The 57,671-nt window shown below is 66.4% G+C and carries 48 protein-coding genes, 3 tRNA genes and 1 pseudogene (2 of these 52 only partly in view); 7 read left to right on the top strand and 45 right to left on the bottom strand.

What is annotated here, in order from left to right; all coding sequences use genetic code 11:
- The 4 genes from rplT to thrS all read right to left on the bottom strand — a co-directional run.
- Positions 1–299 carry the 5' portion of a 50S ribosomal protein L20 gene (gene rplT / locus AC5P6H_RS05635; protein WP_005410435.1) on the bottom strand. 61 nt of this gene lie to the left of the window's left edge, so the window shows 299 of its 360 coding nt (coding positions 1–299); it begins with the start codon at positions 297–299; its stop codon lies beyond the left edge, outside the window.
- Between the two features lie 11 nt (positions 300–310).
- Positions 311–508, bottom strand: coding sequence for a 50S ribosomal protein L35 (gene rpmI, locus AC5P6H_RS05630; RefSeq protein ID WP_005410436.1), 198 nt, complete (start codon positions 506–508; stop codon positions 311–313).
- Positions 509–774: 266 nt separating this feature from the next.
- On the bottom strand, positions 775–1,317 hold the full coding sequence (gene infC, locus AC5P6H_RS05625; protein WP_079222586.1) for a translation initiation factor IF-3: 543 nt from the start codon (positions 1,315–1,317) through the stop codon (positions 775–777).
- A 48-nt stretch (positions 1,318–1,365) separates the two neighbouring features.
- Positions 1,366–3,267: a threonine--tRNA ligase gene (thrS, locus tag AC5P6H_RS05620; RefSeq protein WP_032957627.1), complete on the bottom strand. Its 1,902-nt coding sequence runs from the start codon at positions 3,265–3,267 to the stop codon at positions 1,366–1,368.
- A gap of 429 nt (positions 3,268–3,696) precedes the next feature.
- Between thrS and AC5P6H_RS05615 the strand changes: the two genes are divergently transcribed.
- The 3 genes from AC5P6H_RS05615 to AC5P6H_RS05605 are packed head-to-tail and all read left to right on the top strand — an operon-like array spanning position 3,697 to position 5,826.
- Complete coding sequence (locus AC5P6H_RS05615) at positions 3,697–3,993, top strand: hypothetical protein (protein ID WP_005410439.1); 297 nt, start codon at positions 3,697–3,699, stop codon at positions 3,991–3,993.
- Positions 3,993–4,256, top strand: coding sequence for a hypothetical protein (locus AC5P6H_RS05610; RefSeq protein ID WP_032957460.1), 264 nt, complete (start codon positions 3,993–3,995; stop codon positions 4,254–4,256). The genes AC5P6H_RS05615 and AC5P6H_RS05610 overlap by 1 nt, the downstream gene beginning before the upstream one ends.
- Positions 4,257–4,266: 10 nt before the next feature.
- On the top strand, positions 4,267–5,826 hold the full coding sequence (locus AC5P6H_RS05605; RefSeq protein WP_495202376.1) for a PepSY-associated TM helix domain-containing protein: 1,560 nt from the start codon (positions 4,267–4,269) through the stop codon (positions 5,824–5,826).
- 24 nt (positions 5,827–5,850) lie between these two features.
- Here AC5P6H_RS05605 and AC5P6H_RS05600 read toward each other — a convergent pair whose 3' ends face one another.
- The 29 genes and pseudogenes from AC5P6H_RS05600 to AC5P6H_RS05460 form a co-directional block, all read right to left on the bottom strand.
- Positions 5,851–6,255 (bottom strand): VOC family protein, encoded by a 405-nt coding sequence (locus AC5P6H_RS05600; protein ID WP_241887692.1) that lies wholly within the window; start codon positions 6,253–6,255, stop codon positions 5,851–5,853.
- A 97-nt stretch (positions 6,256–6,352) separates the two neighbouring features.
- The gene (locus AC5P6H_RS05595) at positions 6,353–7,543 is read right to left on the bottom strand and encodes a glycoside hydrolase family 18 protein (protein WP_241887691.1); all 1,191 of its coding nucleotides are present in this window, start codon (positions 7,541–7,543) and stop codon (positions 6,353–6,355) included.
- Positions 7,544–7,823: 280 nt separating this feature from the next.
- A complete protein-coding gene (gene pnp / locus AC5P6H_RS05590; RefSeq protein WP_046431803.1) occupies positions 7,824–9,932 on the bottom strand; it encodes a polyribonucleotide nucleotidyltransferase in 2,109 nt (702 codons plus the stop codon).
- Between the two features lie 151 nt (positions 9,933–10,083).
- A complete protein-coding gene (gene rpsO / locus AC5P6H_RS05585) occupies positions 10,084–10,344 on the bottom strand; it encodes a 30S ribosomal protein S15 (protein WP_005417886.1) in 261 nt (86 codons plus the stop codon).
- A 173-nt stretch (positions 10,345–10,517) separates the two neighbouring features.
- The gene (gene truB / locus AC5P6H_RS05580) at positions 10,518–11,426 is read right to left on the bottom strand and encodes a tRNA pseudouridine(55) synthase TruB (protein ID WP_014647857.1); all 909 of its coding nucleotides are present in this window, start codon (positions 11,424–11,426) and stop codon (positions 10,518–10,520) included.
- A gap of 107 nt (positions 11,427–11,533) precedes the next feature.
- Positions 11,534–11,917, bottom strand: a complete 384-nt coding sequence (gene rbfA / locus AC5P6H_RS05575; RefSeq protein WP_005410447.1) for a 30S ribosome-binding factor RbfA — start codon at positions 11,915–11,917, stop codon at positions 11,534–11,536.
- 132 nt (positions 11,918–12,049) lie between these two features.
- The gene (gene infB, locus AC5P6H_RS05570; RefSeq protein ID WP_014647858.1) at positions 12,050–14,695 is read right to left on the bottom strand and encodes a translation initiation factor IF-2; all 2,646 of its coding nucleotides are present in this window, start codon (positions 14,693–14,695) and stop codon (positions 12,050–12,052) included.
- A gap of 92 nt (positions 14,696–14,787) precedes the next feature.
- Positions 14,788–16,299 carry a transcription termination factor NusA gene (gene nusA, locus AC5P6H_RS05565; RefSeq protein ID WP_014647859.1) on the bottom strand — a complete coding sequence of 504 codons (1,512 nt, stop codon included), beginning with the start codon at positions 16,297–16,299 and terminating at the stop codon, positions 14,788–14,790.
- 4 nt (positions 16,300–16,303) lie between these two features.
- Positions 16,304–16,894 carry a ribosome maturation factor RimP gene (gene rimP, locus AC5P6H_RS05560; RefSeq protein WP_014647860.1) on the bottom strand — a complete coding sequence of 197 codons (591 nt, stop codon included), beginning with the start codon at positions 16,892–16,894 and terminating at the stop codon, positions 16,304–16,306.
- A 366-nt stretch (positions 16,895–17,260) separates the two neighbouring features.
- A tRNA-Met gene (locus AC5P6H_RS05555) sits at positions 17,261–17,337 on the bottom strand.
- Between the two features lie 82 nt (positions 17,338–17,419).
- A tRNA-Met gene (locus tag AC5P6H_RS05550) sits at positions 17,420–17,496 on the bottom strand.
- A gap of 127 nt (positions 17,497–17,623) precedes the next feature.
- The gene (gene nuoN, locus AC5P6H_RS05545) at positions 17,624–19,084 is read right to left on the bottom strand and encodes an NADH-quinone oxidoreductase subunit NuoN (RefSeq protein WP_032957446.1); all 1,461 of its coding nucleotides are present in this window, start codon (positions 19,082–19,084) and stop codon (positions 17,624–17,626) included.
- A gap of 15 nt (positions 19,085–19,099) precedes the next feature.
- Positions 19,100–20,608, bottom strand: a complete 1,509-nt coding sequence (locus tag AC5P6H_RS05540) for an NADH-quinone oxidoreductase subunit M (RefSeq protein WP_019660580.1) — start codon at positions 20,606–20,608, stop codon at positions 19,100–19,102.
- A gap of 23 nt (positions 20,609–20,631) precedes the next feature.
- Positions 20,632–22,806 carry an NADH-quinone oxidoreductase subunit L gene (gene nuoL, locus AC5P6H_RS05535; RefSeq protein WP_495202375.1) on the bottom strand — a complete coding sequence of 725 codons (2,175 nt, stop codon included), beginning with the start codon at positions 22,804–22,806 and terminating at the stop codon, positions 20,632–20,634.
- Between the two features lie 7 nt (positions 22,807–22,813).
- Entirely contained in the window at positions 22,814–23,119 is a 306-nt protein-coding gene (gene nuoK / locus AC5P6H_RS05530) for an NADH-quinone oxidoreductase subunit NuoK (protein WP_005417921.1), read from the bottom strand.
- A complete protein-coding gene (locus AC5P6H_RS05525) occupies positions 23,116–23,772 on the bottom strand; it encodes an NADH-quinone oxidoreductase subunit J (protein WP_014647864.1) in 657 nt (218 codons plus the stop codon). Before AC5P6H_RS05525 ends, nuoK begins: the two co-directional genes overlap by 4 nt.
- Before the next feature lie 9 nt (positions 23,773–23,781).
- Positions 23,782–24,270 (bottom strand): NADH-quinone oxidoreductase subunit NuoI, encoded by a 489-nt coding sequence (nuoI, locus tag AC5P6H_RS05520; protein ID WP_005410456.1) that lies wholly within the window; start codon positions 24,268–24,270, stop codon positions 23,782–23,784.
- 4 nt (positions 24,271–24,274) lie between these two features.
- Positions 24,275–25,370, bottom strand: a pseudogene (gene nuoH, locus AC5P6H_RS05515) (NADH-quinone oxidoreductase subunit NuoH).
- A complete protein-coding gene (gene nuoG / locus AC5P6H_RS05510; protein WP_241887690.1) occupies positions 25,367–27,601 on the bottom strand; it encodes an NADH-quinone oxidoreductase subunit NuoG in 2,235 nt (744 codons plus the stop codon). The pseudogene nuoH and the gene nuoG overlap by 4 nt, the downstream one beginning before the upstream one ends.
- Positions 27,598–28,938, bottom strand: coding sequence for an NADH-quinone oxidoreductase subunit NuoF (nuoF, locus tag AC5P6H_RS05505; protein ID WP_014647866.1), 1,341 nt, complete (start codon positions 28,936–28,938; stop codon positions 27,598–27,600). Before nuoF ends, nuoG begins: the two co-directional genes overlap by 4 nt.
- Positions 28,939–28,942: 4 nt before the next feature.
- A complete protein-coding gene (gene nuoE, locus AC5P6H_RS05500) occupies positions 28,943–29,470 on the bottom strand; it encodes an NADH-quinone oxidoreductase subunit NuoE (protein WP_014647867.1) in 528 nt (175 codons plus the stop codon).
- A 97-nt stretch (positions 29,471–29,567) separates the two neighbouring features.
- Positions 29,568–30,875 (bottom strand): NADH-quinone oxidoreductase subunit D, encoded by a 1,308-nt coding sequence (locus AC5P6H_RS05495; RefSeq protein ID WP_014647868.1) that lies wholly within the window; start codon positions 30,873–30,875, stop codon positions 29,568–29,570.
- Positions 30,872–31,621, bottom strand: coding sequence for an NADH-quinone oxidoreductase subunit C (locus AC5P6H_RS05490; RefSeq protein ID WP_014647869.1), 750 nt, complete (start codon positions 31,619–31,621; stop codon positions 30,872–30,874). Before AC5P6H_RS05490 ends, AC5P6H_RS05495 begins: the two co-directional genes overlap by 4 nt.
- A gap of 33 nt (positions 31,622–31,654) precedes the next feature.
- On the bottom strand, positions 31,655–32,209 hold the full coding sequence (locus AC5P6H_RS05485; RefSeq protein WP_005417936.1) for a NuoB/complex I 20 kDa subunit family protein: 555 nt from the start codon (positions 32,207–32,209) through the stop codon (positions 31,655–31,657).
- A complete protein-coding gene (locus AC5P6H_RS05480; RefSeq protein ID WP_008265012.1) occupies positions 32,200–32,556 on the bottom strand; it encodes an NADH-quinone oxidoreductase subunit A in 357 nt (118 codons plus the stop codon). The genes AC5P6H_RS05485 and AC5P6H_RS05480 overlap by 10 nt, the downstream gene beginning before the upstream one ends.
- 111 nt (positions 32,557–32,667) lie before the next feature.
- Positions 32,668–32,752: transfer RNA gene (locus tag AC5P6H_RS05475), tRNA-Leu, on the bottom strand.
- A 51-nt stretch (positions 32,753–32,803) separates the two neighbouring features.
- On the bottom strand, positions 32,804–33,241 hold the full coding sequence (secG, locus tag AC5P6H_RS05470) for a preprotein translocase subunit SecG (protein WP_014647871.1): 438 nt from the start codon (positions 33,239–33,241) through the stop codon (positions 32,804–32,806).
- A gap of 31 nt (positions 33,242–33,272) precedes the next feature.
- Positions 33,273–34,028: a triose-phosphate isomerase gene (tpiA, locus tag AC5P6H_RS05465; RefSeq protein ID WP_495202374.1), complete on the bottom strand. Its 756-nt coding sequence runs from the start codon at positions 34,026–34,028 to the stop codon at positions 33,273–33,275.
- Between the two features lie 778 nt (positions 34,029–34,806).
- Positions 34,807–35,742: an isopenicillin N synthase family dioxygenase gene (locus AC5P6H_RS05460; RefSeq protein WP_032956201.1), complete on the bottom strand. Its 936-nt coding sequence runs from the start codon at positions 35,740–35,742 to the stop codon at positions 34,807–34,809.
- A gap of 194 nt (positions 35,743–35,936) precedes the next feature.
- Here AC5P6H_RS05460 and AC5P6H_RS05455 point away from each other — a divergent pair, with 194 nt between their 5' ends.
- From AC5P6H_RS05455 to AC5P6H_RS05445, 3 genes are read left to right on the top strand one after another with little or no spacing between them, the layout of a single operon-like run.
- Positions 35,937–37,814, top strand: coding sequence for a DUF3413 domain-containing protein (locus tag AC5P6H_RS05455; RefSeq protein ID WP_197575503.1), 1,878 nt, complete (start codon positions 35,937–35,939; stop codon positions 37,812–37,814).
- 20 nt (positions 37,815–37,834) lie between these two features.
- Positions 37,835–38,980 (top strand): glycosyltransferase family 4 protein, encoded by a 1,146-nt coding sequence (locus AC5P6H_RS05450; protein WP_014647875.1) that lies wholly within the window; start codon positions 37,835–37,837, stop codon positions 38,978–38,980.
- Positions 38,973–39,830: a polysaccharide deacetylase family protein gene (locus AC5P6H_RS05445; RefSeq protein ID WP_049407821.1), complete on the top strand. Its 858-nt coding sequence runs from the start codon at positions 38,973–38,975 to the stop codon at positions 39,828–39,830. The genes AC5P6H_RS05450 and AC5P6H_RS05445 overlap by 8 nt, the downstream gene beginning before the upstream one ends.
- A gap of 78 nt (positions 39,831–39,908) precedes the next feature.
- Here the strand turns inward: AC5P6H_RS05445 and glmM are convergent, their stop codons facing one another.
- From glmM to trpB, 5 genes are all read right to left on the bottom strand, one after another.
- Positions 39,909–41,270 (bottom strand): phosphoglucosamine mutase, encoded by a 1,362-nt coding sequence (gene glmM / locus AC5P6H_RS05440; RefSeq protein ID WP_014647877.1) that lies wholly within the window; start codon positions 41,268–41,270, stop codon positions 39,909–39,911.
- Positions 41,270–42,145, bottom strand: a complete 876-nt coding sequence (accD, locus tag AC5P6H_RS05435) for an acetyl-CoA carboxylase, carboxyltransferase subunit beta (RefSeq protein ID WP_005410473.1) — start codon at positions 42,143–42,145, stop codon at positions 41,270–41,272. The genes glmM and accD overlap by 1 nt, the downstream gene beginning before the upstream one ends.
- A 261-nt stretch (positions 42,146–42,406) precedes the next feature.
- The gene (gene trpA, locus AC5P6H_RS05430) at positions 42,407–43,216 is read right to left on the bottom strand and encodes a tryptophan synthase subunit alpha (protein ID WP_241887541.1); all 810 of its coding nucleotides are present in this window, start codon (positions 43,214–43,216) and stop codon (positions 42,407–42,409) included.
- Between the two features lies 1 nt (position 43,217).
- Entirely contained in the window at positions 43,218–43,898 is a 681-nt protein-coding gene (locus tag AC5P6H_RS05425; RefSeq protein ID WP_049407824.1) for a hypothetical protein, read from the bottom strand.
- Complete coding sequence (trpB, locus tag AC5P6H_RS05420) at positions 43,895–45,112, bottom strand: tryptophan synthase subunit beta (RefSeq protein ID WP_032957499.1); 1,218 nt, start codon at positions 45,110–45,112, stop codon at positions 43,895–43,897. The genes AC5P6H_RS05425 and trpB overlap by 4 nt, the downstream gene beginning before the upstream one ends.
- Before the next feature lie 97 nt (positions 45,113–45,209).
- Here trpB and AC5P6H_RS05415 point away from each other — a divergent pair, with 97 nt between their 5' ends.
- Positions 45,210–46,097 (top strand): LysR family transcriptional regulator, encoded by an 888-nt coding sequence (locus tag AC5P6H_RS05415; RefSeq protein ID WP_032957497.1) that lies wholly within the window; start codon positions 45,210–45,212, stop codon positions 46,095–46,097.
- A gap of 71 nt (positions 46,098–46,168) precedes the next feature.
- Here the strand turns inward: AC5P6H_RS05415 and AC5P6H_RS05410 are convergent, their stop codons facing one another.
- The 7 genes from AC5P6H_RS05410 to truA form a co-directional block, all read right to left on the bottom strand.
- On the bottom strand, positions 46,169–47,278 hold the full coding sequence (locus tag AC5P6H_RS05410) for a toxic anion resistance protein (protein WP_014647882.1): 1,110 nt from the start codon (positions 47,276–47,278) through the stop codon (positions 46,169–46,171).
- 44 nt (positions 47,279–47,322) lie between these two features.
- The gene (locus AC5P6H_RS05405; RefSeq protein WP_014647883.1) at positions 47,323–48,024 is read right to left on the bottom strand and encodes a hypothetical protein; all 702 of its coding nucleotides are present in this window, start codon (positions 48,022–48,024) and stop codon (positions 47,323–47,325) included.
- 2 nt (positions 48,025–48,026) lie between these two features.
- Positions 48,027–53,414: a DNA repair ATPase gene (locus tag AC5P6H_RS05400; RefSeq protein ID WP_495202373.1), complete on the bottom strand. Its 5,388-nt coding sequence runs from the start codon at positions 53,412–53,414 to the stop codon at positions 48,027–48,029.
- An 85-nt stretch (positions 53,415–53,499) separates the two neighbouring features.
- Positions 53,500–55,518 carry a hypothetical protein gene (locus AC5P6H_RS05395; RefSeq protein ID WP_014647885.1) on the bottom strand — a complete coding sequence of 673 codons (2,019 nt, stop codon included), beginning with the start codon at positions 55,516–55,518 and terminating at the stop codon, positions 53,500–53,502.
- Complete coding sequence (locus tag AC5P6H_RS05390; RefSeq protein ID WP_014647886.1) at positions 55,515–56,189, bottom strand: hypothetical protein; 675 nt, start codon at positions 56,187–56,189, stop codon at positions 55,515–55,517. Before AC5P6H_RS05390 ends, AC5P6H_RS05395 begins: the two co-directional genes overlap by 4 nt.
- A 168-nt stretch (positions 56,190–56,357) precedes the next feature.
- Positions 56,358–57,014 (bottom strand): phosphoribosylanthranilate isomerase, encoded by a 657-nt coding sequence (locus AC5P6H_RS05385; protein WP_014647887.1) that lies wholly within the window; start codon positions 57,012–57,014, stop codon positions 56,358–56,360.
- Positions 57,011–57,671, bottom strand: partial view of a tRNA pseudouridine(38-40) synthase TruA gene (gene truA, locus AC5P6H_RS05380; protein ID WP_014647888.1) — the 3' portion only. 110 nt of this gene lie beyond the right edge of the window; only the last 661 of its 771 coding nucleotides appear in the window; its start codon lies off the right edge, out of view — the gene reads right to left on this strand; its stop codon occupies positions 57,011–57,013. The genes AC5P6H_RS05385 and truA overlap by 4 nt, the downstream gene beginning before the upstream one ends.

Raw genomic sequence — 57,671 nt, 5'->3', positions numbered from 1 at the left:
ACGGCGATGTCAGCCAGGACCTTGCGGTCCAGGGTGATGCCGGCCTTCAGCAGACCGTTCATGAAGCGGCTGTAGCTCAGGCCGTTGATGCGGGCAGCCGCATTGATACGGGTGATCCACAGCGAACGGAAGTTGCGCTTCTTCTGCTTACGGCCGATGTAGGCGTACTGCTGTGCCTTGATGACCGCCTGCTTGGCGACGCGGAAGACCTTGCGGCGGGCGTTGTAATAGCCCTTGGCGAGATCCAGAATCTTCTTGTGGCGGCGACGCGCCTGTACGCCACGCTTAACTCGTGCCATTTTTCAGTTCCTCAGAGGTAAGGGAGCATGCGGTCCAGACGGCCTGCGTCTTCTGCACGGACATGGCCCGTCTGACGCAGATTACGCTTACGCTTGGTCGCTTTCTTCGTGAGGATGTGGCTACGGTTGGCGTGGCCGCACTTGTACTTGCCCGAGGCGGTCTTGCGGAAACGCTTGGCCGCTGCCCGGTTGGTCTTGATCTTGGGCATTGCAATGTCCTTGATGGGATTTGACCCTGGTTTCTGACTGATCTGGCGGCGGCCTGAGCCGCTCTTTCCGTCCTGCCATGATCGGCGTACGACCCGTCCTGGGTGGGTCGAGCCGGGCATGATACAGGCAAAACCGCCCTGCCACCAGCCCCAGCACCCCTTGCGCCGGCATTTCACCGGCATCCTGCAAAAGCAAAGGGACGCCAGTGGCGTCCCCTTACCCTGAACCATTCAGCCAGGCGCCCCGGAAGGCGGCCCGTCAGGCCTCAGGTCTTCTTCTTCGGCGCGATCATCATGACCATCTGACGCCCTTCCAGGCGCGGACGGGATTCAATGACGATGTCCTCGCCCAGATCGGTCTCGATCCGGTTGGCCATTTCGCGACCCAGTTCCTGGTGGCTCATTTCACGGCCACGGAAACGGATGTTGACCTTGATCTTGTCGCCTTCTTCAAGGAACCCGCGCATCTTGCGCAGCTTGATCTGGTAGTCGCCCTCGTCCGTGACCGGACGGAACTTCACTTCCTTGATCTCGACCTGCTTGGTCTTCTTCTTGGCCTCGCTGGCCTTCTTCTGCGCTTCGAACTTGAACTTGCCGAAGTCCATGATCTTGCAGACCGGCGGATCGGCCTGCGGCTGGATTTCGACCAGGTCCAGGCCTTCATCTTCGGCCATGGACAGCGCTTCGTCGCGCGACAACACGCCGATCATTTCTCCGTCACTGCCGATCACGCGGACGCGCGGCACACGGATTTCCTGATTCTTGCGGTTCTGTTTGTTGTCAGGGGTGCTGATATTACGTTCTCCCAAGGGTATCGAACCGGTCCGGGTGCCTGTGCCCCCGGACCGGACCTTTGCTTACGCGCCCTCGGCCTGGAGCCGCTCGATGAAGGCCTGCAGGCTCATGCTGCCCAGGTCTTCGCCAGAACGCGTACGCACCGCCACAGCCCCATTTTCCTTCTCGCGGTCACCAATGACCAGCAGGTAGGGCACGCGCTGCAACGTATGCTCGCGGATTTTATAGCCGATCTTCTCGTTACGCAAATCCGAGCTGACGCGGAAGCCTTGCTCCGCAAGGGTTTTGGTCACGCCCGAGACGTAGTCGGCCTGGGCGTCGGTGATGTTGGCCACCACCACCTGGGTCGGCGCCAGCCAGGCCGGGAACTGGCCGGCGTGGTGCTCGATCAGGATGCCCAGGAAGCGCTCCATCGAGCCGACGATGGCGCGGTGCAGCATGACCGGATGCTTCTTCTGGCTGTTCTCATCCACGTACTCGGCGCCCAGGCGGCCCGGCATCATGAAGTCGACCTGCATGGTGCCCAGCTGCCAGGTACGGCCGATGGCATCCTTCAGGTGGTACTCGATCTTCGGGCCGTAGAAGGCGCCCTCGCCCGGCAGCTCCTGCCATTCCACGCCACAGGCGGACAGCGCCGAACGCAGTGCGCCCTCGGCCTTGTCCCAGGTGGCGTCGTCGCCCAGGCGCGATTCCGGACGCAGCGCGATCTTGATCTGGATCTCGTCGAAGCCGAAGTGCTGGTAGACCGCCAGCGCCTGCTGGTGGAACGCGGTCACTTCCGATTCGATCTGGCTCTCGGTGCAGAACACATGGCCGTCGTCCTGGGTGAAACCACGCACGCGCAGGATGCCGTGCAGCGCGCCGGACGGCTCGTTGCGGTGGCAGGAACCGAACTCACCGTAGCGGATCGGCAGGTCGCGGTAGCTGTGCAGGCCCTGGTTGAACACCTGGATGTGGCCCGGGCAGTTCATCGGCTTGACCGCGTAGGTGCGCTTCTCCGACTCGGTGAAGAACATGTTGTCCTGGTAGTTGTCCCAGTGGCCGGACTTCTTCCACAGGCTCACGTCCAGGATCTGCGGGCAGCGCACTTCGCCGTAGCCGCTGCTGCGGTAGACCTTGCGCATGTACTGCTCGACCACCTGCCACAACGCCCAGCCCTTCGGGTGCCAGAACACCAGGCCCGGCGCCTCTTCCTGCAGGTGGAACAGGTCCTGCTGCTTGCCGATGCGGCGGTGGTCGCGCATCTCGGCTTCCTCGATGCGCTTGATGTACGCCTCGAGCTGCTTCTTGTCGGCCCAGGCGGTGCCGTAGATGCGCTGCAGCTGTTCGTTCTGCGCATCGCCGCGCCAGTAGGCGCCGGAGATGCGGGTCAGCTTGAAGGCCTTCAGGAAGCGCGTGTTCGGCACGTGCGGGCCGCGGCACATGTCCACGTATTCCTGGTGGTAGTACATGCCCATCGCCTGGATGTCGTCGGACATGTCCTCGATCAGGCGCAGCTTGTAGTCCTCGCCACGGGCCTTGAAGATCTCGATCACTTCGGCGCGCGGCGTCATCTTCTTGATGACGTCGTAATCCTGGGCGATCAACTCACCCATGCGCTTCTCGATCGCGGCCATGTCGTCCGGGGTGAACGGGCGCTCGGAATAGATGTCGTAGTAGAAGCCCTCGGCGATCACCGGGCCGATCACCATCTTCACGTCCGGGTACAGCTGCTTGACGGCGTGGCCGACCAGATGGGCGCAGGAGTGGCGGATGATCTCCACGCCCTCCTCGTCCTTGGCGGTGATGATGCGCAGGCTGGCATCGTGGTCGATGACGTCACTGGCATCGACCAGCACGCCATCGACCGAGCCGGCGATGGTGGCCTTGGCCAGGCCGGCACCGATCGACTGGGCGACGTCCATGACGCTGACGGGGTTTTCGAACTCGCGGCGGCTGCCGTCGGGAAGGGTAATGTTGATCATCGCATTGGCTTCGTGCGGGGCCCGCTGGGCGGGCTGGAAAGCGCTCCCGGGCCATTGCCCGGGCAATAAAAAAGCGCCGCGAGGGCGCCTGGAACACAGGGCCTTCGGGGGCAGGTCAACAGTGGGCGGTGGTAGTGCTCATGTCGCACGCTCGGCCGGCGCTGGGCGCGGGCCACCTTGTTCCAGTCAGGGTTCTGCGACGATCTTAAACCAGCACACCGGAAAGCCCAAGGCCTACCGTACGGTCCGCTGAATGGCCCTCGCTGGCGGCGTGAAAACGCAATGATTACCATGTCCGCGCAGCCCGCCCCGTGCCAGCCTGCCCGCTCCCCCCCAGGACCTCGTGATGCGCCACCCGCTCCGACCGGCTCCCGCCGGCCCCGCCCGTGCCCCGCGTTCGCTGGCCCGCTGCCATGGCGGCCGCCCGCAATGATCACCGTCGGCCTTTCCACGCTGGGCTTCTGCAGCCTGGGCATGCTGGCAGCGATGTTCTCGGCACTGGCCTTCTATGCCGCCTCGCCGCACTGCCGCTGGCCCCGCCTGCGCCGCGCCGGCCGCCTCGGCCGCCAGATCGGCCTGGTCGCCGCGGCTGCCGCATTGTGGCTGTGGATGGCCGAACTCGGCTTTGCCGCTGGCCTGGTGGCGATGCTGTGCACCTGGATGCTGGCCGCGATGCTGCTGCCGGCACTGGCCGCCTGGCATCGCCCGGGCACGGAGTCGCCCTGATGTGGCCGCGCGCCTTCGCCGGCATCGTGGCCGGCTTCTTGCTGGCCGCCGCCGCGACCGGGCTGGTGACGTGGTTGCCGCCGGGCCCCTGGCAGAACGCGCTGGTGCCCAGCCTGATCACGTTCATCCCGCTGTGGATGCTGGCTGCCCTGTGGGCGTTCAGCTTCCGCAGCGCGCTGCGCGCCTGGGTGACACTGGCCGGCAGCGCTGCGGCCGGCTTCGCCGTGCTGACGCTGCTGCGCCTGACCGGCGCGGTGCAATGAGACTCCCCCCATGAAGTTCAGCTCGCAGACCCTGCGTACGTTCACCACCCTGCACACCTGGGTCGGCCTGGTTGCCGGCTTCGGCCTGTTCGTGGCCTTCTACGCGGGTGCGCTGACCCTGTTCCACCACGACCTGCCGCTGTGGCAGACGCCCGGTGCAGCCACCGCGTTGCCGGCGGGCCTGGACGATGCGCAGTACCTGCTGGAAGACGTGCTGGCGGTACACCCGGAGGCCCGCCGCCACGTCGGCATGACGTTCCCCGGCGCCGAACATCCGCAACCCCTGGCCTACTGGCAGGCCGACGACGGCAGCTGGCGCTATGCCTGGCCGGGCGAGATCGCCGGCAGCCCGACGCCGCCACAGACCGGGCTGGCCGAACTGGTCAACGAACTGCATTACAGCCTCGGACTGCCGGTGGCCGGCATCTACGTGATGGGCATCGTCAGCCTGCTGTATGGCATGGCGCTGCTGAGCGGCCTGGTGATCCACCTGCCGAAGCTGTTCGGCGACCTGTTCGCGCTGCGTCCGGGCCGCAACCTGAAACAACTGTGGCAGGACGCGCACAACGTGATCGGCGTGCTCAGCCTGCCCTTCCACCTGATGTTCGCGGTCACGGGCGCCCTGCTCTGCCTGGTGTTCGTGCAGATGGCCCTGCTCAATCCACTGATCTACGACGGCAAGGCCCTGCAGGCGGTACCGACTGCAATGGACACCGCGCCGGTGCGCGACGCCAGTGGCATCCCGGCACCGCCGGGCAGCCTGCGCCTGCTGCATGCGCGCGCGCTTGAAGTAGCCCGCGCACAGGGCGTGGCCAACTTCGAGCCGGCCTACCTGAAACTGGCCAACGCCGGCGATGCCAACGCCACGATCGAGATCACGGGCGAATCCACCGGCACACTCGGGCCGCTCGGTTCGGTGGCCCTGGACGTGGCCACTGGCAACGTCCTGGCCTCCCAGCTGCCGGGCCAGCGCGATGCCAACCACGCCACGCTCAGCGCCGCCTATGCCCTGCACTTCGGTGAGTTCGGCAATGGCGTGGTGGTCTGGCTGTACTTTCTGCTCGGCCTCGGCGGTGCGTTCCTGTTCTACTCCGGCAACCTGTTGTGGATCGAGTCGCGGCGCAAGCGTCGCCAGCCGCAACAGCCGCGTGCCGGGGTGAACATGGCACGGGCCACGGTTGGCGTGTGCATCGGCCTGTGCGTGGCGATCTCGGTCGCTTTCATCACCGCGCTGGTGCTGGAGCGGTTGGCACCGTCGGCGGTCGACCATGGCATCCGCTGGGCCTGCTTCGGCAGCTGGGCAGCCTGTGCGCTGTGGGCTGCACTGCGCCGCCCCGCGCAGGCGGCGCGCGAGCTGCTGTGGGCCGCAGCGCTCAGCACTGCACTGGTGCCGGTCCTGCACGGCGCACTCAATGGTGACTGGCTGTGGCGCGCCGCCGCGCGTGGCCATTGGCCGCTGTTCTGGGTCGATGCCATCGCGCTGGCCATGGCCTTCGGCTTCGCTCGCCTGGCCGTCGCCAGCCAGCGCCGCGCCCGCAACGGCGACCCCAACAGCGTCTGGGCCAACTAAGCCTTCACCGGGCATGGCCCGGCGCTACCGCTGCAGGTGTTCTTCGCCCGGGTAACGACTCACTTCGATCAGGTTGCCATCCGGGTCGCGGAAGTACACCGATTCGATCGGTCCCAGCGCACCGGTACGTGTGGCCGGCCCCTCCTCCACCGCGATGGCCTGCGCCTGCAGGTGCGCCAGCACATCGACCATTGCCGTATGCGTGACCAGGCACAGATCGGCACTGCCCGGCGTGGGTCGCAGCGCATGCGGCTGCAGTGGCGCGCTGGCCGGATGCAGGTTGATCTTCTGCTGGCCGAACTGCAGCGCGGTACGGCCAGCGCCGAAGCGCACGACCTGCATGCCGAGCACGCGCTGGTAGAAGTCACAGCTGCGTTCGATGTCGGCGACGGTGAGGACCAGGTGGTCCAGGCGTTCGAGATGGATCATGCCCAAAGCGTAGCGCCGCCGGCGTCGTCGCAATGTGCGGTGTCGGGCCGATGGCGTTGCCGCCTGGCGCCGGGCATGGCCCGGCGCCACCAGTGACTCAATCGCCGATGCGCGCCTTCTGCCACGGGCCGAGCATCGCGTTGAGCAGGCTGGCCTGCTCGTCGTCGCCGGTCAGCTCCCACATGAACACCCCGGCCAGGCCCTGCTCGCGGGCGAACCGGGCACGCAGGCCGATCGAGCGCGGGTCTTCATAGCTGATGAAGATCTTCTGCACGGCGTTGTACAGCCACGGGCTCTGCGCCTGCGGCTGCCAGTGCTTCACCCAACCCGGCTGGTCGAGATAGCGCGCCTTGATCACCCGCCAGTCGCCGGCGTCGGCCGGTGCGCTGTAGGGCTGATACAGGCCATCCGGCGCATCGCCGGTGACCTTGAAGCCGCGCCCATAGAACGGCACGCCCAGCACCAGCTTGTCGGCCGGCACACCGTGCTCGCGGTAGTACTGCACCGCGCCGGCCACGTTGTTCCAGCGCCGCAGCTCCGGCGCCAGCGGATCGGCCGGCACTTCATGCAGGGGCGCATTGAAGGTCGACACCGATGAGAAGCCGGTGCCCATGTCATAGCTCATCAGGTTGATGAAATCGAACACCTTGGCCAGCGCCGGCAGGTCGTAGCTCGCCGCCGGATCATAGGGGCCATCGGTCTGCAGGCGACCGGCGGCCAGCGCGGCGGTCAGCAGCATTGGCTGCCCCACCTTGCGCCCGTGCGCATCGAGTGCCACGCGGAACGCCTGCGCGAGCCTGGTCAGGTTGGCGCGATCCTGCGGGCGATGCGCCAGCTCCTTCGGCCCGCCACTGACCGGGAACTCCCAGTCGATATCCACGCCATCGAAGCTGCCGGCATGGTGATCGAAGAACAGTGCCATGCATGAGTCCACCAGGCGCTTGCGGCTGGCCTCGGTCAACGCTGCATCGGAGAACCCACCCGCACCCCAGCCACCGATCGAAATCAGCGTGCGCAGGTGCGGATGCGCCTTCTTGAGCTCGGCCAGCGCGGCGAAGTTCTTCGGCGCTTCCGCGCCGACCGCGCAGCGGCCGTCCTCGATGGTGGAGAACGCATAGAACAGATGGGTCAGGCGCTCGGCGGGAATGCTCGACACCGGATAGCGCTCGGCCGAGCCGCCGGGGTAGTAGGCACCGAAGATCGGCGGCGGCGGCGGCGCGGCGCGCGCAGCGATGGGCACGGCACCGGCAATCAGCACGGCAAGGACGGCCACGGTCTGGCGGAACATGGGATCTCCCGGTTCGAAGGCGCCGCCACGTTAGCAAACCGATGTGGCTGTGGGACGGTTGTCGCGGCATGTCGTCCCGTGGACAGGCGTGATCCGCGCAACCGTGACAGAACGATGGCCACGTGGCGGCGCTCACGCACTGCAGCAGGACATGCAGCGACCTGGATGAGCGGCACTGCATGACATCAAGGCAAAGAAAAAGCGGGCCGAAGCCCGCTTTTTCATTTGCGGAAGCGTGAGGACCGACGGGCCTCACCCACCGCACAATCAGCAGTACCGATTACTCGGCGCTGACGGCGTCGCCTTCTTCCACGGCCTTCATCGACAGGCGGATACGGCCCTGCTTGTCGACTTCCAGCACCTTGACCTTGACCACATCGCCTTCCTTCAGCACGTCGCCGACCTTCTCGACGCGATCGCTGGAGATCTGCGACACGTGGACCAGACCGTCCTTGCCCGGCAGGATCGTGACGAACGCACCGAAGTCCATGATCTTGGCGACCTTGCCTTCGTAGATGCGGCCCGGCTCGACGTCCGAGGTGATCTGCTCGATGCGGGCCTTGGCGGCCTGGGCAGCGATGGCATTGACCGAAGCGATGACGATGGTGCCGTCATCCTGGATGTCGATCTGGGTGCCGGTTTCCTTGGTGATGGCCTGGATGGTCGAGCCACCCTTGCCGATCACTTCGCGGATCTTGTCCGGGTGGATCTTGATGGTCAGCAGGCGCGGCGCGTAGTCCGACAGCTCTTCACGCGGAGCGGTCAGGCCGTGGGCCATTTCGCCCAGGATGTGCAGACGACCAGCCTTGGCCTGCTGCAGAGCCTGCTTCATGATCTCTTCGGTGATGCCTTCGATCTTGATGTCCATCTGCAGGGCGGAAATGCCCTCAGCGGTACCGGCTACCTTGAAGTCCATGTCGCCCAGGTGATCTTCGTCACCCAGGATGTCGGACAGGACGACGAAGCGCTCGCCTTCCTTGACCAGGCCCATGGCGATACCGGCCACCGGCGCCTTCACCGGCACGCCGGCGTCCATCAGGGCCAGCGACGAGCCGCAGACCGATGCCATCGACGAGGAACCGTTCGACTCGGTGATTTCCGAGACGACGCGGATGGTGTACGGGAAGGATTCCAGCGACGGCATGACAGCCAGCACGCCGCGCTTGGCCAGGCGACCGTGGCCGATTTCGCGGCGCTTCGGGCCCATCATGCGGCCGCACTCACCCACCGAGAACGGAGGGAAGTTGTAGTGGAACAGGAAGTTTTCCTTGTACTCACCGGCAACGGCGTCAATGACCTGGCCGTCACGGGCGGTGCCCAGGGTGATGGTCACGATTGCCTGGGTTTCGCCACGGGTGAACAGCGAGGAACCGTGGGTACGCGGCAGCACGCCGGTCTTCACGGTGATCGGGCGGACGGTGTCCAGCGCACGGCCGTCGATACGGACCTTGGTGTCCAGCACCGAGTCACGCATGGTGCGGTATTCCAGTTCGCCGAATTCCTTCGACAGCTCGGCCGGGTTCCAGCCTTCAGCGGCCACGCGACCAGCCAGGGCTTCGAACACGTCCTTCTTGATCGCCGAGATGGCGTCGCGGCGCTGCAGCTTGTCACGCACCTGGAAGGCTTCGCCCAGGCGCGGGCCGATGGCTTCCTTCAGGGCGGAGATCAGCGCTTCGTTCTTGGCCGGGGCTTCCCAGGTCGACGGCTTGGTGCCGGCTTCGACGGTCAGCTCGTTGATCGCGTTGATGACCTTCTGCATTTCGCGGTGACCGAAGGTCACGGCGCCCAGCATCACTTCTTCGGACAGCAGCGCGGCTTCGGATTCAACCATCAGCACGGCGTTGGAGGTACCGGCGACGACCAGCTCCAGCTGCGAGTCAGCCAGTTCGCTGACGGTCGGGTTCAGGATGTACTCGCCGTTCTTGTAACCGACCTTGGCCGCGCCGATCGGACCCATGAACGGGGTGCCAGCCAGGGCCAGGGCAGCCGAAGCACCGATCAGGGCCGGGATGTCACCGTCCACGTCCGGGTTCAGCGACATCACCGTGGCGATGATCTGCACTTCGTTCTTGTAGTCTTCCGGGAACAGCGGGCGGATCGGACGGTCGATCAGACGCGAGATCAGGGTTTCCTTCTCGGTCGCACGGCCTTCGCGCTTGAAGAAACCACCCGGGATACGGCCGCCGGCGTAGAACTTTTCCTGATAATCGACGGTCAGCGGGAAGAAGTCCTGGCCTTCGCGCGCGCTCTTGGCGGCGACGGCGGTGACCAGCAGTACGGTGTCGTCCATCTTGACGATGACGGCGCCGCTGGCCTGACGGGCGACTTCGCCGGTCTCAAGCGTGACGGTGTGCTTGCCGTACTGGAAGGTTTTGGTGATTTTTGCCACGGAGGGTGTCCTTGGGGATGCTGTCTGCGAATTTGGACCGTCGGCGACCCTTGCCGCCAGCGGGTGGCCGGATCGTTCCGGCCTGAATCGGGGATTGCGGTACTACAAAACAAAACCGCGGCGCATCGCTGCGCCGCGGGGGATTCGTTGCTTAGCGACGCAGGCCAAGCTTCTCGATCAGGGCCTTGTAGCGCTCGACGTCCTTCTTCTTCAGGTAGTCGAGCAGGCTGCGACGGCGGTTGACCATCTGCAGCAGGCCGCGGCGGCTGTGGTGGTCCTTCTTGTGGGTCTTGAAGTGGCCGGTCAGCAGTTCGATGCGGGCGGTCAGCAGTGCAACCTGGACTTCCGGGGAGCCGGTGTCAGCCGCGCTGCGCTTGTTGTCTTCAATGACCTTCTGGGTGTCGATCGACATTTCTTTTTTCTCTGTGATGCGTGGCCGGCAGGAACGCGCTTCGCGCACCGCCAGGCTCGCCGTGGACTACGAGGATGAAACCTGCGCGAGGCAGGTTGCCGGAAAACGGCCGCGAAATTGTAACGGCCGGGGGCGTCCGGGACAAGGACCGGGGCTGAACCGGCAGGCCCCGGTCAGAGGTTGAAACGGCGCTGCGGGGCCAGCAGGCCACTCTCGTCGACCTGGCCCAGGCCCTGGACAGCATCGTCCGGACCGAACACGGCCACCAGGCCGCGCGGCCAGGACAGGTCGCGCTGGCGCTGGCCCACGCAGAACCGGTGGGCCTGGTCGGCGTCCAGGTCGACCCTCGGGTATTCAGCCAGGCCGGCCGCCAGCGGCAGCAGCAACGCGTCCATGCCAGCCTCGTCACCGGCCTCGACCATCGCCCGCAGCTGGTCCAGGGTGACCATGGCAGGCTCGCGGAACGGCTCGACCCAGAGCCGGCGCAGCGCGCTGATGTGGGCGCCACAGCCCAGGCGTTCGCCGAGGTCGCGGGCCAGACTGCGGATATAGGTGCCGGAACCACAGGTCACGCGCAGCCGCAGCCGTTCCGGCTGCTGCTCCAGCACCTCGATGGCGTGTACCTGCACCTCGCGTTCGGGCGCTTCGATGACGTCACCGCGGCGGGCCTTCACATACAGCGGTTCACCGCCCTGCTTCAGCGCCGAATAGATCGGGGCACGCTGGCGGATGGTGCCGGTCAGCGGCGCCAGCGCAGCCTGCAGGGCCTGGGCACTGATCGCCGGCACCGGGCGCTGCAGCAGTACCTGGCCTTCGGCATCGTCGGTATCGGTGGTCTGGCCGAGCACGATCTCGGCGTCGTAGGCCTTGGCCGAACCCAGCAGCAGGCCGGCGATCTTGGTCGCCTCGCCGAAACACAGCGGCAGCAGGCCGGTGGCCAGCGGGTCGAGGCTGCCGGTATGGCCGCCCTTCTCGGCGCGGAACAGGCGGCGCGCCACCTGCAGGGCGGCGTTGGAGCTCATGCCGGTCGACTTGTCGAGCAGCAGGATGCCATCCAGGCGACGGAACTGAATTCGGGTCATGACAGGAAAGTGTTGAGACGGGCCATGCTCGGCTGCCGCAGCGCGGCCTGCATCAGACATCGCGCAGCCGGAATGCAGCAACGCCGGGCATGCCCGGCGTCGCGCGGTTATTCTTCGTCGCTCTCGCGACGCTTCTCGGCGGCCAGCGTATCGGGCAGGTCGCGCAGGATGTTGTCGATGTGCTCACCACGGTCGACCGAGTCGTCGTAGTGGAAATGCAGCTCCGGCACGTGGCGCAGCTTCATCGCGCGGGCCAGGTCCATGCGCAGGCGGTAGCCCAGTTCCTTCAGGCCGGCCACGGCTTCAGCCGAACGTTCCGGCATCAGCGCGGTGACGAACACCTTGGCATGGGCCATGTCGCGGGTGATTTCCACGTCGGACACGCTCACCGAGGGCAACCCGTGCTCGCGCACGGCGTTGTGCACCAGGGTGCCGAGTTCACGGCGCAGCTGGGCGGAGACACGGTCGGTTCGATGGAAAGTCTTGGGCACGAGGAGCTCTTGGTTCAGTTGTCGCCCGACCAACGGTCGGGCACTACCTTTGATTCGATTGTCGCCCGACCAACGGTCGGGCGCTACAGGTACATGGTGGGGCCCGACCGTTGGTCGGGCCACCTTGCAGCATTACAGGGTGCGCGGCACTTCGATACGTTCGAAGCACTCGATCTGGTCACCCGGCTTGACGTCGTTGTAGGCCTTCACCGCGATACCGCATTCGGTACCGTTGCGGACTTCCTCGACGTTCTCCTTGAAGCGACGCAGCGATTCCAGCTCGCCCTCGAAGATCACCACGCTGTCGCGCAGGACGCGGATCGGCTTGTTGCGCTTGACCACACCCTCGATGACCATGCAGCCGGCGACGGCACCCAGCTTCGAGCTGCGGAAGACGTCGCGGACCTCGGCGATACCGATGATCTCTTCGCGGATCTCCACGCCCAGCAGACCGGAGGCCACCTGCTTCACCTGGTCGATCACGTCATAGATGATCGAGAAGTAACGCAGGTCGACACCATTGGATTCGATGATGCGACGGGCCGAAGCGTCCGCACGCACGTTGAAGCCGATGACGGTGGCCTTCGAAGCGGCGGCCGAGTTGGCGTCCGACTCGGTGATGCCACCCACGCCGGAGTGGATCACGTTGATGCGGATGTCTTCGTTGGACAGCGCGACCAGTGCCTGGCTCAGCGCCTGCACCGAACCCTGCACGTCGGCCTTGATGACCAGGTTGAGGACCTGCTGGCCCTCGCCCTTGCCCAGGGTCGCCATGATGTCTTCCATGCGGCTGCCAGCGGTGGCCACCAGGCGCGATTCACGGCGCTTGGTCTCGCGCTGCTGGGCAACGTCCTTGGCCAGGCGCTCGTCCTCGACGACCACGAAGTCGTCACCAGCTTCCGGCACGCCGGACAGGCCCAGGACCTGCACCGGGATGGACGGGCCGGCGAACTCCGGCTGCTTGCCGGTTTCGTCGAACAGCGCACGCACGCGGCCGTACTGGATGCCGCACACCAGGTAGTCGCCCTTCTTCAGGCGGCCCTGCTGCACCAGCACCGTCGCGACCGGGCCGCGGCCCTTGTCCAGCGACGATTCGATCACCACGCCCGAGGCGCGGCCTTCATCGACCGCCTTCAGTTCCAGCAGTTCGGCCTGGATCGAGATGGCGTCCAGCAGGTCGTCGATGCCCAGGCCGGTCTTGGCCGAGATCTCCACCATCTGGGTGTCACCACCGAAGTCTTCGGCCACGACCTGCTCGGACAGCAGTTCGTTCTTGACCCGCATCGGATCCGCGTCGGACTTGTCGATCTTGTTGATCGCCACGATCAGCGGCACACCCGCCGAACGGGCGTGCTGGATCGCTTCCTTGGTCTGCGGCATGACGCCGTCATCGGCGGCCACGACCAGCACCACGATGTCGGTCAGCTTGGCGCCGCGCGCACGCATCGAGGTGAAGGCGGCGTGGCCCGGGGTGTCCAGGAAGCTGATCACGCCCTTCGGCGTATCGACGTGGTAAGCGCCGATGTGCTGGGTGATGCCACCCGCTTCGCCAGTGGCGACCTTGGTGCGGCGGATGTAATCCAGCAGCGAGGTCTTGCCGTGGTCGACGTGGCCCATGATGGTGACCACCGGCGGACGCTGGGTGGCTTCGCCCTGGTTTTCACCGGTCGAGGCCAGCAGTGCGTCTTCGGCGTCGTTGTCGTTGGCGCGGATCGCCTTGTGGCCGAGTTCTTCGGTCACCAGCGCGGCGGTGTCGTGGTCGATGGACTGGGTGATGGTCGCCATCACGCCCATCTTGAACAGCGCCTTGACCACCTCGCCGCCCTTCAGCGCCAGCTTCTGCGCCAGGTCGGCCACGGTGATGGTGTCGCCGATCGCCACTTCACGCACCACCGGTGCAGTCGGACGCTCGAAGGCGTGCGGGCCGGCATTGTTGCCACCGCGCGACATGTCGCGACGGCCACCGGCCTGGTTGCGCCCGCCCGGACGACCCCGGGTGTTGCTGTTGTTGCTGTTGCCACGACGCGCACGGTCGGCGGCCGACAGGTGCATCTGGCCAGCGAAACGGTCACCCGGGCCACGCTCGTTGCGCGGCGCGCTGCGGTTGTTGCGGTCGTCGTTGCGCGGCGGCGGCGGTGCACCACGCGGCGCAGCCGGGGCTGCGGCCGGGGTGCGCGGCGGGCGCGGCGCGGTTTCGTCGATCGGAGCACGCTTGGGCTTGCTGGCAGCCAGCGTCTCGGCCGCCTTGGCGGCAGCCGCAGCTTCCTCGGCAGCCTTCTTCTCGGCCTCGGCGCGTTCCTTGGCGGCGGCCTCTTCCTCACGGGCACGGACGATGGCTTCGTCGCGCAGACGATCCTTCTCGGCCAGGGCCTGCTGTTCGGCAAGGTTGCGGGCACGCGACTCTTCCAGCTTGCGCAGGATGTCGGCGCGCTCTTCGTCCGGGGTCATGGCGCGAGCACCATCCTTGACGTAGGTACGCTTCTGGCGCACCTCGACATTCACGGTCGTCTTGCTGCGACCGGAATTGACCGTCACTTCCTGCTGCTTCCGGCGGTTGAGCGTGATCTTCTTCGCAGACTGATCGGTCTCTTCCGGGGCCTGCTCGGGCTTGCCGTGCGAACGACGAAGGAAGCCCAGGAGCTTCACCTTCTCGGAGCTGGTCACGACCTGGTCGGGACCGCTGAACTTCATGCCGGCACCGGCCAGCTGTTCCAGCAGTTTTTCGACCGGCGTGTTGACCAGTTCGGCAAGCTTGCGGATGGTGGTTTGCTGCGACATTCGGATCCTATGATCTTGTGGGCGCCCCCCCGCATGTGGAGGTGGCGCGGATTCTACGCCCTGAGCGGCTCAGGGCCCTGTTCATTGCCGGCTCATTCGCCGCGTTCCAGTCGGGCGATCTCCTCGGCACGGGCGGCCAGGATCAGCGCAGCGGCGCGCGCCTGATCCAGTCCTTCGATGCCGAAGTCCATGACCTCGTCGGCGGCCAGGTCGGACAGATCCTCGCTGGTACGCACGCCGTGGCCGGCCAGCGCGTATGCGGTGGCTTCGTCCATGCCCTTCAGGGACAGCAGGTCCTGCGCCGGCTGGCCGTCTTCAAGGCCTTCCTCGACTGCCAGGGCCTCATTGAGCAGCGCATCGCGGGCACGAGCGCGCAGCTCTTCGACGATGTCCTCGTCGAAACCTTCCACGGCCAGCAGTTCGCCGACCGGGACATATGCGATTTCCTCGACGGTGCCGAAGCCTTCGCTGACCAGGATGCCGGCGATTTCCTCGTCCACTTCCAGCTTGTCCATGAACAGCTGGCGGGCCGCAGCCTGCTCGGCTTCCGACTTGGCGGTGACCTGGTCCTGGGTCATCACGTTGAGCTGCCAGCCGGTCAGGCGGCTGGCCAGGCGCACGTTCTGGCCGCCCTTGCCGATCGCCTGGGCCAGGCGGTCTTCGGCAACGGCCAGGTCCATCGAGTGCTTGTCTTCATCGACGATGATCGACTGCACTTCGGCCGGCGCCATCGCGTTGATGACGAAGTTGGCCGGGTTGTCGTTCCACAGCACGATGTCCACGCGCTCGCCATTGAGCTCGTTGGACACGGCCTGCACGCGCGAACCGCGCATGCCGATGCAGGCGCCGATCGGATCGGTGCGCTGGTCGTGGGCCAGCACGGCGATCTTGGCGCGGTCGCCCGGGTCACGTGCACAGGCCTTGATTTCCACCAGGCCCTGGCCGACTTCCGGCACTTCCAGCTTGAACAGCTCGATCATGAATTCCGGGGCGGCACGGCTGATGAACAGCTGCGGGCCACGCGGCTCCGAGCGCACTTCGGCCAGGTAGCCGCGCACGCGGTCACCGGCGCGCAGCACGTCGCGCGGGATGCCCTTGTCCTTCGGGATGAAGCCTTCGGCGTTGCCACCGAGGTCGACATAGATGTTGCCGCGCTCGGCGCGCTTGACCACGCCGGTGATCAGCTCACCCACGCGATCCTTCCACGCATCCACGACCTGCTGGCGCTCGGCTTCGCGCACGCGCTGGACGATGACCTGCTTGGCGGCCTGGGCAGCGATGCGGCCGAAATCCGGGTTCTCGATCTGCTCTTCGATGTAGTCGCCGACCTCGACGCCTTCGGCTTCATCGACGGCGTCCATCAGGCGGATCTGGCGGTCCGGCGATTCCATGACCACGTCATCGGCCACCACTTCCCAGCGGCGGAAGGTTTCGTAGCTGCCGTCCTTGTGGTCGATGACCACGCGGGTCAGCACTTCCTCGTCGGGATAGCGCTTCTTCGCTGCCGAGGCCAGGGCGGCCTCGATGGCATCGAAGATCACTTCACGCGGCACGCCCTTCTCGTTGGCGACTGCGTCGACTACCAGCAACAGTTCCTTGCTCATTGGCTCACTCCGCGCGCGGCTTCTTTGCCGCCGGCTCGTTGGAAGAAGAATTCGTGTTCGGCTTCGGACGCTTCGGTGCCGGACCGGTCGGCTTGCTCGGGGCCAGCCCCAGCGCCACCCAGTCGGGCATGATCCGTGCCTTGTCGATGTTGTCGGCCGACACGACCACTTCGGCCTTGTCGACGATGAAAGTGATGGTCCCCGCCGCCTCGTCGGTCGCCTCGATACGACCCTGCAGGCGACGACGGTTGTCCTGCGGCAGCTTCAGCGTGACCTTGGCCGATTCGCCGAGGTGACGGCCGAACTGCTCCAGGCTGAACAGCGGACGGTCGACGCCCGGCGAGGACACTTCCAGCGTGTAATTGCCGCTGATCGGGTCCTCGACGTCCAGCTGCGCCGACACTTCGCGGCTGACCCGCTCGCAGTCGTCGACATTGATGATGCGCTCGGGCTGTTCAGCCAGCGGCACGTCGATATAAAGGCGCAGGGTCGCACCGCCGGGGGCCGGCAGATACTCAACGCCCAGCAGCTCCAGGCCCAGCGACACAACGGTCGGGGCGAGCAGATTCGCGATGTCGGTTGCCTTGTCGCTCACAGCCTGCCTTGATCTCTATGGTTGGGTGCCGGCCTTGGCCGGCGTGGAAACGTGACGCCCCGGAAACGACAAAGGGCCCGTTGGGCCCCTTTTCCGGAAAGACTCCGGTGACTGGATTCCGGTTGCAACCCGCATTGCCTGCCGGTTGCGGCCCTCCTTCCGGGTCCGGACTCCCGCTGGGAGGCCGCCTTCAGGGGTACTGCTAGGCCGCTGATGATAGCGACTGCACCGCGCTGGTGCAAGGTGCGGACCCGGGTCAGATCCCTTTTCCCGTGGATAAGGGATCTGACCCCGATCACACAGAAACAACGCAGACCCCAAAGAAAAACGCCCTCGAAGCAGGACTTCGAAGGCGATCTCTTTACTTGGTAGCGGGGGCAGGATTTGAACCTGCGACCTTCGGGTTATGAGCCCGACGAGCTGCCAGACTGCTCCACCCCGCACCAGAAGCGGAATCATGAGGCATTGCTGCGAAAAATGCAAGCTTTCCCTCATTCATCGAACCGGTTGGCGCCGATCCGACGTTGGTAGCGGGGGCAGGATTTGAACCTGCGACCTTCGGGTTATGAGCCCGACGAGCTGCCAGACTGCTCCACCCCGCACCGGAAGTGTTTGAACTGCTGCCCTGCTCTTTCGAGGAGGACTACCGCAACGATGTTCTGGCTGAACCGCTGCAGTGACAACTCAGGCTGCGCATATTACACGAATCGCGCAGCTTTGTGTCAACTTTTATGCAAGATGCGCAAATGCCTGCTGGCACCAGACCATGATCGGGTTCCAGGCCAGGCCCAGCGCGAGCAGCGCCAGGGCATTCACGCCCAGCACCACGCCCAGCACGCGGTCGTTGCTGCGCGGCATGGCCTCGCCCACCGGCTCATCGAAGTACATGACCTTGATGACGCGCAGGTAGTAGAAGCAGCCGACCACGGCGCACAGCACGCCGAGGATGGCCAGCCACAGCAGGCCGCCGTTGACGGCCGCGCCCAGCACCGCCAGCTTGGTCCAGAAGCCCAGGAACGGCGGGATGCCGGCCAGCGACGCCATGATGCACAGCACCAGGCCGGCCATCCACGGGTTGCGGGCGTTCAGGCCCTTGAAGTCCTCGATGTTCTCGGCTTCAAAGCCGGCACGCGACAGGGCGATGATCGCGCCGAAGGCGGCGGTGGACATGATCGCGTAGGCCAGCGCGTAGAACAGCGCGGCAGCGTAGCCCTGCGAACCGCCGCCGGCGATGCCCATCAGCAGGAAGCCGATGTGCGAGACGGTGGAGAACGCCAGCATGCGCTTGAGGTTGCTCTGCGCGATGGCCATCAGGTTGCCGATGACCAGCGATACCGCGGCCAGGCCGGCGATCAGCAGCTGCAGTTCGGTCGACAGCGGACCCACGCCCATTTCCAGCAGGCGGTAGGCCATGCCGAACGCGGCCAGCTTCGGCGCCGAGCTGATGAACAGTGCGATCGGTGCCGGGGCACCCTGGTACACGTCCGGCAGCCACATGTGGAACGGCGCGGCACCCAGCTTGAAGGCGACGCCGGCGATCATGAACACCGCACCGGTGATCAGCAGCACGCGCTCTTCCGAGTGCGGGATGGCCTCGCGGATCACATCCAGGTGCAGGCTGCCGGTGGCGCCGTAGATCAGCGACATGCCGTAGAGCAGCAGGCCCGAGGCCAGCGAACCCAGCACGATGTACTTCATCGCCGCCTCCGAGGCCAGGCCGCTTTCGCGGTTGCTGGCGACCAGGGCATAGGAGCACAGCGCCAGCAGTTCCAGGCCCAGGTAGACCATCAGCAGGCTGCCGGCCGAGACCAGGATCATCATGCCGGCGGTGCCGAACAGGATCAGCACCGGGATCTCGCCCTGGAACAGGTCGCGATCACGCAGGTAGCGCCAGCCGTAGACCAGGGTCAGGCCGCTGAGCAGCACGATTCCGGTCTTCATCACGTCCGCGGCGGTATCGCGCACGAACATGCCATGGAAGACCTCCCCCTGCCCGCCCACGCCGGTGGCCAGCATGAACAGCACCACGGCCAGCGCAGCGAGCGAGAACAGGTGGGTGACGATCTTGTTCCGGTTGCTGACGAACAGGTCGAGGATCATCAGGGCGAAGGCGCTGCCGATCAGCACCAGCTCGGGAGCGAGCGGTGGCAGGTCAGCGGCGGTCAATGGCAGCAGCGGCGAGGTGGTCATCATCAAATCCTGGAATTACAGCAGCTTGCTGGATGCGATCTGCATCGCCAGCTTCGCGATCGAGGGCTCCATCAGGTCGGTCAGCGGCTTGGGGTAGATGCCCAGGGCCAGCACGCCGATGGCGAACACGCCCAGCACCAGCCATTCGCGGCCGTTGATGTCCTTCAGTTCGGCAACATGGCTGTTGGCCACTTCACCGAAGAAGATGCGCTTGTACAGCCACAGGGTGTAGGCGGCGCCGATGATCAGGGTGGTGGCCGCGCCCAGGGCGATCCACGGATTACGCTGGAAGGCCGAGAGGATGACCATGAACTCGCCAACGAAACCGCTGGTACCCGGCAGGCCCGCGTTGGCCATGAAGAACAGCATCGCGAAGGTGGCGAACCACGGCATCACGTTGACCACGCCGCCGTAATCGGCGATGCGGCGGCTGTGCATGCGGTCGTACAGCACGCCGACGCAGGAGAACATCGCGCCGGACACGAAGCCGTGCGAGATCATCTGCACCATGGCGCCCTGCAGGCCCAGGCGGGCGGCATCGGCGTTGCCGGCTTCGCGCACCAGCCACAGGGCGATGAAGGTGCCCAGGGTGACAAAGCCCATGTGCGCGATCGACGAATAGGCAATCAGCTTCTTCATGTCGTCCTGCACCAGGGCGACCAGGCCGACGTAGATCACGGCGATCAGCGACAGTGCGATCACCAGCCAGGCCCACTCCTGCGACGCGTCCGGGACGATCGGCAGGTTGAAGCGCAGGAAGCCGTAGCCACCGATCTTCAGGGCGATCGCGGCCAGGATCACCGAACCGGCGGTCGGCGCTTCCACGTGGGCGTCCGGCAGCCAGGTGTGGACCGGGAACATCGGCACCTTGACCGCGAAGGCGATCAGGAAGGCGAAGAAGATCCAGGTCTGCTCCTTGGCCGACAGCGGCAGCGCGTACAGGTCGGCCAGCTGGAAGCTGCCGCCCTTCATGTACAGGTAGATCAGCGCCACCAGCATCAGCACCGAGCCGAGGAAGGTGTACAGGAAGAACTTCAGCGCGGCGTAGATGCGGCGCGGACCGCCCCAGACACCGATGATCAGGAACATCGGGATCAGCATCGCTTCGAAGAACACGTAGAACAGCATCGCGTCCGTCGCGGCGAAGATGCCGACGGTGACACCTTCCAGGATCAGGAAGGCCGCCACGTACTGGTTCACGCGCTTGTCGATGGCGCTCCAGGCGCCGATCAGGGCAAGCACGCTGACCAGGGTGGTCAGCAGGATCAGCGCCACGGCAATGCCGTCCACGCCCAGGTTGTAGCCGATCTTGTACGCCGGGATCCAGGCATGGGTCTCGACGAACTGCAGACCATCGACGCCTGCGTTGTAGCCGCTCAGCAGCGAGAGGCTCGCCACGAAGGTCAGCACCGCTACGCCCAGCGACGCCCAGCGGGCGGTCTGCGCATCACGGATCGCAAGGATCAGGGCACCACCGATGATCGGCAGCCAGATGAGGACACTGAGTAGAGGCCAGTTCGACACGTCTTCTTATTCCGTACAGGTCATCAACGCAGGTAATGCATCAGCACGCCCAGCAGGGCAATCAGGCCGATGATCATCGCGAAGGCGTAGTGATAGAGGAAACCGGATTGGGTACGACGCAGCACGCCGGCTGCGACGTCCACAACACGTGCCGAGAGATTGACCACGCCGTCGACGATGTTGCTGTCGATCCAGCGCGAGACCTTGCCCAGCTTGACGCTGCCACCGGCAAAGCCATCGATCCACAGCTTGTCGAAGCCGTACTTGTTTTCAAGCACCGACACCAGCGGAGCAAAGGTCTTGCGGGCCTTGCCCGACAGGTCCGGCTTCCACAGGTAGAACAGTGCGGCCAGCAGGAAGCCCGCAACGGTCAGCATGAACGCCGGAGCCATCATGCCATGCAGCGCGAAGGCGACCGGGCCATGGAACTCCTCACCCAGGAAGCCGATGGTGTTCTTGGCCGGATCGTAGAAGTCGACGATGCCGGTGAAGAACGTGTGCGCCTGGCCCTTGATGGCATCGTGCGCGTGGTTGCCGGCCCAGTCGGTGCCGTACAGCATCGGGCCGATGCTGAAGAAACCGATGGCGATCGACGGGATGGCCAGCAGGATCAGCGGCAGGGTCACCACCCACGGGGTTTCGTGCGGCTCGTGCGGACCGTGGCCATGGCCGTGGTCGTCGTGGCCATCACCATGGTGTGCATCGCCGTGGTGGGCGTCGGCGGCGTGGTGATCGTCATGGCCATGGCCGTGATCGTCATGCGCGTCGCGGAAACGCTCCTTGCCGTGGAAGGTCAGGAACAGCAGGCGGAAGCTGTAGAAGCTGGTGACGATCACGCCACCCAGCACCGCCCAGTAGCCATAGGTGGCCACCCAGCTGTTGGACAGGTGCGCGTGCAGCTCGGCCGCCTCGATGATGGTGTCCTTCGAGTAGAAGCCGGAGAAGAACGGCGTGCCGACCAGCGCCAGGGTACCGATCCACATGGTGATGAAGGTGATCGGCATGTACTTGCGCAGGCCGCCCATCTTGCGCATGTCCTGCTCGTGGTGCATCGCGATGATGACCGAGCCGGCGCCCAGGAACAGCAGGGCCTTGAAGAAGGCGTGGGTCATCAGGTGGAACACGGCAGCCGAATAGGCCGACACGCCCAGTGCAACCGTCATGTAGCCCAGCTGCGACAGGGTCGAGTACGCGACCACGCGCTTGATGTCGTTCTGCACGATGCCGATCAGGCCAGTGAAGAACGCGGTGGTGGCGCCGATGAACAGCACGAAGTTCAGCGCGGTCTGCGACAGCTCGAACAGCGGCGACATGCGGGTGACCATGAAGATACCAGCGGTCACCATCGTCGCGGCGTGGATCAGTGCCGAGATCGGGGTCGGGCCTTCCATCGAGTCCGGCAGCCACACGTGCAGCGGGACCTGGGCCGACTTGCCCATGGCACCGATGAACAGGCAGATGCAGATGACGGTGGCGATCGACCAGATCACCGGCTCGTTCAGCAGCTGCATGCCCAGCAGCGTGCCGTCCCAGATCTGCAGCTGGGCGCGCGGGTCGGCCAGCATGCCGGCCTGCGAGAACACCTGCGAGTAGTCCAGGGTGCCGAACACCCACAGCACGCCGGCGATGCCCAGCAGGAAGCCGAAGTCACCGACGCGGTTAACCAGGAACGCCTTCATGTTGGCGAAGATCGCGGTCGGGCGCTTGAACCAGAAGCCGATCAGCAGGTACGACACCAGGCCCACCGCTTCCCAGCCGAAGAACAGCTGCAGGAAGTTGTTGCTCATCACCAGGGTGAGCATCGAGAAGGTGAACAGCGAGATGTAGCTGAAGAACCGCTGGTAGCCCGAATCGTCCTGCATGTAGCCGATCGTGTAGATGTGGACCAGCAGCGACACGAAGGTCACCACCACCATCATCATCGCGGTCAGCTTGTCGACCATGAAGCCGACGTGGGCCGAGTACTGGCCGACTTCGAAGAACGTGTAGATGTTCTGGTTGAACGGCTGCGCCCCGCCCCACAGCAGCTGGTAGAGCGTATACATCGACAGGCCGCAGGCCACCGCGACGCCGAGGATGGTGATGGTCTGCGCGCCGAAGCGCTTGACCTGGCGACCGAACAGGCCGGCGATGATGCTGCCGAACAGCGGTGCGAGCACCACTGCGATCAACAGACTCTTGGAGAGAGTGATTTCCATCTGTGGATCAGCCCTTCAACGAATCGACTTCGCCGACATTGATCGTGCGGCGTGTACGGAACAGGGTCACCAGGATCGCCAGGCCGATGGCGGCTTCCGCGGCGGCGACGGTCAGGATGAAGAACACGAACAGCTGGCCGGACGGATCGCCCAGCTGACGCGAGAAGCCGACGAAATTGATGTTCACCGACAGCAGCATCAGCTCGATCGACATCAGCAGGACGATGACGTTCTTCCGGTTGAGGAAGATACCGGCCAGGCTGATGGCGAACAGCACCGCGCCCAGCGCGAGGATATGGCCAAGGGTGATCACGGCTGGGTCTCCTCGCCGGCGACCGGCTTGCTGTTGCTGTGCACGACCGGTGCTTCGGCACCCATCTTGACCATGCGCAGGCGCTGGCCGGCCTTGACCATGGTCTGCTGGCCCGGGTTCTGGCTCTTCACGCCGGTACGGCGACGCAGGGTCAGCATCACGGCGGCTACCACGGCCACGGTCAGGATGACGGCGGCGAACTCGAACGGCAGCAGGTACTCGGTGAACAGCGTGCGTGCCAGCCAGGTGATGTTGGAGCTGTCGGCGGCGACCGCAGCGGCGTTGTCGGCCGGGAACGGCGTGACCGAACGCGCCTTGACCCCGATCAGGATCAGCATCTGCGCCAGCATCGCGACCGCGACAATCAGGCCGACCGGCAGGTAGCGCACCCAGCCCTCACGCAGCTTGGTGGGGTCGATGTCCAGCATCATCACCACGAACAGGAACAGCACCATCACCGCACCGACGTAGACCAGCACCAGCGCCACACCGAGGAACTCGGCGCCCACCAGCAGCCACACGCAGGCGATGGAGAAGAAGGTCAGCACCAGGCAGAGCACGGCGTGAACCGGGTTGCGCACGCTGATCACCGCACCGGCCGAAACCGTTGCCGCGATGGCGAACACCCAGAAAGCGATATTTACCCAATCCATCTCTCGACCTCAGCGGTAAGCGGCATCGGCGGCGCGACGCTCGGCGATCTCGTTTTCGAGACGGTCGCCCAGGGCCAGCAGCTGCGGCTTGGTAACGATGTTTTCGCCACGATTCTCGAAGTGGTACTCGAGGATGTGGGTTTCGACGATCGAGTCCACCGGGCAGCTTTCCTCACAGAAGCCACAGAAGATGCACTTGAACAGGTCGATGTCATAACGCGTGGTGCGGCGGGTGCCGTCCTCGCGCTTGGCCGAGTCGATGGTGATGGCCAGCGCCGGGCACACCGCTTCGCACAGCTTGCAGGCGATGCAGCGCTCTTCGCCGTTAGGATAACGGCGCAGCGCATGCAGGCCACGGAAGCGCGGCGACTGCGGGAACTTCTCCATCGGGTACATCATCGTGTACTTCGGCTTGAAGCTGTACTTCAGCGTCAGCCAGAGGCCCGCCAGCAGTTCGAGCAGCAGCAGGCTCTTGAAGTAATGGGTAATCCTGTTCATCACTTTAGACGCCCTTTTGAATCACGCCGAAGAACACCATGACGGCGGTAACCGCGATCCACAGAATGGCCAGCGGGATGAAGACCTTCCAGCCCAGGCGCATGATCTGGTCGTAGCGGAAGCGCGGGAAGCTGGCACGGAACCAGATGTAGGCACTGGCGAAGAAGAACACCTTGACGAACAGCCACGGCGCGCCCCCCTTCCAGATCCAGTCGACCAGCGGCGAGACATCGCCGAAGTTGACCCAGCCCTGGACCGGGCTCAGCCAGCCGCCGAGGAAGAAGATCGAGATCAGGAAGCTGATCAGGATCATGTTCGCGTATTCGGCCAGGAAGAACAGGGCGAAGGCACCGCCGGAGTATTCGACCATGTGGCCGGCGACGATTTCCGATTCGCCTTCCACCACGTCGAACGGCGCGCGGTTGGTTTCAGCCACGCCCGAGACCCAGTAGATGACGAACAGCGGGAACAGCGGCAGCAGGAACCAGTCGAAGAAGCCGGAACTGCCGGCCTGAGCCATCACGATGTTGCTCAGGTTCAGGCTGCCCGAGGCGATCATCACGCCGACCAGGGCGAAGCCCATGGCGATTTCGTAGCTGATCATCTGCGCCGAGGCGCGCATCGCACCCAGGAACGCATACTTCGAGTTGGACGCCCAACCGGCCAGGATGATGCCGTAGATGCCCAGCGAGGTCATCGCCAGCAGGTACAGCAGGCCGGCATTGGCATTGGACAGCACGATCTGCGAATCGAAGGGCACCACCGACCAGGCCGCGAAGGCCTGGCGCCAGGGTGATCAGCGGGGCCAGCAGATAGATCGCCTTGTTGGCGCTGCTCGGCTGGACCACTTCCTTGAACAGCAGCTTGAAGACGTCGGCGAAGGCCTGGAAGATGCCCATGCCCACGTACATCGGGCCGTGGCGGACGTGCATCCAGCCGATCAGCTTGCGTTCCCAGACCACGTAGAAGGCCACCGAGATGATCACCGGAACGGCGATCACCAGGATCTTCAGGATGATCCAGATCAGCGCGCCGATGTCACCGAGGCCCAGCAGCCACTGGTGCAGCGGGTCGACCGCGTTCAACAGCAATTCGTTCATGCAGCCACCACCGATACGCGAGCGGCACCCAGCGGCGCGGTCGCGCCGTGGCCCGATTCAATCCAGACCGAACCCGCAGCGACGCGGGCGTCGACCACCACCGGCAGGGTGGCCTTGCCGGCATCGGTGCCGACCTTGGCCATCTGCCCTTCCTGCAGCTGCAGGCGAGCGGCATCTTCAGCGTTCAGCACGATGCGCGGGGCGTTGTTGAGCGGATGCGACTGCAGCGCCGGGGCGCGACGGACCACCGCATCGGTGCGGTAGATCGCGGCGGTCGAAGCCACTTCCAGGCCTTCGCCGGCAACCACCGGCTGCGCCGAAGCGGCAACGGTGACCGATACCGGGGCCAGGCTGGCGCGCAGGCCGGCCAGGTCGGTGAAGTCGAAACCGGCCACGGCCAGCTCGCCGCCCAGGGCGCGCAGCACGCGCCAGCCTTCACGGGCCTCGCCCGGCAGCTTGCCGCCGGCACGGGCCGACTGCTCGCGACCATCAAGGTTGGTCAGGGTGGCGTCGATTTCCGGCAGCGCACCGATCGGCAGGATCACGTCGGCGACGTCGCGGGTCGAGGCACAGGCGAACTGGCTGAAAGCCACCACCTGGGCACCGGCCAGCGCCTTGCGCGCGGCAGGTGCATCGGCGAAGTCCAGGCCCGGCTCAAGGCCGTACACCACATAGGCCTGGCGCGGCTGCGCCAGCATCGCGGCGACGTCCCTGCCGGCCGGCAGCACACCGGCGCGGGTCAGGCCAACGGCGTTGGCGCCCTGCGGGATGCGGCACAGCTTGGCACCGGTGGCGGCGGCGAACTCACGCGCAGCAGCGCGGATCGCGGCAGCCCGCGGGTGGTTTTCGGCGATGCCACCGACGATCAGCACGGTGTTGTTGCCGCCCTGCACTGCCGAACGCAGCTCGGCGTTGGCCAGCGCGTCGACGAACTTGGACGGTGCGACGATCTGCTTGCCGGCGATGCTGAAGGCGAAGTCGAAGTCCACCGGGTTGACGACATGGATCTTCGCGCCCTTGGTGGTCTGCGCCTTGCGCAGGCGGGCGTGCAGCAGCGGCAGTTCGTGGCGGATGTTGCTGCCCAGAACGACGATGCGGTCAGCGCCTTCGATTTCGGCCAGCGGCAGGCCGAACACTTCGGCGGTTGCGGCGTCGGAGAAATCGCGGTTGTTGATGCGGTGGTCGATGTTGCCCGTGCCCAGGCCCTTGGCCAGGCGGGCCAGCAACGCGCCTTCCTCGTTGGAGGTGGACGGGTGCACCAGCACGCCCAGGTTGTCGCCCTGGTTCGCCTTGAGGATCTCGGCGGCCGCGGCCAGGCCTTCGGCCCAGCTCACTTCCTTCCACTCGCCATTGACCTTGCGCAGCGGCTTGACCGCACGGTCTTCGCTGTACAGGCCCTGGTGCGAGTAGCGGTCACGGTCGGACAGCCAGCACTCGTTCACGGCTTCGTTGTCGCGCGGCACGGTGCGCAGCACTTCACCGCGACGCACGTGCAGGAACAGGTTCGAACCCATCGCGTCGTGGTAGCCCAGCGATTCGCGCGCGGTCAGTTCCCACGGACGGGCGCGGAACTGGAACACCTTGTTGGTCAGCGCGCCGACCGGGCAGACGTCGACGACGTTGCCGGACAGCTCGGTGGTCAGCGGCTTGCCGTCGAAGGTGCCGATCTGCAGGTTCTCACCGCGGTACATGCCACCCAGTTCGTAGGTACCGGCAACGTCGGCGGTGAAGCGGACGCAGCGGGTGCACTGGATGCAGCGGGTCATCTCGGTAGCGACCAGCGGGCCCATGTCCTCGTCCGGCACCACGCGCTTGCGCTCGTTGAAGCGGCTGACCGAACGGCCATAGCCCAACGATACGTCCTGCAGCTCGCACTCGCCGCCCTGATCGCAGATCGGGCAGTCCAGCGGGTGGTTGATGAGCAGGAACTCCATCACCGAGCGCTGGAACTTCAGTGCCTTTTCGCTGCGGGTGGCGACCTTCATGCCGTCCATCACCGGGGTGGCGCAGGCCGGCGCCGGCTTCGGCGACTTCTCCACGTCCACCAGGCACATGCGGCAGTTGGCGGCGATCGGCAGCTTCTCGTGGTAGCAGAAGCGCGGAATCGGAATACCGGCCTTGTCGGCCGCCTGGATGATCATCGAACCCTTGGGCACGACCAGCGACTTGCCATCGATCTCGATGGTCACGTGATCCGGTGGCACGTTCGGGTTTACGGGTTGCGCGCTCATGCGGCGGCTGCCTCCACCTTCTTGCCGTCAACCATCGAATGACCGTTGACGATGTAGTACTCGAATTCGTCCCAGAACTGGCGCAGGAAGCCCTGGATGGGCCATGCAGCCGCTTCACCGAACGCACAGATGGTGTGGCCTTCGATCTGCCCGGCCACCGCCTTCAGCTGGTGCAGGTCTTCCATCGTGGCCTTGCCGGCGACGATGCGCTCCAGCACGCGGTGCATCCAGCCAGTACCTTCACGGCACGGGGTGCACTGGCCGCAGGATTCCTTGTGGAAGAACTGGCTGATGCGGCAGGCGAACTTGACGCAGCAGACGCTGTCGTCGAGCACCACGATCGCGCCCGAACCCAGGCCGGAGCCCAGTGCACGGATGGTGTCGTAGTCCATCGGCAGGTCCTCCAGCTCGGCCGCGGTCAGCACCGGCATCGACACGCCGCCCGGGATCGCGCCCTTCAGCGTGCGGCCCGGACGCAGGCCACCGGCCATTTCCAGCAGGTCGTGGAATTTGGTGCCGAGCGGCACTTCGAAGTTGCCGCCGTTCTGCACGCAGCCGGACACCGAGAAGCACTTCGGACCGCCGTTGGCGGTCAGGCTCAGGCCCTTGAACCACTCCGGACCGTTGCGGATGATCGCCGGCACCGAACCGTAGGTTTCGGTGTTGTTGATCGTCGACGGCTTGCCATACAGGCCGAAATTGGCCGGGAACGGCGGCTTGTAGCGCGGCTGGCCCTTCTTGCCCTCCAGCGATTCCATCAGCGCGGTTTCTTCGCCGCAGATGTAGGCGCCGGCGCCCAGCGCACCGTAGATGTCGATGTCTACGCCGCTGCCGAGGATGTTCTTGCCCAGCCAGCCGTTCGCATAGGCGTCGGCCAGGGCCTGCTCGAAGTGCTCGAACGGCTCGTGGTGGAACTCACCGCGCAGGTAGTTGTAACCCACGGTCGAACCGGTGGCGTAGCAGGCGATCGCCATGCCTTCCACCACCGAATGCGGGTTGTAACGCAGGATGTCGCGGTCCTTGCAGGTGCCCGGCTCGGATTCGTCCGAGTTGCAGAGGATGTACTTCTGCATGTTGCCCTTGGGCATGAAGGACCACTTCAGGCCGGTCGGGAAGCCTGCGCCACCGCGGCCGCGCAGGCCCGAGGCCTTGACCATCTCGATGACCTGCTCCGGCGGGATCTTCTCTTCGAGGATCTTGCGCAGGGCGGCGTAGCCACCGGTCTTCAGGTAGCTTTCGTACGACCACGGGGTGTCGTAATGCAGGGTGGTGTAGACCACCTGGTGCGGCAGCGGCGCGGGGCCGACCGGACCCTTGGATTCGTGGTGATGTGCCATGCCCTTACTCCAGCCCGTCCAGCAGCTCGTCGACCTTTTCCAGGGTCAGACGCTCATGGTAGTGACCGTTGATGACCATCATCGGCGCGCCGCCACAACCGGCCAGGCACTCTTCCTCGCGCTTGAGGTAGACGCGGCCGTCCGGGGTCGATTCACCGTGCTTGATGCCCAGCTTCTTCTCGCAATGGCGGACGATGTCCTCGGCGCCATTGAGCCAGCAGCTGATGTTGGTGCAGATGGCCACGTTGTTGCGGCCCACCTTCTCGGTCTCGAACATCGAGTAGAAGCTGGCGACCTCGTAGGCCCACACCGGCGGCAGGTCGAGGTACTTGGCGACGGCGGCGATCAGCTCGTCGGTCAGCCAGCCCTGGTTCTGCTCCTGGGCCGCATGCAGGCCCTGCAGCACGGCAGAGCGCTTGCGGTCCGGCGGGAACTTGGACAGCCAGTGATCGATGTGAGCGCGGGTCTTGTCGCTCAGCACCACCATCGGGTCGACGTCGCGCGCCGCCTCGAAATTACCTGTCGCCTTCATCGGCCGACCTCAGCGAAATGCATAACGTGAAATTCCAGAAACTGCGGCGCCGGCTTGCGCCGGCTGCCTGCAGCGGGCGTTGGCGTGGCGGACGGCATTACCGGTCAACCTCGCCGAACACCAGGTCATAGGTACCGATCATCGCCACCACGTCGGCCAGCATGTGGCCGCGCACGATCGAATCGATCGAGGACAGGTGGGCGAAGCCCGGTGCGCGCAGGTGCACGCGGAAGGGCTTGTTGGCGCCATCGGAGACCAGGTAGCAGCCGAATTCGCCCTTGGGCGCTTCCACGGCCGCATAGGTTTCGCCCGCCGGTACGCAATAGCCTTCGCTGAACAGCTTGAAGTGGTGGATCAGCGCTTCCATGTCGTCCTTCATGTCCTCGCGCTTGGGCGGAGCGACCTTGAAGTTCTTGACCATGACCGGGCCGGGGTTGGCCTTCAGCCACGCCACGCACTGCTTGATGATGCGGTTGGATTCGCGCATTTCGGCGACGCGGACCAGGTAGCGGTCGTAGCAGTCGCCTTCCTTGCCCAGCGGGATGTCGAAATCGACAGCATCGTACTTGGCGTACGGGCGCTTCTTGCGCAGGTCCCAGGCCACGCCCGAGCCACGCAGCATCACGCCGGTCATGCCCCACTGGTGCGCCAGTTCCGGAGTGACCACGCCGATGCCGACGGTACGCTGCTTCCAGATGCGGTTGTCGGTCAGCAGGGTTTCGTATTCGTCGACGCGCTTGGGGAACTCGACGGTGAAGTTCTCCAGGAAGTCCAGCAGCGAGCCTTCGCGCGAAGCATTGAGCTGCTTCAGCGCCTTGCCCTTGTGCCAGCGCGATTCCTTGTACTTCGGCATGTGGTCCGGCAGGTCGCGGTAGACACCGCCCGGGCGGTAGTACGCCGCGTGCATGCGCGCGCCGGAGACCGCTTCATAGCAGTCCATCAGCTCTTCGCGCTCACGGAAGGCATACAGCATCACGGCCATCGCACCCAGGTCGAGCGCGTTGGAGCCCAGCCACATCAGGTGGTTGAGGATGCGGGTGATCTCGTCGTACATGGTGCGGATGTACTGCGCACGCTCCGGCGCCTCGATGCCCATCAGGGTCTCGATCGCGCGCACGTAGGCGTGCTCGTTGCACATCATCGACACGTAGTCGAGGCGATCCATGTAGCCGATCGACTGGTTGAACGGCTTGGACTCGGCCAGCTTCTCGGTGCCACGGTGCAGCAGACCCACGTGCGGGTCGGCACGCATGATGGTTTCGCCGTCCATTTCCAGGATCAGGCGCAGCACACCGTGAGCGGCCGGATGCTGCGGGCCGAAGTTCATGGTGTAGTTGCGGATTTCCTGCCGGCTTTCGGCGGCGTTGCTGGCGAACGCTTCGCCGGCCTGGTGTACGTGGCTCACTTCACTGCCTCCTGCGCGCGCTCACCGGCTGCGGTCTGCAGACGGGCGTCGTCACGGATCACGCGCGGCACGCCGACACGCGGCTCCACCGAGGTGACCGGTTCGTAGATCACGCGCTTCTTTTCTTCGTCGTAGCGGACTTCGACATTGCCGATCAGCGGGAAGTCCTTGCGGAACGGATGGCCGACGAAACCGTAGTCGGTCAGGATCCGGCGCAGGTCCGGGTGGCCTTCGAAGATCACGCCGTACAGGTCGAACGCTTCGCGCTCGAACCAGTTCAGGCCCGGCCACACGCTGGTCAGCGAGGACACCACCGGCAGCGCTTCGTCAGGGGCGAAGCAGCGCAGGTGCATCATCAGGTTGTGCTGATACGAGCGCAGCTGGGCGACCACGGCGAAACGCTGGGTCGGCATGTGCTGCGGGCGGGCACCGTCGGCACCGTTTTCCTCGGTGGGGAACTCGCCCCACGCGAAGCGGCCCTGGGCCTTGCCTTCGACGCCACGGCTGAAGCCCTGCGAGGACACGTCGGCGGTGTCCCATTCGTCGGAGCCATAACCGAGGTAGTCGACGCCGCACAGATCCACGGCCTGCTCGAAACCAAACTCGTCACGCAGCGCCAGGGCGGTGGCGTGCCACTCGGCGGCAGGCACTTCCAGCGTCACTTCGCCGCGGGGTTCGACCACGATGACCTTCGCACCAGCGAAACGTGCGGAGAGTCGGTCGATGAAGGATGCTTGCTCTGCCATGGGGGCTTGGCGCGCTCTTGTCAGGTGAAGGGGTCAGCGGGCGATGGTCTGTGTACGCCAGATCTTCTTCTGCAGCTGCAGGATCCCGTACACCAGCGCCTCGGCGGTCGGCGGGCAGCCCGGGACGTAGACGTCCACCGGCACCACGCGATCACAGCCGCGCACGACAGAATAGGAGTAGTGGTAATAGCCACCGCCGTTGGCGCAGCTACCCATCGAGATGACCCACTTCGGGTCCGGCATCTGGTCGTAGACCTTGCGCAGCGCCGGGGCCATCTTGTTGACCAGGGTACCGGCCACGATCATCACGTCGGACTGACGCGGCGACGGGCGGAACACCACGCCGTAACGGTCAAGGTCCAGGCGCGCGGCGCCGGCGTGCATCATCTCGACCGCGCAGCAGGCCAGGCCGAAAGTCATCGGCCACATCGAGCCGGTGCGCGCCCAGTTCAGCAGTGCGTCGACGCTGGTGGTGACGAAGCCCTTTTCCAGCAGCGGGTTGTCGCCTTCCGGCCGCAGGATGTCATCAACCCGGCCTTCCGGCGACGGGTTGTTCATGAGGCCATCGAGAGTCTGAATCACTCCCATTCCAGCGCTCCCTTCTTCCAGACGTAAATGAAACCGAGGAACAGCATGCCGACGAACAGGCCCATGGTGATGAGCGAACGGGCGCCCAGCTCCATGAAGACCTGGGTCCACGGCACGATGAAGATGATTTCCAGGTCGAAGACGATGAACTGGATCGCGATCAGGTAGTAGCGCACGTCGAACTTCATGCGCGCGTCTTCGAAGGCCTCGAAGCCGCACTCGTACGGCGACAGCTTTTCCAGATCGGGGCGGCGGGGACCGAGGAATCGACCAACCAGCATCAGCGTAATGCCGATACCGGTGGCAACGATCAGAAACAGCAGAGAAGGCAAATATTCGGCCAGCACAGCGATTCTCTCTTGCCTCTGCCGCCGCGCCTGCAGGCGCTTTGGCATGGGGGAGTGGACGGGAACCTGCCTGGCGCCTTGCGCGCCAGACGAACCCGCTTTACTTACAAATGGTGCCCAAGAGGGGACTCGAACCCCTACGACTTGCGTCGCTACCACCTCAAGGTAGTGCGTCTACCAATTCCGCCACCTGGGCAAACGATCACATCAGACTATCTTCCCGATGCGCCGCGTATTGTAACCGGCTTCAGTGTTTCTGGGAGCCTTCCGAAGGCTTTTCTTCACCAGAAACCGAAGATTCCGCCTGAGCCGGCACATTCGCCGCCGGAACCGGGGCGGCCGGGACCGGATCGGCCTTCGGAACGGCCGGCAGTTCGCCCGCCGGAGCCGCCGGCGCGCTGGCCGCCGGGGCGGACATCAGGCCCAGGTCCTGGTCGGCCGCCGGACGGGTGCCGTGACCGGCATACCAGGCCATGAAGAGACTGATGCCGAAGAACACGACGGCCAGCCACTTGGTCGACTTGGACAGGAAGTTCGAGGCGCCACGCGCACCGAACACCGTACCCGAGGCGCCGGCGCCAAAGCCCGAACCCGCCGCCGCACCCGAGCCACGCTGCATCAGGATCAGCGCGATCATGGCCACAGCGACCAGCACGTAGACGACATTGAGGATCAACATCAGCATTGGAAACCGCCCTCGGACAATACTTCTAGGATTAGTTCGCGGCCGCCGCCCGTGCGATGGCCAGGAAGTCCGCGGCCACCAGGGAGGCGCCGCCGACCAGCCCACCATCGACATCCGGCTGCGCGAACAGTTCCCCGGCATTGTCGGGCTTCACGCTACCGCCGTAAACAATGGGCAGTGAATCAGCAATTCTAGCATCGAAGCGCGCAACTTCGCCACGGATGAACGCGTGCACCTGCTGTGCCTGCTCCTTTGTAGCAGTACGGCCGGTACCGATGGCCCAGACCGGCTCGTAGGCGACCACGGCCTTGGCAAAGCCGGCCGCGCCGACCAGTTCCAGCACCGGCGCCAGCTGGCTGGCGATGACCGCTTCGGTCTGCCCGGCCTCGCGCTGCTCCAGGGTCTCGCCCACGCACAGCACCGGCACCAGGCTGGCATGCTGGGCGGCGGCGAACTTGCGCGCGACCAGCTCGCTGCTTTCATGGTGATACTGGCGGCGCTCGGAATGGCCGACCAGGCCATAGCGGGCCCCGACCTCGACCAGCATGGCCGCGCAGACCTCGCCGGTATAGGCGCCCTTCTCGTTGCTGCTCACGTCCTGCGCGCCGAAGGCCAGGCTGGTCTCGCCGAAGTCCTCGACCAGCTCGCCCAGGTACGGCAGCGGCGGCAGGATCACCACGTCCACCCCCTCCAGCGGCAGCCCGGCAGCCACCTGCCCCAGCAGTTCATTGGCGAATTGACGGCTGCCATGCAGCTTCCAGTTTCCGGCGACGATCTTGCGGCGCATGAGCGGGTGGCTCCTGTGTGAAGTCAGCCGGTCATGATACCCGTTGCGGCAAAATCCGTTTCATTGTAAGCGGTTACATGGATTTTCAGCCAACGGCGCAGCCCCTCGTGGCGGAGGGGGGGCGGGGTTTGGTTGGTCGCGGAGAGCCCGGCTAGATCTGGGGCTTGGCCGGGCGGGTGGGACTGCGCAGGGGGCGCTGCAAGTACGTCCATGTAAGCTCGATCGCCGCTTGCTCATGTGCGCTGTCCTGCGCACACGGCAAGACCGGGATTGGGCGTCCTGCCCAACCCGCCCGAGGCATGCCTCGGGCCCATGCGGCTCACGCCCCTGCGCAGCCCCACCCGCCCGGCCTCTGACACAGTCCGGCGGTTCCGCCCGCCACGGGAAGAAAAAAGAAGAGCAAGAGCAAAGACAAAAGCTGCATTCCGGGTTGATGCTGGCTGGACCAACCCCCTACCCCACTTCGATCCGAGAGATCTCATCCACGCATGGCGTGGATCTACCGTGTCGAGCAAGGTCGACACCCACCAACCGTCACCGGGAAACTGTCGAAGGCGGGGAGGTGTCGGATGGCGGGGTGTCCGCGACATGGATGTCGCGGCCAAGCCCCCAGGGATGGGTTTACGGCGTCCCCGCCATCCGACACCTCCCCGCCTCCCCACGGAACACCCCAGAGCCGCTTTGGCTTTGGACTTGCCGGCCAGCGGCCGGCACTACCGCGGGTGCAGGGTGCAACCCTGCAAAGAAAAAGGCCGCCTTTCGGCGGCCTCACTTTTCTTTACTTCAGCTTGATCTCGCGCAGGCGTTCCTCGAGGAAGCCGTGGGCGGTGATCGCCTCCGGATACCGGCTCGGGTTCTCCGGAGTGATGCACGAGGGCAGCACGTCGATCAGGAAGTCCGGGTTCGGGTGCAGGAAGAACGGCACCGAGTAGCGCGGCTGGCGCGCCAGGTCACCCGGGGGGTTGACCACGCGGTGGATGGTCGACGGATACACGTGGTTGGTCAGGCGCTGCAGCATGTCGCCGATGTTGACCACGATCGTGTCCGCATCTGACGTAAATGGCACCCACTCGCCGTCATGCGACTGCACTTCCAGGCCTGCGGCACTGGCGCCGACCAGCAGGGTGATGAAGTTGATGTCGCCATGGGCACCGGCACGCACGTTCGGGATGTCGTCAGTGGTGATCGGCGGGTAGTGGATCGGGCGCAGGATCGAGTTGCCGAAGTTGGTCTTGTCGGCGAAGAAGTCTTCCGGCAGGCCAATGTGCAGGGCCAACGCGGACAACACGCGCGACCCCAGGTTGTCCAGCGCCTGATACAGGCCGTAACCGCGCTCACGGAAACCTTCGACCTCGGCCGGCCACAGGTTCGGCGCCATCACGTCCCGGTACTTGGAATCGTCGGCGATCTCGCGGCCGATGTGCCAGAACTCCTTCAGGTCGAAATGCTTGGAGCCCTTGGCGGTTTCCACGCCGAACGGGGTGTAGCCGCGGGCGCCGCCGCTGCCGGCCACGTGGTACTTGCGCTTGACCTCTTCCGGCAGGGCGAAGAAAGCCTTGAAGGCATCGTAGGCCGCGTCGATGTCGGCCTGCGGGATGCCGTGGTTACGGATGCCCGCGAATCCCCATTGGCGGTAGGCCGCGCCCAGCTCGGCCACGAAGGCCTCGCGGTCGCTGTCGAAACGGGTGATGTCGAGGGTGGGGATCTGGCTCACAGCGGTTCCTGGCTTGTCGTTGGGTCTGAGGGGGCCAACGCATTCATGGCCCGCCTGAACATTGTGACAGATCGCCCGGGGGACGCCACTCGATACACGGAAACAAACCGATACAATGCGCGACCCGCGCGCGGAGCAACGCTTCCGTCACGTTGGCCCCGCCCCTCTCCTGCACCCCCTGAACCTGCCCCACCATGCCCGCAGCTGCCCCTGCCGCCCCTGCCATTGAAGGTTCCGCCCGGCGCTGGCGGCGGCTGGCCTGGTGGTCGCTGTTCATCGCCGGCAATGCGGTACTGGCCGCGGCGATTGCGCTGGGCAATGTACCGCTGCGTGACAATCCGGGCGGCGGCGCCGGCCTGGCCTATCTGGCGGTCGCCCTGCCCGGCCACCTGCTCGCGTTCGGTGTGCTGGCCGGCCTGCTGCCGCTGCTGCTGGGCCTGTGGCCACGCAGCGCGCGTACGCTGAGCATCAGCGCGGCCGTGCTGCAGGGCCTGTGGCTGTGCCTGCTGCTGGTCGACGCCAAGGTCTTCACCCTGTACCGCTTCCACCTCAATGCCATGGTCGTGAACATGGTGTTCGGCGGCGCCCTGCAGGACCAGGTTGCCCTGTCCTGGAAGACCTGGCTGCAGGTCGGCCTGCTGGTTGCCGCGGTCTTCACCGCCGAGGGCCTGCTGGCCTGGGCGTGCTGGAAACTGCTGCCGGCCGCGCCGCGCCGTCGACGGGTGCTGCAGGCCTGGGCGGTGGTCGCGCTGCTGATGGCCGGCGGCCAGGTCGCCACGGCCTACTACGACGCCCGCGGCGACCGTGATGTGATCGCGCAGTGGAACTACCTGCCGTGGGCGCAGCCGATCACGGCCAAGAGCTTCATGCGGCGCCTGGGCGTGGTCAGCCAACAGCACGCCGGCCTGCCCGACCCGCGCCATGCGCAGCTGCTGTACCCGCTGCATCCGCTGCGCTGCCAGAGCCCACATCGTCCCAACGTACTGATGGTGGTACTGGAGTCGCTGCGCCACGATGTGCTGACACCGCAGCTGATGCCCAACACGTCGACGCTGGCGCAGGATGCGCGCGTCTTCGACCACCATTTCAGCACCGGCAATGCCACCCGCTACGGCCTGTTCGGGCTGCTCTACGGCCTGCCCGGCGGCTATTGGCCGAGCATGCTTGACGAGCAGCGTGGCTCGCAGCTGTTCCAGGTGCTGGGCCAGCAGGGCTACGACCTGCACCTGTACGGCAGTGCGCCGTTGTACAGCCCGGAGTTCGATCGCACGGTGTTCGCCGATGTCCGCGACCAGCTGCACCAGGGGCCGGCAGCGCTGAAGTCAGACGGCCGCGACCGCGCGATCATCAGTGCGCTGCAGCAGGACATCCGCGCCAGCCAGGCCGCGCAGCGCCCGTGGTTCGGCTTCGTGTTCCTCGACTCCACCCATGCGCCCTACCACATGCCCGAGGGCTATCCGGCGGTGGCCACACCGATGGCCGCCGATATCGATTTCCTCAAATTCGGCCCGGAGCATGACCCGACGCCGGAACTCAACCGCTACCGCACCGCCGTGCACTATGCCGACAGCCTGATCGGCTCGCTGCTGGACGACCTGCGCGCACAGGGCCTGGCCGAGGACACCATCGTGCTGGTCACCGGTGACCATGCCGAAGAGTTCAACGACCTCAAGCTGAACTACTGGGGCCACAACGGCAACTTCTCCGACTATCAGCTGCAGGTCCCGTTCGTGCTGCATTGGCCGGGCAAGGCCGCTGGCCACGACGCACGCACCAGCTCGCACGAAGACTGGGTGCCGACACTGATGCGCCACGCACTGGGTTGCGAGAACGCACTGGCCGATTACAGCACCGGCCAGGACCTGCTGGCCGAGCCGCAGGGCACGCGTGCGCTGGTGGTCGAAAGCTGGTCGCAGCGCGCGGTGCGCCATGGCGATGCCATCTATGTGTTCGACAAGTTCGGCAACGCCACCGCCCTGGACCTGCGCTACCGGCCGCTGCCACAGCAGGCGCCCGATGCGGCCGCCGTACGCACTGCATGGGAAGCGCTGACCCGCTTCCGCAACCGCTGACCCTCAAGGATCGATCCTGCATGAACCGTCCGCTGCGCATCCTGCACACTGAAGCCGCCAAGGGAATGGGCGGGCAGGAGATCTACATCTTCCGCCACATGCAGGTGATGCGCGCGCGTGGCCACGAGGTGGCGCTGCTGTGCCAGCCCGAAGCGCGACTGGCCCAGCTGGCACGCGATGATGGTTTCACCGTGCATACCCTGCGCATGGGTGGCCTGCTGCGCCTGCTGCGCGGCATCTGGTCGGTCTCGCGCCTGGTGCGCCGCGAACGCTATGACGTGGTCAACACCACCAGCCGCCGTGACGCACTGATCGCCGCCGCCGGTGCACGCCTGGGCGGCACGCCGCTGGTGGTGCGCTCGCGCCACCTGATGAGCCCGGTCAACTCGCTGCTGACCTATACCGGCCTGCCGCACCGGGTGCTGACCGTCAGCAGCTTCGTCAAGCAGTTGCTGGCCGCGCGCGGCATTCCGGCCGAACACATCGGTATCGTGCCGCCCATCGCGGTCCCGCCGCGCTGGAGCGAAATCCGCAAGGACGACCCCTGGCAATGCCTGCAGGAGGTACGCGCGGACGTGCGCGCCGAACTCGGCTTCGGCGAACAGGACATCGTGGTCGGTTGCGTGGCGGTGCTGCGCGAACCCAAGGGTCATGCCGACCTGCTGCAGGCGATGGTACCGCTGTGCAAGACGCACCCGAACCTGCACCTGGTGGTGGTCGGCGATGGCCAGCCGGTCATGGACCGGCTGCAGGCGCTGCGCGACGAGCACGGGCTGCAGCAGCAGGTCCATCTGCTCGGCTATCGCGATGGCGCATGCCGGCTGATGGCTGGCTTCGACATCTTCGCGCTGGCATCGCACAAGGAAGCGGCCGGTACCGTCTTCCTGGAGGCCGCCTATGTCGGGGTGCCGATCGTGGCCACGCGGGTGGGTGGCGTGCCGGAGATGGTGGTGGATGGCAGCAATGCGATCCTCACCCGGCTGGGCGACAATGCAGCCCTGACAGGCGCCCTGCGCCTGCTGGTGGACGATCCGGAACGGCGGCGGCAGATGGGCCGCGCCGGGTGGGACTGGATGCGCAGCGCGCACCGGTTCACTCCCGACGGCCACGGTGAGACCACCGAACACTATTACCACCAGTGGCTGAAGGAGCTGGGACATGGCTGATGCCCGAACCGTACCGGTGCTGATGCACCACCACGTCAGTCCGTCGCCGGGCATGATCACCGTGTCACCGGAGAATTTCGAAAGCCAGATCGCGTGGCTGGCCGGCAACGGCTGGACGTCGCTGACACTGGACCAGTACGCCGGCTTCCTGGCCGGCAAGCCGGTGCCGCGCAAGTCGATCGTGATCACCTTCGACGATGGCTACCTGGACAACTGGGTGTATGCGCACCCGATCCTGCAGAAGTACGGCATGCACGCGGTGGTGTTCGTGGTCACCGGCTGGATGGGCGAAGGCCCGGAGCGGCCCCACGCCGGGCTTGCCGGGGCAACGTTGCCTGCCACGCCGGACCATCGCGGCTGCGAAGCGGCGATCTACGAGCAGAACCGCAGCGACGACGTGATGATGCGCTGGAGCGAAGCGCGCGCGGCCATCGCCGCCGGCACCTTCGAAGTGCATTGCCACACCCATACCCACACCCGCTGGCTGCGCCGCGACGACCTGGACCGCGCACAGCGCCGTGCCGGCCTGAGCCACGACCTGGCAGTCTCGCGCGACGTCCTGCAGGACAAGCTTGGCGAGGTGTCCGATACGCTGTGCTGGCCCTACGGCGATTTCGACCAGGACCACATCGAGGTGGCGCGCGAGCACGGCTTCCGCTACCTGCATACCACCCACCCGTTCGGACGCAATGTGGTGGGCGGCGACCCGGAGCGCATCTATCGTTTCGCGATCCGCAACCGCCCGGCCAGCTGGCTGCGAAAACGCATCGCACAGAGCTACAACCCGCTGATCGCACCGCTGTTCAATGGCTTCAAGGCACGCCAGAAGAAGATGGTGCCGGGGCCGTAGGCAACCCACCGCCCTGCCCCTTCAACGAAAACGCCCCGGCATTCCGGGGCGTTTTCGTTGGGCAGATGTGCAGCGGCCTCAGGCGGCGGCTTCACGTACCGCCGCGGACAGTCGATCCAGCGTGTCCTGCATCAGCGTCGCATCATCGGCTTCGACCGTGACCCGCACCACCGGCTCGGTACCGGACGGGCGCAGGAACGCACGGCCACGGCCGGCCACCGACTGCTGCGCGACAGCCAGCGCGGCCTGCACGCTGCCGGCCTGCACCGTGGCCTTGGCCGAGACATTGCCCAACCGCACGTTGACCGTCTTCTGCGGCACCCGCACCAGTCCTTCCAGCGCCTGGCGCAGGGTCTGCCCGCTGTTGCGCAATGCCACCAGCACCTGCAGCGCGCTGACGATGCCGTCGCCGGTGGTGGCCCGATCCAGGCACAGCAGGTGGCCGGAGGCTTCACCGCCGAGCACGCCGCCGCCTTCCATCAGCGCCTGGTGCACGTAGCGATCGCCGACATTGCTGCGCACGAACGGAATCTGCAGGTCGGCAAATGCCTTCTCGACGCCGTAGTTGCTCATCAGCGTGCCGACCACCGGGCCGCGCAGGCGGCCTTCGGCTTTCCATGCACGGGCCAGGATATACAGCAGGTCATCGCCGTCGACCGGGTTGCCCTGGTCGTCGGCCATCAGCACGCGGTCGCCATCCCCATCGAAGGCGATGCCGAGATCGGCGCGGGTTTCGCGGACCTTGGCCGCCAGGTTGTCGATGTGGGTGGAACCCACGCCGGCGTTGATGTTGACGCCGTTGGGCTCGGCACCAATGCCGATCACCTCGGCGCCCAGTTCACGGAACAGCAGCGGCGCGATCTGGTAGGTGGCGCCGTGCGCGCAGTCCAGCACCAGGCGCACGCCACGCAGGTCGAACGCGCGCGGCACGCTGGCCTTGCAGAACTCGATGTAGCGGCCGACCGCTTCGCGCGCACGCGACGCCTTGCCCAGCTTTTCCGATTCGGCGGTGGTGAACGGGATGTCCAGCGCCGCTTCCAGGGCCAGCTCGGTGGCATCGTCGAGCTTCTCGCCCTGGGCGGAGAAGAACTTGATGCCGTTGTCGTAGTGCGGGTTGTGCGAGGCGCTGATGACGATGCCAGCGTCCACGCCAAGCGTACGGGTCAGGAACGCCACCGCCGGGGTCGGCATCGGCCCCAGCAGCTGCACGTCCGCACCGGCGGCGACCAGGCCGGCTTCCAGTGCCGCTTCGAACATGTAACCGGAGATGCGGGTGTCCTTGCCGATCACCACGATCGGCCGGCGCCCGTCCTGGCCGCGCTGGTCGACCAGGACACGGCCCAGGGCGTTGCCCAGGCGCAGCACGAAGTCGGCCGAGATCACGCCCTGGCCGACCCGTCCACGGATGCCATCAGTACCGAAGTACTTGCGGCCTCCCATCAAGCCACCTCCGGCGCCGGCTGACGGCCCAGCATTGCCAGCAGATCGGACAGGCGGTCGCGCATTTCGCGACGGTCGCAGATCTGGTCGATAGCGCCGTGCTCCAGCAGGAATTCCGAGCGCTGGAAGCCTTCCGGCAGCTTCTCGCGCACGGTCTGCTCGATCACGCGCGGGCCGGCGAAGCCGATCAGCGCCTGCGGCTCGGCGATGTTGATGTCACCCAGCATCGCGAAGGAAGCCGACACGCCGCCGGTGGTCGGATGGGTCAGCACCGAGATGTACGGCAGGCCGGCTTCACGCAGCTTGCCCAGCGCGGCCGAGGTCTTGGCCATCTGCATCAGCGAGAACAGGCCTTCCTGCATGCGGGCGCCACCGCTCTGCGAGAAGCACACGTAGGGCGCACCGATCTCGACCGCGGTTTCCGCGGCCAGTGCGAAACGCTCGCCGACCACCGAGCCCATCGAGCCGCCCATGAAGGCGAAGTCGAACGACGATGCCACCAGCGCACGGCCCTTGAGCAGGCCGCGCATGGCGATCAGCGCGTCGTACTCGCCGGTGTTCTTCTGCGCGATCTTGATGCGCTCGCTGTACTTCTTCTGGTCCTTGAACTTGAGCAGGTCGGTCGGCCCCAGGCGCGCACCGATCTCGGTGGTGCTGTCGGCATCGAACAGGGCAGCCAGGCGCGCACGCGCACGGATCGCCATGTGATGGCCGCACTTCGGGCAGACTTCCAGGTTCTCTTCCAGTTCCGGACGGTACAACGCGCTGCCGCAGTTGCTGCACTTTTCCCACAGGCCCTCGGGGACACTGCGCTTCTTGCTGGGGGTGTTGTCGGTGCGGATGCCGGACGGCATCAACTTGCTGAGCCAACTCATGCGGGAGGACACTTCCGTTCAGGGCGGCCCGGGGGCCGCAAAGGCGGACAGTCTAGCTCCGCTTTCCCCGCCCGTGCACCCCCTTGCCAGACACGGGGCAGCCGGAAAAAACCATGCTGGGACGTACGTTTAGGTGCTGGGGCGGTGCCTGCCGCTGGCCGGCAGCCCTTGCGTGCAGACCGATGGGTAGTGCCGGCCGCTGGCCGGCAGCCCTTGCACGCGAGCCCTCAGGAGGATGCCGGCCAGCGGCCGGCACTACCGTTACGCGTCCAGCGCCTGCCTCAGCGGGGCGAGGAAGGCCCGGGCGTGCTGCGCGGCCTCTTCCGCCGAGCCCGCTTCGGCCAGCGCCGCCACCAGCGCGCTGCCCACCACCACGCCGTCGGCCTGGCGGGCCATGGCCGCGGCACTGGCGGCATCCTTGATGCCGAAGCCCGCCACCACCGGCACCGACGCACGCGCGCGCAACGCCTGCAGGCGGGCACTGGCGGCATCGCTGTCCAGGCGCTCGGACGCGCCGGTGACACCGGCAAAGCTGACGTAGTAGAGATAGCCACGGGCCAGCGCCAGCAGCTTGTCGGCTCGCGCCTCGCTGGTGGTCGGCGACGCCAGCAGTACCAGCGCAAGGCCGGCTGCGTCGAACGTCTGCTGGGCGTCGCCCGCTTCTTCCGGCGGCAGGTCGACCAGCAGCACGCCGTCCACGCCGGCGTCGACGGCGGCCTTGGCGAAGGCCGCGTAACCGTGGATCTCCACCGGGTTCAGGTAGCCCATCAGCACCACGGGGGTCTGCGCATCGCGCTCGCGGAACTGCGCCACGGCCTGCAGGACGTAGCGGCTGCCGGCGCCGCGCGCCAGCGCGCGCTCGGAGCTGCGCTGGATGGTCGGGCCATCGGCCATCGGGTCGGAGAACGGCACGCCCAGTTCAATCACGTCGGCGCCGGCGTCGACCAGTGCGTGCATGACCGGCACGGTGGCCTCCAGCGAGGGATCACCGGCCGTGACGAAGGGGATCAGCGCCTTGCGCTGCTGTTCGCGCAGACGCTGGAAACAGGCATCGAGTCGGGATACGGACATTTCAGGCACATCCTTCAATCAGTTCAATCGCATCGCTGGTTCCCCAGTACATCTGGGTGACCCGCCCTTCAAACAGTTCCACGCGGATACCCAGGTCCGAACCCGGGTCCTGCCAGGTGAGGTACTCGCCCTGGTCACCGTCGTAGGCATGCGGGCTGGATACCGGCGGCTTCGGGAACTGGGCCATGGCCTGGGCGCGGGTCATGCCGACACGCAGGCCGAACGGACCGGGCTGCTGGGTCGGCGCCCCGCTGTCCGGATCCAGGCCGAGATCGAAACGGACGACGCGATCTTCATCGGTCATCATCGACACGCCGGGCGGCAGCCCCTTGCCGTCGTAGTACTCGCAACTGCCGCCGATGGCTTCGACCGCCCCTTGCGCGGTCCACGGCCCGAGTGCCTTCAGATCGCCCATGTGCTGGCCGATCAGCACCTCGCCGGCATGGTCCAGCGCCACCGAGACCACCGCGGGCGCGCCATCGCTGTCCATATCTTCCGTGGACGGCGGATCGACGATCGGCGCACGTGCCATCGGGTCGAGGTCATCATTCGCGGCCGCCTGCTGTGCCGGCTGCGTGGTGGCCTTGGCGGCCGGTGCCAGCAGCGGCGGCTCCGGCGGCTGGCACGCGGCCAACCCCAGCGCCAGCAGCAGCACGCCACTGTTGCGCAGCAGCGCGCTCACAGCACCAGCCCTTCGCGCGCGGCGATGGTATGCACATCCTTGTCGCCACGGCCGGACAGATTGCACAGCACGATCTGGTCACGCGGACGCTCACGCGCCAGCTTGATCGCCTGCGCCAGCGCATGGCTGGACTCCAGCGCCGGCAGGATGCCCTCGGTATGCGCCAGCAGGTGGAAGGCCTGCAGTGCTTCGTCATCGGTGATGCCGAGGTAGCGCGCGCGGCCGGTATCGGCCAGGAATGCGTGTTCGGGGCCGACGCCCGGATAGTCCAGGCCGGCCGACACCGAATGGGTCTCGATGATCTGGCCGTCGTCGTCGCACAGTACATAGGTGCGGTTGCCATGCAGCACGCCCGGGCGACCGGCGGCGATCGATGCAGCATGGCGACCGGTGCTGATGCCATCACCTGCGGCCTCGGCGCCGACGATCTCGACCTGGCGGTCGTTGAGGAAGGCATGGAACAGGCCGATGGCATTGCTGCCGCCGCCGACGCAGGCAGTGATCGCATCGGGCAGGCGGCCGTACTCGGCCAGCATCTGCTCGCGTGCCTCGCGGCCGACGATGGCGTTGAAGTCGCGCACCATGCGCGGATAGGGATCCGGACCGGCGACCGTACCGATGATGTAGAAGGTGTCCTGCACATTGGTCACCCAGTCGCGCATCGCTTCGTTGAGCGCGTCCTTCAAAGTGGCCGAACCGGAGGTGACCGGCACCACCGTCGCGCCGAGCAGCTTCATGCGGTAGACGTTGATCTTCTGCCGCTCGATGTCGGTGGCGCCCATGTACACCACGCATTCCAGGCCCAACCGCGCGGCAACCGTGGCGCTGGCCACGCCGTGCTGGCCGGCACCGGTCTCGGCGATGATGCGCTTCTTGCCCATCCGCGCCGCCAGCAGCGCCTGGCCGATGGTGTTGTTGATCTTGTGCGCGCCGGTGTGGTTCAGGTCTTCGCGCTTGAGCAGGATCTGCGCGCCGCCGACATGGTCGCTCAGCCGCTGGGCGTGGTAGATCGGGCTCGGCCGGCCCACGTAGTGGGCCAGGTCGCGGTCGTAGGCGGCCTGGAAGGCCGGATCCTGGCGGGCCTGGTCATAGGCCTGGGCGAGTTCCTGCAGCGGGCCGACCAGGGTTTCGGCAACGAAGCTGCCACCGTAGCGGCCGAAATGGCCCTGGGCATCCGGGAAGGCGTGGTAGTCGGCAATGGGGGAGGCAGACATGGAAGCGACCGCTGGTTCGAGACAGGTGGATACTCTAGCGCACGGGTCGTGACCGGAAAATGGATATTATCTGGCATATACCGTCAGGAAATCTCACATGAGCCGTTCGCTGTTGCCACCGCTCAATGCGCTGCGCGCGTTCGAGGCCACCGCCCGCCTGGGCGGGGTTGGCCGCGCCGCGCAGGACCTGCACGTGACCCACGGCGCGGTCAGCCGCCAGCTGAAGCTGCTGGAAGACCACCTCGGCCTGGCGCTGTTCCAGCGGGCCGGTCGCGGCCTGCGCCTGACCGCTGCGGGCACGCGCCTGCAGGCAGCGTGCAGCGAGGCCTTCAGCGGCATCGAAGACTGCGTGCGCGAACTGCGCCGGCCGACGGCGGCCCCGGCGCTGGTGCTGGGCTGCAGCGGCAGCGTGCTGGCGCGCTGGATGATTCCGCGCCTGCCCGCACTTCAGGCCGCCCTGCCCGGCGTACGCCTGCAGTGGTCGGCGCTGGATGGCAGCTTCACCGAGGCGCAGGCCGCACTGGACGCGGTGCTGCTGCTGGCGCAGGGGCCGTGGCCCCGGGGCTGGCAGGTGCGTGAGCTGGCGCCGGAACGGGTCGGCGTGGTGGTGGCCCCCTCGCATCCGGCCGCGCAGCGACTGCGGCATGTGCCGCCTTCGGCGCTGCTGCAGGAGACGCTGCTGCACACCAGCTCACGGCCGCAGGCATGGCCGGCGTGGGCGCAAGCGCACGATCTGGACACCTCGAAGCTGCAGCTGGGTACTGCCTTCGAGCACCTGTACTACCTGCTGGAGGCAGCGGTGGCCGGGCTGGGCCCGGCGATCGCACCCGAGCCCCTGGTGGCCGAGGACCTGGCCGCCGGGCGACTGGTTGCGCCGTGGGGGTTTGCCGCCACCGGTGGCTTCTGGGTGCTGGCGCGACCGGATGGACCGGCAGATGGGCGCGTGGATGCGCTGGCCGACTGGCTGGGCCAGCAACTGCGCTGACAACAAAAAGGGGACGGAGGGGATTAAGTCGCAAGTGGCACAAACGACTTAATCCCCTCCGTCCCCTTTTTTCAGCTGGCAGTCGGGGTGGCCAGTCGCTGCTGCAGGTCTTCGCGCAGGCGCGACAGCTCGACTTCGGCCTGCTGCCGCTGCTGCATTCCTTCGCGATGGATGCTGCGCACTTCCTCGACCGTGGCGATCAACTGGTCGTGCACGTGGCGCAGCGTGGCCACGTCGATCACGCCGCGCTGGTTGCTGCGCGCGGTATCCACCGAGGCCTGGCGCAGCAGGTCGGCGTTGCGGCGCATCAGCTCGTTGGTGGCATCGTCGATGGCAGTGGACAGCTCGACCGCGGCCTTCTGCTCACCCAGCGAAAGCTGGATGGCGAACTGGCGCTTCCACGACGGGATGGTGATCTCGCGCACCGTGTTGAACTTCTCGATCAGCTGCAGCGCGTTGGCCTGGATCAGGCGGATCATCGGCAGCGACTGGTCGGCCGCATGCTGCATCAGCTGCAGGTCGGACACGCGCTTTTCGAGGAGGCGGATCGCGTTGTCGACTTCGCTCTGGCGGATGCGCTGCTGCGGATCCTCACTGCCCTGCCCGGCCTGCTGCTCGGCCTGCAGTTCGGCCAGGCGCTGCTTGCCGGCCGCAGCATACAGGCCCAGCGCATGGCGTTCTTCGCGGACGATGTCATGCATGCGGTCGAACTCGCCCACGCGCTTGCCCATCAACGCCTGCTGCACACCGACATCACCCAGCAGCTGCTCGATCTGCGCATTGGTGTCGCTGAACTTCTGCACCAGCTCGCCCTTGGATACGCGCAGGCGGTCGATCAGGCCACCGATCACCGGCACCTTCGACCGCTGCGCGAAGCCGTCCAGCTTCAGGCTGCGTGCGATGCGCACCACTTCGCCCAGTTTCTCGCCGCTGGCATCGAGGTCACGATTGCGCACCTGGTCCAGCAACTGGCTGGAAAACGCCGCGGTGCGCGTGGCCGCTTCGCGACCGAAGACCTGCAGGTTGCCCGGGCGCAGGTCATCCAGCTCCAGACGGATCTCGGCGATGCGCGGCAGATCCTCGCGGACCAGGCCAAGCGCCTGCAATGCGCCTTCATCGAGCGGAACGGCGGTAGTCGTGCCGGGCACGAGGGCACCGGGGGTCTGGCTGTCCTGGGTCATCGGGCAGTCTCCTTGCAGTTGGGTAAGCGGCAGCGGCGGCCGGCTCAAGGCAGTCTAGCCTGAGCCGCCGCGACCTCGTCATCGATCTGTGCGTGCAGCGTGGCGGCCTTCGCCGCCAATGTGGCGCCGGCCGCGGCCTGGCCCGCCGCGGCGGCCTGCCGCCAGGCTGGCAACAGGACGTCATGGATGCGCGCGAAGCGTTGCAGCAGCACGTTGTCCTGGTCCTGCAGGAGCTGCCACTGGCCGGCCTCGAGACGGCGCAGCGTGGCCAGCCGGCGCAGGTGATCGAGCCGTTGCGACAGCGCGGCCTGGCCGGCGGTATCCAGCGACGCCAGCCGCACCGCTGCCAGCTCGACCCAGGCGTCCAGCGCTGCGGCCGCCGCTGAATGTCCGGCGATGGCCATGGCCCGCAGCTGCAGCTGCTGCTGCAGCTGCTGGGCCTGCTCGCGCGCCTGCAGGGCCAGCACGCCCAGCTGCGACTGCAGCGCACGTCCTTCCGCCTCGCGATCGACATCGCGCCCCAGCAGGCGGCCCCACCAGCCCGCCTGCTGCCGGATCTGTGCCGGGTTATCGGCCTGCAGGGCCAGCGCGATGCGTGCCAGTGCGGCCACCAGCCCTGCGCCCGCGCCCGGCGGCAACGGTGTTTCGCGCCGTGCCAGCGCCTGCAGCAACGGCGCACCATAGTCGGCCAGCGCGGCGACATCGGCCGTGTCCGGCAAGCTCGGTGGCGGCAGTGGCGCCTGCATGGTCACGGCAGCGGCGGCGGCTTCGGTGTCGTCGCTGGAATCTCCTCACCGTCGTCCGGCGGCAACGACTCGCCGTAGAAGTGACGCATCAGCGCCTCATCCAGCGCGCGCTCCTCCGGCGTCGTGGCACGGCGCACACGCGCACGCTGCGCCACCGCACTGTTCGGCACCCCACGCTCGACCTGCTGCCGCGCCCAGCCGGCGAACGCGGCCAGGGTCTGCGACACCTGTGCCTGCTGCGCCTGCGATGCCGCCAACAGTTCCACCAACGGTGCCAGGCCAGCCTGCAGGTCGTCGGCCAGGACCGTCGTCGGCACACTGGCGGCTGCCGCGACCGGCACCGGCGCGGCGGCCGGACGTGTTTCAGAAAGACGATGCAGGGCCTCCAGCAACGCCGGCCACGGTGCCGGGTCGGCAACGGCAATCGGTTCCGGCGTCGGCGGTGGAAGCTGCAGGGCGGTGGCGATGTCGGCCAGCTGCGCGACCACGCGCCCGCCGACATCGCTGTCGTCGGCCCCCATGGCCTTGTTGCGCAGGAAGTCGCGCTTGATCTGCGTCCAGCGTTGCGCCTGCGTGTCGTCCAGCACGCCGCGCAGCTCGGCCAGCTTCAACAGGTTTTCTTCGGCGCCGGTGGTCAGCAGCTGTGCCTCGCCCAGGTAGTGGTCGGAGATCAACTGCTGCAGCTCGTCCTCGTTCATCACCGGCGAGATCTTCTCGGCCAGCTTGTTCATGTTGCGGTAGCTACCCTGCAGCCGGAACGGCGGCTCGGTGCGGTAGCGATCGTCCTGCGCGGCACTGGCGATGTACTGCTGGTTGACGCGGTAGACCACGTCGCGCACGCGCAGCATGCGCTGCAGGGTGGCGGTGATTTCGTTGATCTCCGCGCTGCTGTAGGCGTGGCTCAGGCCGTTGGTCGAGACCTCCTTGCCCATCGCCCGGTCGACCAGCGTGTACAGGTCAGCCATGTCGCGCGTAGCCAGCGGCGCCAGCACCGGGTTGGAAGTCAGGCTGTTCTCGATGTAGCTGAGGGTAAAGGCCGCCTCCATGCCACCGAGCACATCACCCAGGTTGTAGATGTCGGCACGGTTGGCCAGCATGTCCGGAATCTTGAACACCTCGCCGGACTCGGTGTACGGGTTGCCGGCCATCACCACGCAGAATTTCTTGCCGCGCATGTCGTAGGTGCGGGTGCGACCGCGCCACACACCTTCGATACGGCGGGTGCCATCGCACAGCGAGATGAACTTCTGCAGGAACTCCGGATGGGTGTGCTGGATGTCGTCCACATACAGCATGGTGTTGTTGCCCATTTCCAGCGCCAGGTTGAGCTTCTCCAGCTCCTGCCGCGAGGTCGCGTCCGGTGCCTGGGCCGGGTCCAGCGACCGCACCTCGTGACCCAGCGCCGGGCCGTTGATCTTCATGAAGACCAGGCCCAGGCGGTGCGCCACGTATTCCATCAGCGTGGTCTTGCCGTAGCCGGGCGGCGAAATCATCATCAGCAGGCCCATCAGGTCGCTGCGCTTGTTCTCGCCGACCGTGCCCATCTGCTTGGCCAGGTTGTCACCGATCACGCCCAGGTAGACATCATTGATCAGCTTGTTGCGTACGAACGAGGACAGCGGCCGCGCCTTGAACTCGGAAAGCCGCAGGGTCTCGCGCTCGCGGCCGATGATGCCCTGGCGCAGCGCCTGGTAGGCATGGAACGCTGGCACGAAATGACGCAGGTGCTGCTTCAGGCGCACCAGGAAGTCATCCAGCGATACCACCAGCGTGCCGTTGCTGATGCGTGCGTGTTCACCCAGCAGGCCACTGACCTCCGCCTGCAGCGCGGCGTCGCTGGCACGGGTACGCAGCTGGCGCTGCACCAGCAGCAGTGCTGCAGCCTCGTCGACGTAGCCGGCATGCGGGGCATGCGCCGGCATCCGCGCCAGCGCCCGCAGCCACTGACCGGCCAGCGCCCAGCGCGTGGCCAGCGGATCCTGGCTGCGCTGCAGGGCGCGTTCGACCGCCTCGCGTTGCCCGGCCTGTTCCAGCTGCCGAGCCAGTGCCTCCAGCAGCGCTACCGCATGGCGGCTGCTGCTGAACACCGGTTCGCCGGCCGCCAGTTCCTCGCCCAGATAAGCGGCTGCGGCCTCTGCGGCATCGGCATCGAACGGCAACGCGTGGGATTGCGCATACGCCAGCAGTGCCTCGGCCATCTCCGCACGCAACGCCAGGCGCCCTTCGTCGGACCCCAGCAGGCGTGCCAGCGCTTCAGCACCCATCTGGCGGGCCGGCCATTGCGCCACCGCTTCGCGCCGCTGCTCGGCAGCCCAGAACAGCACCGCCAGCGCACGCACCCGCGGTGCATGCCGCAGGCTGCCGGCCGCCTGCTGCAAGGGCAGCAACGCACGCAGGATCAGCGCGGCATCATGGTCATGGATGCCGCGCTCGTAGCCTTCGCGGTAGCGCGGTGCGGCAAACGCACGCACGCGCTGGTCCAGTGCTTCGGGCGTGGCGACGTCGTGCTGCAGCGTGGCCAGGTCAAGCCCGTCGCTCCCCTCCTGCGCGGCCATCAACAGGCTGCCGGCAAGATACTCGCCGCGATACAGTGCAGGTGATTCGGAGTCCAGGGTGACCGGCCAGAACGGCTTCAGCGCATCCAGCTCCGGATCGTGCAGGGTCTCCAGGAAGTCGGTGCCGGTCAGATGGATCGCCAGCGTGTCACCACGCGGCAGCAGGGTCAGGTCCAGCGCCTGGGTGTTGACGCTGAAGCGATGGCGCGGCCCCAGCCGCACCACGTTGCCGCCCGCCTCGTACAGATCACTGCGGTCACGCAGCTGGCGCACCGCCTGGTCACGCACGCCCTTCAGGCGCGCTTCGATGTCGTCGGCCTTGACGTTGTCATGCAACGCGCGCAGGCGTTCGGCCAGCTCACGCAGCTTGAGGATCAGCGGATCGCCGGCAAAGAACGCATTGAGCTCATCGGCGGTGGCGAAGCGCTCGGTGCGCTTGGCCAGGCCATCGAGGATGCGGCTGGCCGCATCCAGCACCGAACGTGCCTTGCGCTGGCGGTCATCCAGCAGCGCCTGCTTGTGCGTTTCGAAGGCTTCAACCAGCTCTTCGCGCTTGCTCAGGATGTCGCCGAGGAACTGCTCGTGTTCGCCGAACTGGCTCTCCAGCTCCTCCAGCTGCACCAGCAGGCGCGACAGCTGCTCGTCGGCACGCTCCGGGTCCGTGGCCAGCGCCAGCGCGCTGGTGATCGACTGCGAGAACAGCGCGAACTGCGCGGCGAACTGCGCCACGGCCTCGGCTGAGCCGAGCGACCTGCGGCGCTGATCGGCACGCGCGCGGGCCTGGTTGAGGCGGCCGTACAGCACCGAAATGGACTCGACCACGCGGGTGCGGGCGGTGGCATCGTCCACCTTCAGGCCGGCCATCAGTTCAGACAGCATATCCAGATCGGCCGCCATCCCGCGCAGCCCCTCCAGCTGCTCATCCAGCTGGCGGGCACTCTGCGCCTGCTGCGCAGCTTCATCCAGCGCCTGCAGGCGCGTGGTCAGCGGCACCAGCGCGGCATCGCCGGCGAGGAAGTCACCCGTGGCGGCGCCGACACGATCCTGCGCCTCCACCAGCTCGGCCGTCATCGTCTCGATGCGCGCGGTGTCGATGTAACGCAGCTCGCGGATGGTCAGCAGCCGTCCACGCAATGCGGTGATCGCATTGAGGGCCTCGACGAAGGCCTGCACCTCGTTCCAGTTCTGCGGCTGCAGCCGGCCCAGCAGCGCCTTGTGCGCGGCCTCTGCCTCGACCATCGCCTGCGCCGACTGCTGGCGGATCGACTGCACCTTCTCGTACTCGTCCAGCACCGATTCGCCGGTGGCGCTGATCTGCCGCAGCAGCGCCTCGGCGCCATCGCAGGCCGCGTCGCCCAACCAGTGGTGGGCATCGAACAGGCGCCGGGTGTCGGCCACCAGGCGCTGGTAGCGCTGCACCGACACGTCCTGGCCATCGATCTCGCGCGCCAGGTTGAACAGGTTGGAGATGCCCCGCACCAGTTCGGCGTTGCCGATGCGTCCCATGAAGGTGTTGCCGGGTGGCCGGCTTGCAGCAAACTCGTCACTGCTGAACGGGGTCTGCCAGACCTGCATCGGATGGATGCGGGTCGGTTCGCTGCCTTCGGCATGGAACAGCACCATGCGCCCGTCCTGCATCAAGGCGTAGCCATGGCCGAACACCGGGTTCTGCAGCACGCGCTGGATGGTGTTGTAGACGAACAGCGCCGAGCGCCCGCCTTCGCGCTCGTAGAAGATGTACAGCACGTCCTCGCCGTTGGGCGAACGGATGCTGCGCTTGAACTGCATGCCGGCCATCGAGGCGTCGAACGCCTTGTGCTCGCCGCCCTGCAGGTAATAGCCACCCGGGAAGATCACGCCGTGGTCTTCGGGCAGCTGCACGCAGGCCTGCACGATCGCATCGTTGCGCACGATGCCGCCGGTCAGCGTGTTGTAGATCAGCCCGCGCCACTCCGTCTCGCGGTACGGCAGCACTTTCAGCAGCACCAGCGAGCCGACCCGGGCGAACTCGAACTGGGCGTCGTCCAGCGACTGCGTGCTGTCCTCCACCGGTTCGCTGTAGATGCCCTGCCCGGTCTCGGTGTTGTTCTCGACCTTGATCGTGAGGTCGCCGCCGGTGGTCTCCACGAACAGGGTATCGAGGATGTTCAGGTGCGAATGGCGGCCATTGACCGCCAGGTCGCGGGTCGCCCGGGTCCATTCGAAGTCGAACGGCGGCGGCAGTGCGATATCGCGCTCACCGCGCGCATCCAGATAGGTCAGTTCGCCATCGCGCGACAGCGCCCAGCGGAACACGCGCACGTCGCTGCTGCGCTCACCGATCTGGAACGACGCCAGCAGCTTGTCCCCCACCACGATCAGCTGCAGCAGGCGCGCGTGCTTGTAGTAGGCGTACAGTTCGTTGAAGTCGTGCACGAAGCCGGGCTGGTCGAGGAAGCTGCCCTTCAGCTCCAGCGCCGCCACGTCGTAGCCGTCGCTGCCCTGCACCAGCCGGTACAGGCCGAACACGTCCTCGATGCGGGTCTGGGTCTTCAGCCCGATGAACACGTTGTAGCCGAACAGCAGGCGGTCCGGCCCGACCTGCACGATGTCACGGCCGACGCAGTTGTTTTCGCTGCGGATGCGGAAGCGCCCGACCACCTCCAGGCGGCTGTCGCCGAACTCGGCCAGGCGCTGGCGGTTGAGCGTTTCGGCCAGGCCCTGCAGGCGCTGGCCCTGCTCGGCCAGGCGGCGGCGCAGGACTTCATAGGCACCGCCCTGGGCAACGGCCTGGTCGACGGTAGTGCCGCCGGCCTCCGGTGCGGTGGATTCGGCGGACGGATGGGTATCAGACATCAGCAGGCTTCCGGCTCACGGGCGGACGGCCGCGGTTGCGGCCGGCGCGGGCGGGCGATGGCCGCAGCAGCCATCGCCCGATGCATCAACGGGCGCTGTCGACCACGGTGGCCGACACGGTCGGCACCGCTTCGGCATCCTCGGCGATCTGGCGCGGCGCCGGTTCGGCCACGGCCACGCCCAGGTAGCGCTGCATCAGCTCCTGCACGATCGGGCTCTTGCCGGCAAAGCCTTCGATCGACTTGCCCAGCGACACCGCCTTGACCAGGTTCTCGAACATGCCGCCGTCGCCACCGACCAGGTCGATATCGGCGTTGCGCAACGCGCTGGCGATGACGTTGGCGTTCTCGCGCGAGACTTCCTTGCCGGCTTCGATCGAGGCCAGCGCCTGCTTCAGGCTGTTGTCCAGCATCATGCGGAACTCTTCGTGGCCACGTGCCTGGTCGCTCAGCGAAGCGATCGCTTCGAACTTGCGCACCAGGCCTTCGGCTTCGGCCAGCAGCTTCTTCTGCACCACGCCGGCTTCGGCGTTGCCCAGCGATTCGGTGGCGGTGGCACGGGCCAGGCCCATCTTCTCCTCACCCTGCGCCTGCGCCTGCAGGGTCTCGGCCAGCACGCGGGCTTCGTTGCTGCCCTGCTTCAGGCTGGCTTCGGCCTTGGCTTCGATCACGCGGGCCTCGGCGATGCCGACCTTCTCGATGGCCAGTGCCGAAGCTTCACGCACCTGCGCTTCGGCCAGGCCCGGTGCGGCCTGCTCGGCGCGCAGCGCGTCGGCCAGCAGGCGCTTGGCTTCGGCCTGCTTGCCGGCTGCTTCGTGTTCGGCCTGGGCCAGCGTGGTCAGTTCCACTGCGCGGTGCTTGGAAGCGGTCTCGCGTGCCTGCGCTTCCTTTACCTCGCGCACCAGCGATTCCTGTGCCTTGGCCTCGGCTTCCAGGATCAGCACCTGCTTCTGGCGGTCGGCCTCGGAGACCTCGCGCACTTCCTTGATGCGCTCTTCCTCCTGCGCCACGGTCTTGTCGATGGAGATGCGTTCGCGGGTGATGTTGGCCACGTCCATCTTGCCCTGCTCGACCACCTTGTCGCGCTCCACGCCCTGCAGCTGCACTTCGCGGTCGGTGGTGACCTGCTCAAGCTGGCGTGCGCGCTCGACGCGCTCGGCCTCGATGGCCACGGCGCGCTGGCGGTTCTGCTCGGCCACTTCCACTTCGCGCAGGCGGTTCTGGTCGCGGATCTCGATCAGCTGCTGTGCTTCGATGCGGGCGTTCTCGGACAGCTGGCGCTGCTCTTCCTGCACCTTGGCGGTCTCGGCCTCCTCGCGCGCGCGGATGGTCTCGATCTCGCGCTTCTGGCGTGCTTCGGCTTCGGCCTGCTGGCGTTCCAGCGCCAGCAGCGCTTCACGCGCTTCCACGTTCTTCTTGGTGATGGCGAGCTTCTCGTTCTGCTCCAGCTCGTTGGTCACCACGTTCTGCGCGGCGGTCAGCTCGGTGATCTTGCGGATACCCTGCGCGTCAAGGATGTTGAACTGGTCCAGCAGCGCCTTCGGGGTCTGCTCCAGGTAATCGATCGCCACGTCTTCCAGCACATAGCCGTTGAGGTCGTTGCCGATCACCGCGATGATCTCGTCGCGGAACTCCTGGCGCTTCTCGAACAGTTCGGTGAAGTCGAACTTCTTGCCGACCGTCTTCAACGCTTCGGAGAACTTGGCGTTGAACAGCTCATCGACGGCATGCTTGTCCGACGCACGGTCGGCACCGATGGCCTTGGCCACGCGCAGCACGTCGGCCTGGGTCTCGTTCACCCGCAGGTAGAAGGCCACGGCGATGTCGGCACGCATGTTGTCGCGGCAGATCAGGCCTTCCTTGCCACGGCGGTCGATCTGCAGGGTAATCAGGCTGATCCGCATCAGCTCGGCGCGGTACAGCACCGGGATGATCAGCGCACCGGTGAAGTGCACCTTGGGCGTGGAGCTCATGTCGTTGACGATCAGGGCCACGCCCTGGTCGACCTTGCGGTAGAAGGCCTTGAACAGCCCGGCCACGCCCAGCAGCAGGACAAGCAGGCCGCCGGCGACGGCCAGGAACGGTAAGAGGGATGCCAACGTCATTGATGAGTCTCCTTGTTGCCCGGAAGCAGGTTGTCCTGGAAATCGAGGGCGATCGCATCGGCGCGGACCACCCGGTAATAGTGTTGTTCGGCCATGTGCTCAACCAGCACGATGCGCTCGCCACGCTGCAGTTCGATGTCGCTGCGGATCTGCAGCACCAGCCCGGCGCCGCCATCATCGACCGTGGCATGACCGCTGCGTGCGTCCACCTTCGGCGACGCGACCACGCCGGCCCGGCCGAGCAGCGATGCCTGCGGCACCGGCCGCAGGCGCAGCAGGAAGCGCCGGACCGGGCGCAGGATCAGCGCGATGAGCGGTACCGCTGGCAGCGGTGCCAGCACCGCCACGAGCGTACCCAGGCCCCAGCGCAGCAGGTCCGGCAGCGGCAGCAGTACGAACAGATGGATGAAATAGGTGATGAGCCAGCCGAACAGGCTCAGCAGGGTGACCACCACCATGATCGGGACGCCACCCAGGCCCCAGCGCGCCAGCATGGCCGACAGGCCACTGAGGTCGGTCCCCGCCTCGAGCGCGCCATCGGCGCCGAGATTGCCAAAACCGTCATCGACCAGGCCGAACGCCGCAACCGCCCAATACATCACCGACACCAACAGCAGAATGCTGTACGGCAGCGTCGGGTAACCGAGTACGACGGTGAGAAACTCCTGCATCGCTTGCCTTCCTGGGCTGTGGGCGGCGGCCGCCCGTTCGGGGCGCGCCGCGCGCGTCCCGTCGATCCCCGCGCCAGCCCTCATGGCAGGCGCGCTTGGGACCATCCTATGTGAAGAATGCGTGCAGGCTCAAATCCAGGTCCAAATCACGGCAAATAATGACGCCAATCACTCGAGAACCGTGCAATCGGCGCGGCGCACTTCCTCGACGAAGGTGCGCATCTTGTAGCCGTCCTTGATGCCCGGCTCCAGTTCGATGCCACTGGAGACATCCACGCCCCACGGCAGGGTACCCAGCACCGCGTCGTAGACGTTTTCCGGGTTCAGGCCGCCGGCCAGCAGGAACGGGCGATGCAGGCCGGTCGGGATCCGGCCCCAGTCAAAGGCCACGCCGGTGCCGCCACCGCCGCCCGGCGCGTGGCTGTCGAACAGGAAGCCGGCGGCGCTGGGATAGCGCAGCTGCAGGGTGCGGGCGTTGATCTCTTCACGGCCGCCCATGGCGATCGCCTTCAGGTACGGCATGTTGAAGCTGCGGCAGAAGCTCTCGTCTTCCTCGCCGTGGAACTGCAGCAGGGTCGGTCGTACCGTGCGCAGCACCTCGCGCACTTCTTCCTTGCTGTTGTTGCGGAACAGCGCCACCACGTCGACCATCGGCGCGATCGCCTGGCGCATCGCGCGTGCCTCGGCTGGAGCGACCCGGCGGCTGCTTTCACGGGCGAAGATGAAACCCACCGCGTCCACGCCCAGCTCACCGGCCAGGCGGACGTCGCCGGCCCGGGTCATGCCACAGAACTTGATGCGCGTGCGGTAGTAGGAGCGGCTCATAGCGTGACCTCGGCGGGCAGATGCCAGTTGTCGGGGTACAGGGGCCCAAGGAACACCAGGCCCTGCGGCGGTGCGGTGGGACCGGCTACGGTGCGATCGCGCCCGGCCAGCAGTTCGGCGATCCATTCCACCGGCTTCTCGCCACTGCCCACCAGGATCAGCGATCCGACGATATTGCGGACCATGTGATGAAGGAATGCATTGCCCTGCACGGCGACCTCGATCACCTCGCCCTGGCGGCTGACCTGCAGCGACTGCAGTTCACGCCGTGCATGCAGCGCCTGGCACTGCACCGAGCGGAACGCGCTGAAGTCGTTCTCGCCTAGCAGGGCCTGGCCGGCGGCATGCATCAGGCCCGCGTCCAGCGCACGGCGCTCCCAGCTGAGGGTCTGCCGCTGCAGCGCCGGCCGCACTTCGCGGTTGAGCAGGCGGTAACGGTAACGGCGTGCCCGCGCCGAGAAGCGGGCGTGGAAATCATCGGCCACGGGCACGCACCAGCGCACCGCGATCGAGCGCGGCAGGCGGGTGGTGGTGCCCAGCATCCAGGCGCGCGGATCGCGCACCACGTCGGTGTCGAAATGCACGACCTGGCACTGGCCGTGCACGCCGGCATCGGTGCGACCGGCACAGACCACCTGCAGCGGCGCATCGGCCACC

The sequence above is a fragment of the Stenotrophomonas sp. YJH_SMC_110 genome (genome assembly GCF_059369255.1).
The sequence above is the reverse complement of the archived record's forward strand: the minus strand, read 5'-3'. Positions and strand labels throughout refer to the sequence as shown.

What these genes read in the sequence shown, in the direction of transcription:
- rpmI (WP_005410436.1), bottom strand. Translation starts at nt 508, where the DNA reads ATGCCCAAGATCAAGACCAACCGGGCAGCGGCCAAGCGTTTCCGCAAG.
- thrS (WP_032957627.1), bottom strand. Translation starts at nt 3,267, where the DNA reads ATGATCAACATTACCCTTCCCGACGGCAGCCGCCGCGAGTTCGAAAAC.
- AC5P6H_RS05615 (WP_005410439.1), top strand. Translation starts at nt 3,697, where the DNA reads ATGATCACCGTCGGCCTTTCCACGCTGGGCTTCTGCAGCCTGGGCATG.
- AC5P6H_RS05610 (WP_032957460.1), top strand. Translation starts at nt 3,993, where the DNA reads ATGTGGCCGCGCGCCTTCGCCGGCATCGTGGCCGGCTTCTTGCTGGCC.
- AC5P6H_RS05605 (WP_495202376.1), top strand. Translation starts at nt 4,267, where the DNA reads ATGAAGTTCAGCTCGCAGACCCTGCGTACGTTCACCACCCTGCACACC.
- AC5P6H_RS05600 (WP_241887692.1), bottom strand. Translation starts at nt 6,255, where the DNA reads ATGATCCATCTCGAACGCCTGGACCACCTGGTCCTCACCGTCGCCGAC.
- AC5P6H_RS05595 (WP_241887691.1), bottom strand. Translation starts at nt 7,543, where the DNA reads ATGTTCCGCCAGACCGTGGCCGTCCTTGCCGTGCTGATTGCCGGTGCC.
- rpsO (WP_005417886.1), bottom strand. Translation starts at nt 10,344, where the DNA reads ATGTCGATCGACACCCAGAAGGTCATTGAAGACAACAAGCGCAGCGCG.
- truB (WP_014647857.1), bottom strand. Translation starts at nt 11,426, where the DNA reads ATGACCCGAATTCAGTTCCGTCGCCTGGATGGCATCCTGCTGCTCGAC.
- infB (WP_014647858.1), bottom strand. Translation starts at nt 14,695, where the DNA reads ATGTCGCAGCAAACCACCATCCGCAAGCTTGCCGAACTGGTCAACACG.
- nusA (WP_014647859.1), bottom strand. Translation starts at nt 16,299, where the DNA reads ATGAGCAAGGAACTGTTGCTGGTAGTCGACGCAGTCGCCAACGAGAAG.
- nuoN (WP_032957446.1), bottom strand. Translation starts at nt 19,084, where the DNA reads ATGACCACCTCGCCGCTGCTGCCATTGACCGCCGCTGACCTGCCACCG.
- nuoL (WP_495202375.1), bottom strand. Translation starts at nt 22,806, where the DNA reads ATGGAAATCACTCTCTCCAAGAGTCTGTTGATCGCAGTGGTGCTCGCA.
- AC5P6H_RS05525 (WP_014647864.1), bottom strand. Translation starts at nt 23,772, where the DNA reads ATGGATTGGGTAAATATCGCTTTCTGGGTGTTCGCCATCGCGGCAACG.
- nuoI (WP_005410456.1), bottom strand. Translation starts at nt 24,270, where the DNA reads ATGAACAGGATTACCCATTACTTCAAGAGCCTGCTGCTGCTCGAACTG.
- nuoG (WP_241887690.1), bottom strand. Translation starts at nt 27,601, where the DNA reads ATGAGCGCGCAACCCGTAAACCCGAACGTGCCACCGGATCACGTGACC.
- nuoF (WP_014647866.1), bottom strand. Translation starts at nt 28,938, where the DNA reads ATGGCACATCACCACGAATCCAAGGGTCCGGTCGGCCCCGCGCCGCTG.
- nuoE (WP_014647867.1), bottom strand. Translation starts at nt 29,470, where the DNA reads ATGAAGGCGACAGGTAATTTCGAGGCGGCGCGCGACGTCGACCCGATG.
- AC5P6H_RS05490 (WP_014647869.1), bottom strand. Translation starts at nt 31,621, where the DNA reads ATGGCAGAGCAAGCATCCTTCATCGACCGACTCTCCGCACGTTTCGCT.
- AC5P6H_RS05485 (WP_005417936.1), bottom strand. Translation starts at nt 32,209, where the DNA reads ATGGGAGTGATTCAGACTCTCGATGGCCTCATGAACAACCCGTCGCCG.
- secG (WP_014647871.1), bottom strand. Translation starts at nt 33,241, where the DNA reads ATGCTGATGTTGATCCTCAATGTCGTCTACGTGCTGGTCGCTGTGGCC.
- tpiA (WP_495202374.1), bottom strand. Translation starts at nt 34,028, where the DNA reads ATGCGCCGCAAGATCGTCGCCGGAAACTGGAAGCTGCATGGCAGCCGT.
- AC5P6H_RS05455 (WP_197575503.1), top strand. Translation starts at nt 35,937, where the DNA reads ATGCCCGCAGCTGCCCCTGCCGCCCCTGCCATTGAAGGTTCCGCCCGG.
- AC5P6H_RS05450 (WP_014647875.1), top strand. Translation starts at nt 37,835, where the DNA reads ATGAACCGTCCGCTGCGCATCCTGCACACTGAAGCCGCCAAGGGAATG.
- AC5P6H_RS05445 (WP_049407821.1), top strand. Translation starts at nt 38,973, where the DNA reads ATGGCTGATGCCCGAACCGTACCGGTGCTGATGCACCACCACGTCAGT.
- glmM (WP_014647877.1), bottom strand. Translation starts at nt 41,270, where the DNA reads ATGGGAGGCCGCAAGTACTTCGGTACTGATGGCATCCGTGGACGGGTC.
- accD (WP_005410473.1), bottom strand. Translation starts at nt 42,145, where the DNA reads ATGAGTTGGCTCAGCAAGTTGATGCCGTCCGGCATCCGCACCGACAAC.
- trpA (WP_241887541.1), bottom strand. Translation starts at nt 43,216, where the DNA reads ATGTCCGTATCCCGACTCGATGCCTGTTTCCAGCGTCTGCGCGAACAG.
- trpB (WP_032957499.1), bottom strand. Translation starts at nt 45,112, where the DNA reads ATGTCTGCCTCCCCCATTGCCGACTACCACGCCTTCCCGGATGCCCAG.
- AC5P6H_RS05415 (WP_032957497.1), top strand. Translation starts at nt 45,210, where the DNA reads ATGAGCCGTTCGCTGTTGCCACCGCTCAATGCGCTGCGCGCGTTCGAG.
- AC5P6H_RS05410 (WP_014647882.1), bottom strand. Translation starts at nt 47,278, where the DNA reads ATGACCCAGGACAGCCAGACCCCCGGTGCCCTCGTGCCCGGCACGACT.
- AC5P6H_RS05405 (WP_014647883.1), bottom strand. Translation starts at nt 48,024, where the DNA reads ATGCAGGCGCCACTGCCGCCACCGAGCTTGCCGGACACGGCCGATGTC.
- AC5P6H_RS05400 (WP_495202373.1), bottom strand. Translation starts at nt 53,414, where the DNA reads ATGTCTGATACCCATCCGTCCGCCGAATCCACCGCACCGGAGGCCGGC.
- AC5P6H_RS05395 (WP_014647885.1), bottom strand. Translation starts at nt 55,518, where the DNA reads ATGACGTTGGCATCCCTCTTACCGTTCCTGGCCGTCGCCGGCGGCCTG.
- AC5P6H_RS05390 (WP_014647886.1), bottom strand. Translation starts at nt 56,189, where the DNA reads ATGCAGGAGTTTCTCACCGTCGTACTCGGTTACCCGACGCTGCCGTAC.
- AC5P6H_RS05385 (WP_014647887.1), bottom strand. Translation starts at nt 57,014, where the DNA reads ATGAGCCGCTCCTACTACCGCACGCGCATCAAGTTCTGTGGCATGACC.